At 73.6% G+C, this 55,683-nt stretch carries 50 protein-coding genes (1 of these 50 running past the window's edge); 23 read left to right on the top strand and 27 right to left on the bottom strand.

Translation table 11 applies throughout. The features are described from left to right. Positions 1–60, bottom strand: partial view of a MurR/RpiR family transcriptional regulator gene (locus ACFWBY_RS01990; RefSeq protein WP_385330616.1) — the beginning only. The gene continues 900 nt to the left of window position 1, outside the view; only the first 60 of its 960 coding nucleotides appear in the window; it begins with the start codon at positions 58–60; the stop codon falls past the left edge of the window. A gap of 127 nt (positions 61–187) precedes the next feature. On the opposite strand from ACFWBY_RS01990, the gene ACFWBY_RS01985 reads away from it, so the two are divergent. Further along, on the top strand, positions 188–577 hold the full coding sequence (locus ACFWBY_RS01985) for a hypothetical protein (protein ID WP_385330619.1): 390 nt from the start codon (positions 188–190) through the stop codon (positions 575–577). Between the two features lie 7 nt (positions 578–584). Then, complete coding sequence (locus ACFWBY_RS01980) at positions 585–851, top strand: DUF4031 domain-containing protein (RefSeq protein ID WP_385330621.1); 267 nt, start codon at positions 585–587, stop codon at positions 849–851. Here the strand turns inward: ACFWBY_RS01980 and ACFWBY_RS01975 are convergent. Further along, positions 848–2,056, bottom strand: coding sequence for a Cmx/CmrA family chloramphenicol efflux MFS transporter (locus ACFWBY_RS01975; RefSeq protein ID WP_385330866.1), 1,209 nt, complete (start codon positions 2,054–2,056; stop codon positions 848–850). The genes ACFWBY_RS01980 and ACFWBY_RS01975 overlap by 4 nt on opposite strands. Positions 2,057–2,132: 76 nt before the next feature. Continuing rightward, complete coding sequence (locus tag ACFWBY_RS01970) at positions 2,133–2,888, bottom strand: hypothetical protein (protein WP_385330624.1); 756 nt, start codon at positions 2,886–2,888, stop codon at positions 2,133–2,135. 135 nt (positions 2,889–3,023) lie between these two features. Here ACFWBY_RS01970 and ACFWBY_RS01965 point away from each other — a divergent pair, with 135 nt between their 5' ends. Next, a complete protein-coding gene (locus ACFWBY_RS01965) occupies positions 3,024–3,719 on the top strand; it encodes a copper homeostasis protein CutC (RefSeq protein WP_385330627.1) in 696 nt (231 codons plus the stop codon). A gap of 72 nt (positions 3,720–3,791) precedes the next feature. On the opposite strand, the gene ACFWBY_RS01960 is transcribed toward ACFWBY_RS01965, so the two are convergent. Both ACFWBY_RS01960 and ACFWBY_RS01955 read right to left on the bottom strand, forming a co-directional pair. Continuing rightward, complete coding sequence (locus tag ACFWBY_RS01960) at positions 3,792–5,906, bottom strand: HelD family protein (RefSeq protein WP_385330630.1); 2,115 nt, start codon at positions 5,904–5,906, stop codon at positions 3,792–3,794. A 115-nt stretch (positions 5,907–6,021) separates the two neighbouring features. Then, the gene (locus ACFWBY_RS01955; RefSeq protein WP_385330632.1) at positions 6,022–6,390 is read right to left on the bottom strand and encodes a hypothetical protein; all 369 of its coding nucleotides are present in this window, start codon (positions 6,388–6,390) and stop codon (positions 6,022–6,024) included. A 6-nt stretch (positions 6,391–6,396) separates the two neighbouring features. Here ACFWBY_RS01955 and ACFWBY_RS01950 point away from each other — a divergent pair, with 6 nt between their 5' ends. Beyond that, positions 6,397–6,582, top strand: a complete 186-nt coding sequence (locus tag ACFWBY_RS01950; RefSeq protein ID WP_385330634.1) for a hypothetical protein — start codon at positions 6,397–6,399, stop codon at positions 6,580–6,582. Between the two features lie 158 nt (positions 6,583–6,740). After that, positions 6,741–7,715: a glycosyltransferase family 87 protein gene (locus tag ACFWBY_RS01945; protein WP_385330637.1), complete on the top strand. Its 975-nt coding sequence runs from the start codon at positions 6,741–6,743 to the stop codon at positions 7,713–7,715. Here ACFWBY_RS01945 and ACFWBY_RS01940 read toward each other — a convergent pair. Further along, positions 7,681–9,324, bottom strand: coding sequence for a DNA repair helicase XPB (locus ACFWBY_RS01940; RefSeq protein ID WP_385330640.1), 1,644 nt, complete (start codon positions 9,322–9,324; stop codon positions 7,681–7,683). The two genes, ACFWBY_RS01945 and ACFWBY_RS01940, sit on opposite strands and share 35 nt — an antisense overlap. A gap of 158 nt (positions 9,325–9,482) precedes the next feature. Beyond that, positions 9,483–10,091 (bottom strand): TetR/AcrR family transcriptional regulator, encoded by a 609-nt coding sequence (locus tag ACFWBY_RS01935; RefSeq protein WP_385330642.1) that lies wholly within the window; start codon positions 10,089–10,091, stop codon positions 9,483–9,485. A gap of 83 nt (positions 10,092–10,174) precedes the next feature. Between ACFWBY_RS01935 and ACFWBY_RS01930 the strand changes: the two genes are divergently transcribed. Further along, positions 10,175–10,771: a peroxiredoxin-like family protein gene (locus tag ACFWBY_RS01930; RefSeq protein ID WP_385330645.1), complete on the top strand. Its 597-nt coding sequence runs from the start codon at positions 10,175–10,177 to the stop codon at positions 10,769–10,771. A gap of 163 nt (positions 10,772–10,934) precedes the next feature. Here the strand turns inward: ACFWBY_RS01930 and ACFWBY_RS01925 are convergent, their stop codons facing one another. The 3 genes from ACFWBY_RS01925 to ACFWBY_RS01915 all read right to left on the bottom strand — a co-directional run bounded on the left by ACFWBY_RS01925 (position 10,935) and on the right by ACFWBY_RS01915 (position 15,718). Beyond that, positions 10,935–12,176 (bottom strand): hypothetical protein, encoded by a 1,242-nt coding sequence (locus ACFWBY_RS01925; protein ID WP_385330648.1) that lies wholly within the window; start codon positions 12,174–12,176, stop codon positions 10,935–10,937. A gap of 332 nt (positions 12,177–12,508) precedes the next feature. Further along, entirely contained in the window at positions 12,509–13,135 is a 627-nt protein-coding gene (locus tag ACFWBY_RS01920; protein WP_385330651.1) for a DUF4291 domain-containing protein, read from the bottom strand. Between the two features lie 93 nt (positions 13,136–13,228). Next, entirely contained in the window at positions 13,229–15,718 is a 2,490-nt protein-coding gene (locus tag ACFWBY_RS01915; RefSeq protein ID WP_385330654.1) for a helicase-associated domain-containing protein, read from the bottom strand. An 86-nt stretch (positions 15,719–15,804) separates the two neighbouring features. Here ACFWBY_RS01915 and ACFWBY_RS01910 point away from each other — a divergent pair, with 86 nt between their 5' ends. Beyond that, positions 15,805–16,698 (top strand): hypothetical protein, encoded by an 894-nt coding sequence (locus ACFWBY_RS01910; RefSeq protein WP_385330656.1) that lies wholly within the window; start codon positions 15,805–15,807, stop codon positions 16,696–16,698. A 110-nt stretch (positions 16,699–16,808) separates the two neighbouring features. Further along, positions 16,809–17,438 (top strand): HAD family hydrolase, encoded by a 630-nt coding sequence (locus ACFWBY_RS01905; RefSeq protein ID WP_385330659.1) that lies wholly within the window; start codon positions 16,809–16,811, stop codon positions 17,436–17,438. A 31-nt stretch (positions 17,439–17,469) separates the two neighbouring features. On the opposite strand, the gene ACFWBY_RS01900 is transcribed toward ACFWBY_RS01905, so the two are convergent. After that, complete coding sequence (locus tag ACFWBY_RS01900; RefSeq protein ID WP_385330661.1) at positions 17,470–17,766, bottom strand: hypothetical protein; 297 nt, start codon at positions 17,764–17,766, stop codon at positions 17,470–17,472. Positions 17,767–17,909: 143 nt separating this feature from the next. Here ACFWBY_RS01900 and ACFWBY_RS01895 point away from each other — a divergent pair, with 143 nt between their 5' ends. Next, the gene (locus ACFWBY_RS01895) at positions 17,910–18,293 is read left to right on the top strand and encodes a cold-shock protein (protein WP_112451574.1); all 384 of its coding nucleotides are present in this window, start codon (positions 17,910–17,912) and stop codon (positions 18,291–18,293) included. 56 nt (positions 18,294–18,349) lie between these two features. Here the strand turns inward: ACFWBY_RS01895 and ACFWBY_RS01890 are convergent, their stop codons facing one another. The 4 genes from ACFWBY_RS01890 to ACFWBY_RS01875 form a co-directional block, all read right to left on the bottom strand. Continuing rightward, positions 18,350–19,204, bottom strand: a complete 855-nt coding sequence (locus ACFWBY_RS01890) for a 1,4-dihydroxy-6-naphthoate synthase (protein ID WP_385330664.1) — start codon at positions 19,202–19,204, stop codon at positions 18,350–18,352. Then, entirely contained in the window at positions 19,201–19,926 is a 726-nt protein-coding gene (locus ACFWBY_RS01885) for a futalosine hydrolase (protein ID WP_385330667.1), read from the bottom strand. Before ACFWBY_RS01885 ends, ACFWBY_RS01890 begins: the two co-directional genes overlap by 4 nt. 13 nt (positions 19,927–19,939) lie before the next feature. Then, positions 19,940–20,425: a DUF2771 domain-containing protein gene (locus ACFWBY_RS01880; RefSeq protein WP_385330670.1), complete on the bottom strand. Its 486-nt coding sequence runs from the start codon at positions 20,423–20,425 to the stop codon at positions 19,940–19,942. 68 nt (positions 20,426–20,493) lie between these two features. After that, entirely contained in the window at positions 20,494–21,873 is a 1,380-nt protein-coding gene (locus ACFWBY_RS01875) for an MFS transporter (RefSeq protein ID WP_385330673.1), read from the bottom strand. 327 nt (positions 21,874–22,200) lie between these two features. Between ACFWBY_RS01875 and ACFWBY_RS01870 the strand changes: the two genes are divergently transcribed. Further along, the gene (locus ACFWBY_RS01870; RefSeq protein ID WP_385330676.1) at positions 22,201–23,109 is read left to right on the top strand and encodes a DUF3027 domain-containing protein; all 909 of its coding nucleotides are present in this window, start codon (positions 22,201–22,203) and stop codon (positions 23,107–23,109) included. Between the two features lie 355 nt (positions 23,110–23,464). Here ACFWBY_RS01870 and ACFWBY_RS01865 read toward each other — a convergent pair whose 3' ends face one another. Further along, complete coding sequence (locus ACFWBY_RS01865) at positions 23,465–24,508, bottom strand: WD40 repeat domain-containing protein (RefSeq protein WP_385330679.1); 1,044 nt, start codon at positions 24,506–24,508, stop codon at positions 23,465–23,467. A gap of 76 nt (positions 24,509–24,584) precedes the next feature. On the opposite strand from ACFWBY_RS01865, the gene ACFWBY_RS01860 reads away from it, so the two are divergent. Both ACFWBY_RS01860 and ACFWBY_RS01855 read left to right on the top strand, forming a co-directional pair. After that, positions 24,585–25,289 carry a GDSL-type esterase/lipase family protein gene (locus ACFWBY_RS01860; protein ID WP_385330681.1) on the top strand — a complete coding sequence of 235 codons (705 nt, stop codon included), beginning with the start codon at positions 24,585–24,587 and terminating at the stop codon, positions 25,287–25,289. A gap of 59 nt (positions 25,290–25,348) precedes the next feature. Further along, entirely contained in the window at positions 25,349–26,338 is a 990-nt protein-coding gene (locus ACFWBY_RS01855) for an aldo/keto reductase (protein ID WP_385330684.1), read from the top strand. Positions 26,339–26,457: 119 nt separating this feature from the next. Here ACFWBY_RS01855 and thpR read toward each other — a convergent pair whose 3' ends face one another. From thpR to ACFWBY_RS01840, 3 genes are all read right to left on the bottom strand, one after another. Continuing rightward, positions 26,458–27,048 carry an RNA 2',3'-cyclic phosphodiesterase gene (thpR, locus tag ACFWBY_RS01850; protein ID WP_385330687.1) on the bottom strand — a complete coding sequence of 197 codons (591 nt, stop codon included), beginning with the start codon at positions 27,046–27,048 and terminating at the stop codon, positions 26,458–26,460. 71 nt (positions 27,049–27,119) lie between these two features. Further along, positions 27,120–28,466, bottom strand: coding sequence for an MFS transporter (locus ACFWBY_RS01845; RefSeq protein WP_385330690.1), 1,347 nt, complete (start codon positions 28,464–28,466; stop codon positions 27,120–27,122). A 22-nt stretch (positions 28,467–28,488) separates the two neighbouring features. Next, positions 28,489–28,926, bottom strand: a complete 438-nt coding sequence (locus ACFWBY_RS01840; protein ID WP_385330693.1) for a MarR family winged helix-turn-helix transcriptional regulator — start codon at positions 28,924–28,926, stop codon at positions 28,489–28,491. Positions 28,927–29,046: 120 nt separating this feature from the next. On the opposite strand from ACFWBY_RS01840, the gene ACFWBY_RS01835 reads away from it, so the two are divergent. Further along, a complete protein-coding gene (locus ACFWBY_RS01835) occupies positions 29,047–29,229 on the top strand; it encodes a hypothetical protein (RefSeq protein WP_031146958.1) in 183 nt (60 codons plus the stop codon). A gap of 30 nt (positions 29,230–29,259) precedes the next feature. Here ACFWBY_RS01835 and ACFWBY_RS01830 read toward each other — a convergent pair whose 3' ends face one another. Continuing rightward, positions 29,260–30,717, bottom strand: a complete 1,458-nt coding sequence (locus ACFWBY_RS01830) for an NCS2 family permease (protein ID WP_385330697.1) — start codon at positions 30,715–30,717, stop codon at positions 29,260–29,262. A 129-nt stretch (positions 30,718–30,846) separates the two neighbouring features. Between ACFWBY_RS01830 and ACFWBY_RS01825 the strand changes: the two genes are divergently transcribed. Then, positions 30,847–31,146, top strand: a complete 300-nt coding sequence (locus ACFWBY_RS01825; protein WP_385330700.1) for a DUF2530 domain-containing protein — start codon at positions 30,847–30,849, stop codon at positions 31,144–31,146. A gap of 162 nt (positions 31,147–31,308) precedes the next feature. Continuing rightward, complete coding sequence (locus tag ACFWBY_RS01820) at positions 31,309–33,807, top strand: HAD-IC family P-type ATPase (protein WP_385330703.1); 2,499 nt, start codon at positions 31,309–31,311, stop codon at positions 33,805–33,807. 36 nt (positions 33,808–33,843) lie between these two features. Here ACFWBY_RS01820 and ACFWBY_RS01815 read toward each other — a convergent pair whose 3' ends face one another. Next, positions 33,844–35,034 (bottom strand): MFS transporter, encoded by a 1,191-nt coding sequence (locus ACFWBY_RS01815; protein WP_385330705.1) that lies wholly within the window; start codon positions 35,032–35,034, stop codon positions 33,844–33,846. Positions 35,035–35,115: 81 nt separating this feature from the next. On the opposite strand from ACFWBY_RS01815, the gene ACFWBY_RS01810 reads away from it, so the two are divergent. After that, the gene (locus ACFWBY_RS01810; RefSeq protein ID WP_385330707.1) at positions 35,116–36,099 is read left to right on the top strand and encodes a DUF5937 family protein; all 984 of its coding nucleotides are present in this window, start codon (positions 35,116–35,118) and stop codon (positions 36,097–36,099) included. A gap of 26 nt (positions 36,100–36,125) precedes the next feature. On the opposite strand, the gene ACFWBY_RS01805 is transcribed toward ACFWBY_RS01810, so the two are convergent. Both ACFWBY_RS01805 and serC read right to left on the bottom strand, forming a co-directional pair. Continuing rightward, a complete protein-coding gene (locus ACFWBY_RS01805; protein WP_385409614.1) occupies positions 36,126–39,350 on the bottom strand; it encodes a sacsin N-terminal ATP-binding-like domain-containing protein in 3,225 nt (1,074 codons plus the stop codon). Positions 39,351–39,587: 237 nt separating this feature from the next. Next, positions 39,588–40,709, bottom strand: a complete 1,122-nt coding sequence (gene serC / locus ACFWBY_RS01800) for a phosphoserine transaminase (protein ID WP_385330713.1) — start codon at positions 40,707–40,709, stop codon at positions 39,588–39,590. 84 nt (positions 40,710–40,793) lie between these two features. Between serC and ACFWBY_RS01795 the strand changes: the two genes are divergently transcribed. Together ACFWBY_RS01795 and ACFWBY_RS01790 are read left to right on the top strand one after the other, a co-directional pair. Next, positions 40,794–43,523: an FAD-binding and (Fe-S)-binding domain-containing protein gene (locus tag ACFWBY_RS01795; protein ID WP_385330716.1), complete on the top strand. Its 2,730-nt coding sequence runs from the start codon at positions 40,794–40,796 to the stop codon at positions 43,521–43,523. 61 nt (positions 43,524–43,584) lie between these two features. Continuing rightward, positions 43,585–44,574, top strand: a complete 990-nt coding sequence (locus ACFWBY_RS01790; protein WP_385330719.1) for a DMT family transporter — start codon at positions 43,585–43,587, stop codon at positions 44,572–44,574. Between the two features lie 39 nt (positions 44,575–44,613). Here ACFWBY_RS01790 and ACFWBY_RS01785 read toward each other — a convergent pair whose 3' ends face one another. From ACFWBY_RS01785 to ACFWBY_RS01770, 4 genes are all read right to left on the bottom strand, one after another. Beyond that, positions 44,614–45,357: a hypothetical protein gene (locus ACFWBY_RS01785; protein ID WP_385330723.1), complete on the bottom strand. Its 744-nt coding sequence runs from the start codon at positions 45,355–45,357 to the stop codon at positions 44,614–44,616. Positions 45,358–45,376: 19 nt separating this feature from the next. Then, the gene (locus tag ACFWBY_RS01780) at positions 45,377–46,354 is read right to left on the bottom strand and encodes a hypothetical protein (protein ID WP_385330726.1); all 978 of its coding nucleotides are present in this window, start codon (positions 46,352–46,354) and stop codon (positions 45,377–45,379) included. A 159-nt stretch (positions 46,355–46,513) separates the two neighbouring features. Continuing rightward, entirely contained in the window at positions 46,514–46,759 is a 246-nt protein-coding gene (locus tag ACFWBY_RS01775; protein ID WP_385330728.1) for a hypothetical protein, read from the bottom strand. 278 nt (positions 46,760–47,037) lie between these two features. Next, complete coding sequence (locus ACFWBY_RS01770) at positions 47,038–47,712, bottom strand: HAD family hydrolase (RefSeq protein WP_385330868.1); 675 nt, start codon at positions 47,710–47,712, stop codon at positions 47,038–47,040. 330 nt (positions 47,713–48,042) lie between these two features. Here ACFWBY_RS01770 and ACFWBY_RS01765 point away from each other — a divergent pair, with 330 nt between their 5' ends. The 5 genes from ACFWBY_RS01765 (at position 48,043) to ACFWBY_RS01745 (ending at position 55,373) form a co-directional block, all read left to right on the top strand. Continuing rightward, positions 48,043–48,843 carry a TIGR03084 family metal-binding protein gene (locus tag ACFWBY_RS01765; protein ID WP_385330731.1) on the top strand — a complete coding sequence of 267 codons (801 nt, stop codon included), beginning with the start codon at positions 48,043–48,045 and terminating at the stop codon, positions 48,841–48,843. Positions 48,844–48,911: 68 nt separating this feature from the next. Further along, positions 48,912–50,660 carry an acyclic terpene utilization AtuA family protein gene (locus ACFWBY_RS01760; protein WP_385330870.1) on the top strand — a complete coding sequence of 583 codons (1,749 nt, stop codon included), beginning with the start codon at positions 48,912–48,914 and terminating at the stop codon, positions 50,658–50,660. Beyond that, positions 50,657–52,255 carry an acyl-CoA carboxylase subunit beta gene (locus ACFWBY_RS01755; RefSeq protein ID WP_385330734.1) on the top strand — a complete coding sequence of 533 codons (1,599 nt, stop codon included), beginning with the start codon at positions 50,657–50,659 and terminating at the stop codon, positions 52,253–52,255. Before ACFWBY_RS01760 ends, ACFWBY_RS01755 begins: the two co-directional genes overlap by 4 nt. A gap of 8 nt (positions 52,256–52,263) precedes the next feature. After that, entirely contained in the window at positions 52,264–54,219 is a 1,956-nt protein-coding gene (locus ACFWBY_RS01750; RefSeq protein WP_385330737.1) for a biotin carboxylase N-terminal domain-containing protein, read from the top strand. Then, complete coding sequence (locus ACFWBY_RS01745) at positions 54,216–55,373, top strand: acyl-CoA dehydrogenase family protein (RefSeq protein WP_385330740.1); 1,158 nt, start codon at positions 54,216–54,218, stop codon at positions 55,371–55,373. Before ACFWBY_RS01750 ends, ACFWBY_RS01745 begins: the two co-directional genes overlap by 4 nt. Positions 55,374–55,683 lie beyond the last annotated feature (310 nt).

Raw genomic sequence — 55,683 nt, 5'->3', positions numbered from 1 at the left:
GGGGACCGGGGCAGTGGTGACCGACCCGTCGCTGAAGGTTTCTTTCACGTGCTTGCTCACGCCTGAAACCTATTTTCAGGAGGGGGGTGGCGTCAAACCGCCGTGCAGTGAGGCCCGTCAAGAGGATGCGCATGCGGGAATGCGGAGGGCCTTCGCCACAGGGGCCCCTCGGGTCCACAATGTCCCCATGGACCACGCGACCCCCCTGGAACAGGCGCTGCACGCCGCGCGCGCCCTCGTGCTCGCCGACCTCGTCGCGGGGAAGGTCGCCGAGGCCGATGTCGTCTCCATCGTCGAGAACTCGGTCACGCACCGCCGGTGGTGGGTCGAACAGTGGCCGGAGGGGGTCGACTACCTCGCCGGACTCGTCGCCCAGGACGTCAAAGACGCCCTGCTGCAGAAGTACGGGCGCTGGCCCCTGTGCCCGGTGTGCGGCCACGGCGAGCCGCACGCGCTGGACGTGGAGCCCGAGCTGGGACCCGATCCGCAGTGGGTGTGCTCCGAGGCCGGAGTACGGGTGGCGCCGGTGGGCGGACTCGGCTCCGTCTTCGGGCCGTCCCTGGGGCCCGGCGAATGAGCCGCCCATGACGGTGTACATCGACCCGCCGACCTGGCCCGGCCACGGCCGCATGTGGTCGCACCTGGTCAGCGACGTCTCGTTCGAGGAACTGCACGCCTTCGCGGCGTCGATCGGCTGCCCGCCGAAGGCCTTCGAGCGCGACCACTACGACGTGCCCGAGACCCGGTACGCGGACGCGGTGCGCGCGGGCGCGGTCGAGGTGGGCAGCAAGGAACTGGTCCGCCGCCTGACGCGGGCGGGCCTGCGGCGCCCCAAGGGGCGCCCGGCTTAGACCTTCTCCGTCACGGTGCTCAGCGGCGCCGAGGCCGCCACCACGCGGCTCGGGGCGGGTCCGCGGCGGTCCAGGCGCAGGGCCGCGACGCCCAGGGCGATGGCGGTGACGGTCATCGCCGCGCCGGCCCAGGCGGTGGCGGAGAAGCCGTGTCCGGCGTCGATGACGGTGCCGCCGAGCCACGGGCCGCCGGTGTTGCCGAGGTTGAACGCGGCCGTCGTCGTCGCCCCGGCCAGCGTCGGGGCGGCGCCGGCCACGTTGAACATGCGGGCGTTGAGCGCGGGTGCGGTGAAGAAGGCCGAGAAGCCGATCAGGAAGGAGAGGGCGACGGCCGCAGCGGCGACCGGGGCCAGCAGGGCCAGCGCCGCGAGGAACACGGTGGAGGCGGTGATGCCCCACAGCATCACCCCGAAGAGGTGCGCGTCGGCGATCCGCCCGCCCAGCGTGGTGCCCGCCAGCGCGCCCACCCCGAAGAGGCCCAGGATCCACGGCACCCAGCCGGAATCGAGTCCGGCCACGTCCGTGAGCAGCGGGGACAGGTAGCTGAAGGCGCAGAAGACGCCGCCGGCGGCGAGCGCCGTGACGCCGATCGACAGCCACACCTGGCGGTCCCGGTAGATGCGCAGCTCCCGGGCGAGCGTCGGCTTCTCGGCGGGCAGCGGGATCCGCGGGATCAGGGCGAGGATGCCCACGAGCGCGACGGCGGAAGCCGCGCCGACCGCCCAGAACGCGGAGCGCCAGCCCAGGTGCTCACCGAGGAACGCGCCGGCCGGGACGCCGAGGACGTTGGCGATGGAGAGCCCGCCGATCATGACGGCCATGGCGCGGGCGCGCTGGTGCTGCTCGACCATCGCGATGGCCACGGCCGCGCCGACCGCCCAGAAACCGGCGCAGGCGAGGGCGGAGACGATGCGGGAGGCGAAGAGCAGCTCGTACGAGGGCGCCAGCGCGCCCGCGACCTGCCCGAAGCCGAAGAGGGTGATCAGCGAGACGAGCGTGGTGCGGCGGGGCAGCCGCAGCGTGGCGACGGCGAGCAGGGGCGCGCCGACGACCATGCCGATCGCGAAGGCGGATATGAGCAGGCCCGCCTGGGGGATGGTGACGCCCATGTCCTCGGCGATCGGCGGGAGGAGTCCGGAGAGCATGAACTCGCTGGTTCCGAGCGCGAAGACGGACAGGCCGAGGACGTAGACGGCGACGGGCATGCGGGTGCGTTCGGCTGGGGCTGCGGGCATGAACTACATCAACCGGCGCGAAGGGGCGCGCATTCCCCGGTCCGTGTCAGGCGTGTGAAGACAGCTCCGTGAGCTCGGCGGCCAGGTTCGCGCGCGCCGGGGCCTCCCAGTGCGCGGAGCCGTACGGGGTGCGGAAGAGCCGGGGCAGGTCCAGGAGCTGGCGCAGGACGGCGGCGCGGCCGGCGCGGAAGGCTTCGTCGGGGACGAACCCGTACTCGGCGCGGACGGACGCCGCGTACGCGGCGTACGCCTGCGGGGTGCCCGCCAGGACGGCCAGGTCCGCGTCGCACAGCACCTCGCCGTTGGTGTCGCCGGGTGCGGGGTTGTGCGTGACGGTGAGGCGGACGAGCCGGGCCGTCTCGGCGGTGCGCGCGTCGCCGACGCCGAGCTCGGGCAGGGCCCGCTCGGCGAGGGCCGCGCTGCGCTCCTCGTTCTCGGAGCGGTCGGGACGGTAGACGGCGTCGTGGAACCAGGCGGCGAGCCGTACGGCGGCGGGGTCCTCGGCGTGCTCGGCGAGTACGTCGATCCGTGCCAGTACGTCGGCCAGGTGCGCGGTGGTGTGGTACTCGCGCTGCGGCTCCGCCCAGGCGGTGAGGAGGCGGTCCGCGTAGGGGGCGGGGTCGCGGTCGGGGGCGGCGCCGGCGGCGAGGACGGTGCGGTGCCAGTGGGCGCGGAGTTCGTGTTCCCGGGCGGTGGCGCCGTCCGGGGCCGGGGCTGCGACCCGGGTCGCGTCGGGGTGCGCGTCGGGGTTCGTATCGGGGTTCGTGGCGGGGTGCGCGTCGTCGTGCGGGTCGGAGGTCATGCGCACATTGTGGTGGTGGCGTGATTGTGCTGGTGGAGGGTGGGCGGAGGCCCGTACCCTGGATATTGGACTAGACCTATTTTCCAAAGGGCCCGGAAGGGTCATACGAGCAGTTTTTATGAAGGATGGGATGACATGAGCAACCGTGCGCTCCTGGAGGTGATCGCCCTCGACGTGGAGGACGCGGTCGCGGCCCAGGCCGGTGGGGCGGACCGACTCGAGCTGGTCACCGACATGGCCGCCGACGGGCTCACCCCGTCGCGCGAGACCTTCGCGGGGATCAGGGCGGCGGTCGACATCCCCCTGCGCGTGATGCTCCGCACGGCCGACGGCTTCTCGGCGGGCTCCGCCGAGGACCTCGAACGCCTGGTGGACCGGACGCGGGCGCTGCGGGCGGAGGGTGCGCGGGAGTTCGTCCTCGGCTTCCTGACCCCGGACGGCAGCGCGGACCTCGCCGCCGTCGAGACGGTCGTCGCGGAGCTCGACGGCTGCGCGTGGACCTTCCACCGGGCGATCGACCGGACCCCGGACCGGGACCAGCTCCGCAAGACACTGGCGGAGCTGCCCGGCCTGGACACGTTCCTGACGGCCGGCGCGGCGGGCGGGGTCGCCGAGGGCCTGCCCGTGCTGCTGGAGGAGGCGGCGAAGGCGGGCTCGCCCGGCTACGAGGCGCGGATCCTCGTCGGCGGCGGCCTGACGCTCGCGCACCTGCCGGAGCTGCGCGAGGCGGCTATCGACGCCTTCCACATCGGCGGCGCGGCCCGCCCCTCGGGCTGGACCCGCCCCGTCTCGGCGTCGGCGGTCGCCGAGTGGCGGACCGCCCTGTCCTGACGGACCGGGACACCGTCCGCCGGCAGCGCGGCCCCCAGGGCCCGGACCGCAGGGCGGCCGGGCCCGCGGGGGCTACGTCAGCGCCGCCGGCAGCGGGGCCCCGTGCAGGAGGGTCAGGCCGGAGACCGCTCGGGTGAGGCAGACGTACAGGCGGCGCAGGCCCGTGCGCTCGTCCGGTTCGCCGTCGACGATCGCCGCCGGCTCGTCCAGGACGACGTAGTCGTACTCCAGGCCCTTGGCGAGTGACGCCGGCACCAGCGTCAGGCGGGACAGGGCCGTCGTCTCCTCGCCGGGGGAGAGGTACGGGAGGTCCGCCGCCAGCAGGGCGTCCGCCAGGTCCGGGATCCGCGCGTCCGCCGCGATCAGCCCGATCGAGCCCTCGAACGCGAGGGAGGCGCGGCAGGCGTCCACGGCCGCGGCCGTCGGATCCGAGACCGGCGAGACCACCAGCGAGCCCGGCGTCTCACGCACCGAGGAGACCGGCGCCAGCCCCGGCGAGATCGACGGGAGCAGGCGGGACGCGTAGGCGATCACCTCGCGCGGTACGCGGAAACCGGCCGTCAGCTCCTCCAGCACCGCCTCCGGCTTGCCCAGGTGCTCCAGCGCCTCGTCCCAGCTGCGCGTCGCCCACGGGGTGGTGCCCTGCGCGAGGTCGCCGAGGATCGTGGCCGAACCGGTCGTGCAGCGCCGCCCCACCGCCCGGTACTGCATCGGGGACAGGTCCTGCGCCTCGTCGAGGACGACGTGGCCGAGCGAGTGCGTGCGCTCCACCAGGTCCGCCGCCTCGTCGATCAGGACCAGGTCCGCCGGCGACCACTTCGCCGACTTCACGCTCCGGAACGGCTTCCGCCACAGGAGCAGTTTCTGCTCCTCGTCCGTCAGGACGCCCTCCGCGTGCGCCGCGAGGAAGGCCGGGTCGCCGAGGAGGCGCAGGACCAGCTTCGCCGGCTCCACCAGCGGCCACACCGCCTTGACCACGGCCTTGACCGCCGGGTTGCGCGCCACCGCGTCCTGGACGCGGTCGTCCGGAGCCTCGCCCGCCTGCTCCATCCGTACGAGGACCGCGTGCGCGATCCGCTGCGGGAGGGCGTCGCGGGCGGCGCCGTAGCGGATGTCGCGGTTCTGGAGCTCCGCGACGATCTCGGCGAGCTCGTGCGCCGGAACCCGCCAGCGCCGCGATCCGCGCACCACCATCAGCGGCTCCGCCGGCTCGCTCACGTGCGAGTGGACCGCGCGGCGCAGCACCCGCGCCATCCGGGCGTCGCCCTTGACCACGGCGGTTTCGGCGGCGTCCGCCCCGCGTACCTCCAGGTCCGCACGGGCGACCAGGTCGTCGACCGTGGCCTGCTTGACCTCCAGCTCGCCCAGGGCGGGCAGGACCTGCTCGATGTAGTGCAGGAAGGAACGGTTCGGCCCGATGACCAGCGTGCCGGTGCGGGCGAGGCGGTCGCGGTGCGCGTAGAGGAGGTAGGCGACCCGGTGCAGGCCGACCGCCGTCTTGCCGGTGCCGGGACCACCCTGCACGCAGACGGATCCCGACAGCCCGGAACGGACGATCGTGTCCTGCTCCGGCTGGATCGTCGCGACGATGTCGCGCATGGGGCCGACGCGCGGGCGCTCGATCTCCTGCTGGAGGAGCTTGCTGACCGTCGCCGCGGCCTCGGCCGGGTCGGAGAGGTGCTCGTCCTCGTACGCGGTCAGCTCGCCGCCGGTGTAACCGAAGCGGCGGCGCAGCCCGACGTCCTGGGGGTCGGCTTTCGAGGCCCGGTAGAAGGGCTGGGAGACGGGCGCGCGCCAGTCGATCACCATCGGGTCGCCGTCGGCGTCGTGGACGTGGCGGCGGCCGATGTAGAACTGCTCGCCCTCCGCGCCTTCGGCGAGCTCGGCGCCGGGCGCGTGCAGGTAGTCGAGGCGGCCGAAGAAGAGCGGGGTGTGGGAGAGGTCGGCGAGCGCCTTGATGCGGTCGTCGATCTGGGCCTGGAGGACGATCGCGTTGACCCAGTTCGCGGTGACGTCGCGGATGTCGAGGGCCTCTACGTCCTCGCGCATCGCGCGGAGTGCGGAGCGGGAGGCGCCGAGGTGGGCGCGCTCGCGGCCCAGGGGGTCGGTGGCGGCTGCGTCGGTGGTCGTGGCGGGGTCTGCGGAGGTGTCTGCGGCGGGGTCGGTGACGTGGGCGTGGGCGGGCACGGAACTGCCTCCAGCTGCTGGGTGAACGCTGCGTGATGCGGGACGGACCCCGCCGGTTTCCGGCCGGCGGGCGGCTCTCCCGGTGACGCGGCGGGAGGCGGCAAGAGCGGAGATTCTAGTCACCGGGCGTGTGGCGCGCGAACGGATAACGCCGGGGTGCCGCGGGCGGACCGCCGGTGGGGGCGGGGCCGTTGCGGTCGAGGTCGAGGTCGAGGTCGAGGTCGAGGTCGAAGTCGAGGTCGAAGTCGAGGTCGAGGTCGAGGTCGAGAGAGGGCGAGGGCGAGGGCGAGGGCGAGGAGGGGTCCGATGGCTCTTCGTCCCTCTGCCCCGTAGGGGTGTCGTCCGGGTCGGGCCCTTCGGGTCCTGCGGTCGCATCCCCCTTCGGACAGAGCCCGTAGGGGCAGGCATGGGTCGGGAGGAGGAGACGGGTGGCCGGAGGTTCAGCCCCGGGGCCGATGTGGCGGGCCGGGCGAAAAAGGACCATGGACACATGAGCACCGCAACCTTCACTCCGGTCCAGGTCGGCCGCCCGAGCGGCGCCGCCACCCTCTCCGACTCCCGCCCGCGCCACGGCGTCGGCAACGTCCTGCGCGCCGCCAAGGTCTTCGCGGCCGCCGTCGTGAGCGTCGTCGTCCTCGGCGAATACGCCGAGGACGCGGGCGTCATACGTCGCTGACCCGCGCGTCACTCGGGGCTGACTGGGTCGTCATAAGGCGCTGACTTGGGTCGTCGTACGGCGCTGACCCAGGGCGTCATACGTCGCTGACCCGCCCTGCCCGGTCCGGTCGCCGGCCCCTGCCGGTGACCCGTCACGGGAACCGCTAAGGTCACGCCGTGACCCCGAGTCCCGACACCAGCCGCTTGCCGTCACCTCGCGCCGGTGTACTGGTCGCGGGCCTGCTGCTCGGCCTGGGCGTGCTCTGCGTCGCCCTGCGCATCCCGACCGCCGACGCCCTCGTTCACGGCTTCTCCGCCGCCGAGTGGCGACCGCCCGCCGCGTATCCGCCCTTCGCGGCGATCCTGTTCACGCCGGCCGCCTGGCTGCCGTCCGGCGTACTGAAGGCCGTCCTGGTCCTGGGCAATGCCGGCCTGCTCGCCCTGCTGATCCTTCTGTCCTGCCGCCTGGCGGGCCTGGGGACCAGGCCGGTCGCCGTCATGGCCGCCACCGTCGCCGGGCTGTGGCTGGAGCCGCTGTTCCAGACCCCGCTGACCGGCCAGATCAACTTGGCGCTCGCCTGCCCGGTCCTGTGGGACCTGCGAAGGCCGAGCGCCGCGCTCGGCAAGGGCTTCGCGCTGGGCACCGCCGCCGGGATCACGCTGACCCCGGCGCTCTTGATCCCGTACCTCCTGCTGACCGGCCGTGTCCGGGCCGGCCTGACCGGGCTGGGCGCCTTCGCCGGCGCCGGCCTGCTCGGACTGCTGGTCCTCCCGCAGGCCTCTGCCGACTTCTGGTCCCGGCACCTGGCCGCCGGCGGCCGCTCGATCCTGCTGGACTGGCCCCACCTGTGGGTCTGGGCGGTCCCCGTACTCACGGCCCTGCTCGCCGCCGCCCTGCGGCACCGGGGCGGCCGCCTCGTCCTGCGGGTCCTGCGCTTCCCGCGCTTCCTGCGGGGCAACGGCAACGGCAACGGCAACGGCAACGGCGACCGAGGCGACCCCGGCGCCCCCGGAACCCGGGGGGTCCCGCTGCCGAGGTCACCCCTCAAGGAGGATGACGTCCGCGTCGTCGATGACCCGTGGGAACACGGGCGGCAGCCACCCCCGCGACGGGCCGTCAGTCGCTCGCGAGCAGCTCGTCCGCGTCCATGATCCGGTAGGCGTAGCCCTGTTCGGCCAGGAAGCGCTGGCGGTGCGCGGCGAAGTCCTGGTCGATGGTGTCGCGCGCGACGACCGAGTAGAAGCGCGCCTCGTGGCCGTCCGCCTTCGGGCGCAGGACGCGGCCCAGCCGCTGGGCCTCCTCCTGGCGGGAGCCGAAGGTTCCGGACACCTGGATGGCGACCGTGGCCTCGGGCAGGTCGATGGAGAAGTTCGCGACCTTCGAGACGACCAGCACGCTGATCTCGCCTTCGCGGAAGGCGTTGAAGAGCTTCTCGCGCTGCGCGTTGGAGGTCTCGCCCTTGATGACAGGGGCGTTCAGGTGCTCGCCGAGTTCGTCGAGCTGGTCGATGTACTGCCCGATGACCAGGGTCTGCTCGCCCGCGTGCTTGCGCACCAGTGCCTCGGTGACCTTCCGCTTGGTGGCGGTGGTCGCGCAGAAGCGGTACTTCTCCTCCGTCTCGGCGGTCGCGTACGCGAGGCGCTCCGACTCCGTGAGGTTCACGCGTACCTCGACGCAGTCCGCCGGAGCGATGTAGCCCTGCGCCTCGATCTCCTTCCACGGGGCGTCGAACCGCTTCGGGCCGATCAGCGAGAAGACGTCCGACTCGCGCCCGTCCTCGCGCACCAGCGTCGCCGTGAGCCCGAGCCGCCGCCGGGCCTGGAGGTCGGCGGTGAACTTGAACACGGGCGCCGGCAGCAGGTGCACCTCGTCGTAGAGGATCAGGCCCCAGTCCCGGGAGTCGAAGAGCTCCAGGTGCGGGTAGATGCCCTTCCGCTTCGTCGTCAGGACCTGGTACGTGGCGATCGTGACGGGCCGGATCTCCTTGCGCGTGCCGGAGTACTCGCCGATCTCCTCCTCCGTCAGGGAGGTGCGCTTGATCAGCTCGTGCTTCCACTGGCGGGCGGAGACGGTGTTCGTGACGAGGATCAGGGTCGTCGCCTTGGCCTTCGCCATCGCGCCCGCGCCGACCAGCGTCTTGCCGGCGCCGCAGGGCAGCACGACCACACCGGAGCCGCCGTGCCAGAAGCCCTCGACGGCCTGCTGCTGGTAGGGGCGCAGCGACCAGCCGTTCTCGTCGAGCTCGATCGGGTGTGCCTCGCCGTCCACGTACCCGGCGAGGTCCTCGGCCGGCCAGCCCAGCTTGAGCAGCGTCTGCTTGATCTGCCCGCGCTCGGAGGGGTGCACGGCGACGGTGTCGGCGTCGAGCCGCGCGCCGACGAGCGGGGCGATCCGCTTGGACCGCAGGATCTCCTCCAGCACCGGCCGGTCGGTGCTGGTCAGGACCAGTCCGTGGACGGGGTGCTTGGAAAGGGTGAGGCGGCCGTAGCGGGCCATGGTCTCGGCGACGTCGACGAGCAGCGCGTGCGGGACGGGGTAGCGGGAGAACTCCACGAGTGCGTCCACGACCTGCTCGGCGTCGTGACCGGCGGCCCGCGCGTTCCACAGGCCGAGCGGAGTGATCCGGTAGGTGTGGATGTGCTCGGGAGCGCGCTCCAGCTCGGCGAACGGCGCGATGGCGCGGCGCGCGGCTCCGGAGAGCTCGTGGTCGATCTCGAGGAGGAGGGTCTTGTCGCTCTGAACGATGAGGGGCCCGTTCACGCACGTCCCTTTCGGCGTGGGAGGACCGCCCGGACGCGGGCGGCCAAACCTCCAGTCTGCCGTATCGCCGCGCGGGCGGGGTGGTTCTGGGCCCCGCGGGGTTCCGCGGTGCCGCTCAGTGCCGGGGCGGATGCCTGCCGCGGTGGTCGCCCGCGGGATCAGGCCAGGCCCCGTAGGAGCAGGGTGAGGCCGCCCAGGAACTCCCGGTCCGGGGTGACCGAGCGGGCGTCGCGCGCGGTGGCCGTCATGTACGGGAACTCGTCCGCGGGCAGACCGGCGATGGCGGTGGTGCCGGGGCCGGCGAGGGGGCCGAGGTGTTCCAGCTGGGTCGCGCCGATGACGTACGCGATGACCGCGCGCAGGGCGACGACCCGGTCCTCGGCCTCGACGCCGGCCTCCGTGAGCACCTCGAGCACCGTTTCCGACCAGCGCAGCCCGCTGTGCGAGCGGTGCCGGTGGGTGAGGGTGAGCGGCAGTACGGCCGGGTGGTCGCACATGGCGTCCCGCAGGCGGGTGGCCAGTTCGGTGATCCGCTCGCGCCAGGGCGCGGGAGGCGGCGGGTTGGTGTCGACGCCGCTGAGGACCAGTTCGACGACGAGGGCTTCGAGTTCGTCGCGGTCCCGGACGTAGCGGTACAGGGCCATGGGGCTGATGCCGAGTTCGGTGGCGACGGCGCGCATGGACAGGCCGGGGAGTCCGTCGCGGTCGATGACGGCGAGGGCGGCGGCGGCCAGTTGGTCCGGGGTGTGTGAGCGGGGGCGCGGCATGACGGTTGACAGCGTACGCCATACGCCTACGCTGTAGGGGTAGGAGTACGGCATACGCCTACGCCCGTCGAGGGAGGTTCCCCATGCTCGAACCCGGTTCCGTCGTGCCCGCCCGCCGCCTCGAGGCCGTCACGGCACACGCCGTGCCCGCACTCGACGCCGCCGCGCGCCCCACCGTGCCCGTGCCCGACCCCGGGCACCTCGTGCACCTGCAGTTCCGGCGTTTCGCCGGCTGCCCCGTCTGCCACCTCCACCTGCGCTCCGTCGTCCGGCGCCACGCGGAGATCGAGGCCGCGGGGATCCGCGAGGTCGTGCTCTTCCACTCCTCCGCCGAGGAACTGCGCCCCCACACCGCCGACTTCCCCTTCGCCGTGGTCGCCGATCCGGAGCAGCGGCTCTACCGGGAGTTCGGCGTCGAGGCCTCCCCGCGCTCCCTGCTGCACCCGCGCGCCTGGGGCCCGGTGCTGCGGGCGGTCGCCCGGTCGGCCGTGGCCGTGGCGCGCGGCCGGGAGCGGCTCGCGGCCCCGCGGCCGCGCGGAGGACGGTTCGGGCTGCCCGCGGACCTGCTGATCGGTCCGGACGGACGGGTGCTGGCCGCCAAGTACGGGGAGCACGTCTACGACCAGTGGTCGGTCGACGAGCTGCTCCGCACGGCGGCCCGGTACCCCGTGGGTGCCTAGTCCGTGCCGGGCCGGGCGCCGCGACCGGGTGAACCCTTCCGGTCACAGCACTAGCCGGGAAGGGGCTGCGTGGCGTCCCCGCACGGTGACGGCGCCCAGGTGAAAAGACCGGAGGGCCCGGTACGCGCGTCGCGCGTACCGGGCCCTCCGCACGGTGTGGTGGTCAGCCGCGGGCGGCGCGGCGGCGGGCGCCGAACCAGGCGGCGGCGCCGCCGAGGGCGATGAGGACACCGGCCAGTCCGGTGTACAGGCCCGTGTTGGAGTCCGAGCCGGTGTGCGCGAGGGAACCGGTCGCGGCGGGGGTGTTCGCCGCGGTCGGGGTCGCCGTGGCCGCCGGGGCGGTGGTCGCGGAGCCGGACGGGGCCGGGGTGGTGGGCGCGGGCTTGGTGGGCGCGGGGGTGGTCGGAGCCGGCGCGGTGGCCTTCGGGCCGAGCTGGAACTCCTGCTCGGCGGACAGGAAGGGGTAGGTGTTGCCCTCGGCCAGGCCGACCGTGGCGGTCACCTTGACCGGGTTGAGCTTCTTGAGCTGCGCCTTCGGGCCGAGCTTGACCTGTACGTGCGTGATGCGGTCGCCGGAGGCGGCGCCGAAGCCCTTCGGGATGACCGGCAGGTTGTAGTTGCCGGTCTCGCCCGCCAGGTCCTTCCACTGGCCGTCGACCTTGACGCGCGCCTGGAGGTCGGCCTTGCCCAGGTCGGGCATGTCCACCTGGAACCAGGTGGCGAGGCCGGAGTTGAACTCGCCGTCACCGGTGGCTCGGTAGCGAACGTCCATCTCCTGGCAGTCGGGAGCCTCGCTGCCCTGGCAGGGGCTCACGTGGTCGAACCAGGTCTCCAGGGTCCCGGGCTTGGCCTCCGGGCCGGCCTTGAAGGTCAGGGAGGCCGTGCCGCCGTCCGCGATCTCGTTCGCGAAGCTCGACGCGCGCAGCTGGAAGTCGCCGTTGTTGGTCGGGTAGCTCGCGCCGAGGCCGATGGTGACCTTCCAGGTCAGCTTCCCGCCGGCCGGGATCTCGAAGCCGTCGGAAGCCTTCTTGCCCTCCGGGTAGAACAGGCCCTGCCACTCGCCGTCCTGCTGTCCGATCTCGGACCTGGTCGCCGGGGCGCTCAGCGCCTCGACCTTGTAGACCACGTCGCTCTGCTGGAGCGGGCTGGCGCCGGTGGGGTCGAGGAGCATCCACGGGTGGTAGTCGGAGACCTTGTCCGTCGTGTTGGTCACCGTCAGCTCGAAGGTCTCCGTCGCGCCGCCCCGCGTCAGCGGGCCGCTCGGCACCGGCGCGCTCATCGTGGTCTTCAGCGCCTGGTGGTTGCCGTCGGCGTGGGCCGACAGCGGCATCAGGACGGTCCCGGCGACGGCGGCGACGACGGCGGTGGCGGTGGCGGCGCGGAGGGTGGCGGTGCGAGCGGACATGGTGGAATCCCCCAGGAATCAACAAGATCAGACGGCAGTGGCGGCCGAGAGGCCGAGAGGCAGAGCAGAGGTCGAGCGGCCGAGCGAGGCGGCCGGCGGTTCAACGCCGGTTCCGTGGTGCAGGGTTCTCGCTGGCGGTCCGGTTTCTTTCCCCCGGTCGCTGCTGCGATGAACTGATCTTCACACAGGGCGCATCTCCAATCCGTCGTCGGAATGTCACCGCTGTGCAACAGGCCCCCGGCCTCCTCGCATGCTCTCTGACCTGCGATAACGGAACCATCCCCACCTGTTTCGCCCCATGCTCCGGCGCCGGGGAACGTCACAGGAACCGGCTACGCGCCCAGGTGCTCCAGCGGCCCCGCCGCATAGGGGGTCTCCACTGGGAGGAGGGCGCGCGCCGCTGCCGCTTTCCCCGCCCGCAGCAGGTCGTGGATCTCCCGCGCCAACGGGGTCACGTCGCGAATGGAGACCGTCCACTCGTCGGCGTACGCCCGCGACGCCGGTCCGGCCAGGCCGAGTTGGAGCGAACGGTAGGGCAGCGGGTTCAGGCGCAGGTCGCGCTCCGGGTCCCACTGGACGCGGGCGGGGGCGGTCCGCAGCGCCTGCCTCCAGGCCGCCCGGTCGGCGTGCACGGCGGGGGAGTAGTGCGACAGGCAGGCGTCGCGCAGCGCCCGGTCGAAGCCGGCGCGGGTGATCTCGACGGCCAGCACGGTCTCCTGGCCGGCTTTGGCGGCCCAGCCGCAGCGGTACATCATCCACAGGAACGACGGCTTCACCCACGTCATCCGCTCCCGCTTCCAGGCGGGCGGGAAGCGGCCGTCCCGGGCCGCGGGGAGCCCCAGCAGGGGGCTGTACGCCTGGTAGACCGTGAGGGTGTCGGCGGTGTGGGACGCGCGGATCTGGTGGCGGGGGACGCCGGCCGGGCTCCGGGCCGGGCCTGCGGTAGGGATGTCGGACATGGCCCCAGGGTGCGGGCCCGCACACCACCCGGGCCATCGGTTTTTCCCCGGGCCCGGCCGCACCTCGGCCCCCGGACCCCGGCTGGGCCCCGACTAGACCTGGTCCTCCGCCAGTTCCGCGACCCCGGTGATGCGGTGCAGCGCGTACGTCCGCACCTCGTCCGCCGTGTGGTCGTACCCGGTGACGAAGCCGCCCTCCACCCGCACCGGCGCGATGACGCGCTGGCTCGCGGCCCCGTCGGCGTTCACGTAGCCGATCCACACCGCCGAGCCGGTCAACGCGGCCGCCTGCACCGTCGCCAGGGTCTCCGCCGCGCTGGTGCGCGGGAGGGCGCCCGGTGCGCCGGAGGCCGTCCCGGAGGACGCCGCGGAAGGCTCCTTGCGGACCGCCGTCGCCGCCATGTCGCCCGCGCGGATCGCCCGTACGGCTGCCCCGAGCAGCGTCGCGTCCGGCACCGGCGGCCCCTCCGGGACCGGGGCGGGTGCCGAGCGGGCGGGCGTGCGGTGCGCGTCGGCACGGCCGACGAGGACGTCGCCGGTACGGGACTCGGCGGCCGGCGCGTACCCCATGGCCCGCAACCCGTCGAGCAGCGCGGCCGGGTCGGCCTGCGCGGCCAGCACCGTGGGCGCCAGACGGCGCAGGCCCATGCCCGCCGAACGCTTGTCGGCCAGGATCTCGTTCAGCATGCCGTCGTCGTCGCAGCGCACGTAGGAGGAGGCCGCGCCGACCCGCAGGTGCCCGTGGCGCCGGGCCTGGTCGTCGATCAGGTACGACAGCGGCTGCGGCACCGGCGTGCGGCTGTGCTCCGTGAGGAAGGCCTGCAGGTCGACGGCGGTGTGGCCGGCGTCCAGGGCGCGGCGCACCGACCCGGGCGTGAAGCGGTACACCGTCGCACCGCCCTTGGACTCCACGTCGGCCAGGACCGCCAGGACGTCGGCCAGCGGTCGGCGCAGCGGCCCCGGGGCCACCGCCGTCAGGTCGGCCTGGAGCAGTACGTGGTCCACGGGCTCGGGCAGCAGCGGCGCGAGCAGCGGCGCCGGGTCCCGGCCCTCCAGCAGGGCGCGGCCGTGCGCGGCGAGGGCGCCCCGGCCGGTGACGCCGAGGACCTCCGCCTCGGTCAGCGTCCAGTGCGCGAGGCGGGCGCGCAGCTCGCTCGTCCCGCGGACCGGGCGCTCCCACGACAGCCGGGCCAGGAGCGCGGCCGGGTCCGGGGAGCCGCCCTCGGGCAGGGCGGCGATCAGGTGCAGGACGCGGCGGCGCACCTCGGGAGCGGCCGAGCGGTCCAGTTCCGGGCCGAGGGTCGACAAGGTGCGGCCCTTCGCGTCCTGTTCGCCGACCAGGCCGGCGGTCCGGGTGGCGGCCAGCCAGGCGGCCGCCAGCACCGACCAGCGCTCGGCGGGCGCCCGGTCGCACCAGTCGTCGAAGGCCGGGGTCGGTGCGTACCGCTCGTCCGCCTCGCCGTCGCTGGCCAACAGGCCTGCGGCGTAGGCGAGTTCGATCCAGAACGCCGCCGACGGCTCGGTGGTGTCCAGCACGGCGGCAGCCCGCTTCAGGTCCCGTACGGAGAGCCCGCCCGCCCGGAGCACGGCGGGGCCGGCGTACTCCCAGGACTTCACCAGCTCCTCCACGGTCGACAGCGCGGCCAGCGCCTGGCCGGCCGCGTTCGCGTCCACAAGCTGTGGACGGTGCTCGCGGTGCACGGGAACGGCCGGGGGCAGCGGCTCCGTCACCCGGTGCGCGAGCCCGCCGCGCAGGTGCAGGGCCACCTCGCGCGGCAGCACCACCGTCCGAGCCGACGCCGGCAGCAGCAGACCGCGGTCGCGCAGCCAGCGCACCGGGGGCGTCGGATTCGGTGTCACCTCCCCGTACGGCGGCCCCCACACGAGCCGCCCGAGCACCTGGTGGGCCTCCGCCGGCGCCTCGTCGAGCAGCGCCGACATCCGCACCGGGTCCGTGAACAGGCCCGTCAGCGCGGTCACCGCCGACACCGGGTCGTGCGTCGCGGACAGCCCGACGGCGGAGACGATCTCCTGGATCCGCGTCGGCGACATGCCGGCGGTGGCTTCGGCGACGGTCGGGCCGAGCCCGGTGGGCGAGGGCCGGGACGCGGAGGGCGCGAGCAGCTCGCGGGCGGTTCGCACCAGGCGCAGCCGCTGCTCGTCGCCCCATACGAGGGCCTGCTCGCGCAGGGTGCCCAGGGCCCGGGGGAGCTCGGAGCGGGCCCCGTTGTCCGCGCCGGACGTCGTACCCGTGTCGCCGGAGAGCAGCGATTCCAGCACCGGGTACGGGCAGGGTTCCGGGGCCACCGCGAGGGCTTCGGCGCACTGCAGGGCGAACCGGTCGAGGCGGTCCAGCGCGCGCACCACCGATGCCCGGGTCCCGGCCCGCGTGGCCAGCTGGGTCACGTCCCCGGGCACCGGGCTCAGCAGGTCCGGACGGGCGTGCAGCAGGGCGGCGAGCCCGGCGTCGTCACGGGCGCGCAGCGCTTCGGCGAGGGAGCGCGGAGCGCTTCCCGCGGTGCTCGGGTCAGGCACGGTCGTCGCCTCCTGGTCGCGTCGGCCGGTCAGTCGGCCGGTCCCCATCCGGTCAACGGTATCCGCTGCGCCCTCGGCAGCTCCACGGGCGCACGCGCTACCTTCGCATCAGGCGGTACGGGAGGAGCCGGGGCGTGGGCATCGAGAGCGACCATCTGGTCTACGAATATCTGAGCCGGGTAGGGGACTTGGCGCAGCGCCGGCAGCTGTCGTCCGGGGACCGGATGCGGCTGGTTTCCGGGCTGCGGGACGAGATCGACCGGCGGCGGGCGAAGTACGAGCCCGAGACGCCGGCGGCGGTCCGGCGCATCCTGGAGCGGATCGGCACGCCGGAGGAGGTCGTCGGCACGCTGTCGGCGGCGGGCGCGCCGCCGCCCCCCGAGCGGACTCCCGCCGTGCCGGCGCAGCGGGGGGCCGCGCCGCCGCACCTGGCCGGGATCGACGAACTCGGCAAGGGCGAGGTGATGGAGCCCGACTGGTGGCGGGTCGCACCGGAGTCCTCGGTGGAGGGTTTCGCGGGCGGGATCGAGATCCCGGAGCTGTTCGAGAAGCCGGAGGCCGCGGCGGCCGACCCGGCCGCGGCCGGGGAGGAACCGGCGGAGCGGCGCACGCTCCTGGGCCACCTGCGGGAGCGGCGGCGCGCGAAGGCCGAGGCCCGCGCCGTGGCGGACGTCCCGGCGGCCCCGAAGGCGAAGCCGCACGCCTTCCTGCTGCTCGCTGCGGCCGCGTTGGCCGTCGGCGCGGCCTCCGGGTACTGGCTGCTGCTCGCCGCGGGCTGGCTGCTCGCGTACGCCTCCCGCGTGCTGGGCCCTTCGGAGCGAAAGTGGGTCGTCTTCGGGCTGCCGGGGGCGGTGTTCGCCTCGGCGGTCGTGTGGCTGTGGGGGCGGCTGAACGGGCGCTGGGGTTCCCCGCTGACGGACGAGGGCTTGGGCTCCGTCTTCCACGACATGCTCCCGTGGCTCGCGCGGGGGGCCGCGCTGGCCTCCGCGCTGTACCTCCTCTGGCGCTCGCGCCGCCGGCCCTCCTGACGGCCCCCGGGCCGGACGGGAGGTGTCCGGGCGCCGACGGGGGCACGGGACGACCCTGAGGGCGGCGCCGCAGCTACCGGCTCGCCGGGAACGCCGCACACAATGGGCGTATGAGCTCCGAAACGCTGCTGACCGTCGGATTCGACCTCGACATGACCCTCATCGACTCGCGGCCGGGCATCAGGGCCGCCTTCCAGGCGCTTTCCGCCGAGACGGGCACGTTCATCGACGCCGACGCGGCCGTCTCGCGCCTCGGTCCCCCGCTGGAACAGGAGCTTGCGCACTGGTTCGCGGAGGCGGAGATACCCGCCGTGGCCGACCGCTACCGGGAGATCTATCCCACACACGCCATCGGGCCGACCACGGCGATGCCCGGAGCCCGCGAGGCGGTCGAGGCGGTCCGGGCGCTCGGCGGCCGCACGATCGTCGTCACCGCCAAGCACGAGCCCAACGCCCGCCTGCACCTGGACCACCTGGGCATCAAGCCCGACGCCGTCGTCGGCTGGCTGTGGGCGGAAGCCAAGGCGGGCGCCCTGCGCGAGTACGGCGCCCAGGTCTACGTCGGCGACCACGTGGGAGACGTACGGGGCGCACGCGCGGCCGGAGCCCTGTCGGTGACGGTCCCGACCGGCCCGTGCCCGGAACCCGAGCTGCGGGAGGCGGGCGCCGACGTGGTCCTCGCGGACCTCACCGAGCTGCCGGCCTGGCTCGCGCGGTACGCCCGCACGCGGACCGCGTAACCGACCGGCCGGCTAAACGGGGAAGCCCGGCCTAGGCCTGCGACGCGCGGGCGGCCGTGCGCTGCGCGGCCGCCGAGCGCACCACGCCCGCCGCCGAGATGGCGAAGCCGACGCCCATGAGCATGCACACGGCCCACGCGTACGACGGGAACGGGTCGGTGTCCATGAACAGCGGGGCCATCGTGGCGAGCGTGGCGACGGCGCCGACGATGAAGACGATGCCGCCGGCCTTGACGAGCGCGTCGCCGGGGCGGGCCGCGTCGGGGTCGCCCGCAGGGGCGGTGGCGCGGACGGCGTCCGCGTGCTCGGGCTGAGGAGTAACAGTCACCCGGCCAGGGTAGTTCCCTGGCCGGAGCGGTCATCCGCGAAGGACCGGGGAACGTCTTGTTCCCCGGATCCTGACGATTAGCCTGAGAGGTGCGGGTCGGTGACCCGCTCCACACCCGACGAGCACAAGGACAGAGGACGGACGTGCCTACCGGCAAGGTCAAATGGTTCAACAGCGAGAAGGGCTTCGGCTTCCTCTCCCGCGACGACGGCGGCGACGTCTTCGTCCACTCCTCGGTGCTCCCCGCCGGGGTGGACGCGCTCAAGCCCGGTCAGCGCGTCGAGTTCGGCGTCGTCGCCGGGCAACGCGGTGACCAGGCACTTTCGGTGATCGTCCTGGATCCGGCACCCTCCGTCGCGGCGGCTCAGCGGCGCAAGCCGGACGAGCTCGCCTCGATCGTGCAGGACCTGACGACCCTGCTGGAGAACGTCACGCAGCAGCTGGAGCGGGGCCGCTACCCCGACAAGGCGCACGGCTCGAAGATCGCCGACATGCTGCGCGCGGTGGCCGACCAGATGGACGTCTGACCAGGCGGTACGACCGTGCCCCGGCCCCCGGGAGGGAGCCGGGGCACGCTCATGTCCTACGGGAAGTCGAGCGCGCCGGGGGCGATGGCCGGAACCAGACCCTCCGCCGCCGCCCGCGTCAGAAGCCCGCGCACGGCCGCGTAACCGGCGTCGCCGAGGCCGGCCGTGAACTCGTTGACGTACAGCCCGATGTGCTGGGCGGCGACGGCCGGGTCCAGCTCCTGCGCGTGCGCGCGTACGTAGGGGCGCGATGCCTCGGGGTCGTCCCAGGCCATCCGGACCGAGGTACGGGCGGACTCGGCGAGCGCGCGCAGCGTGTCCGCGCCCAGTGAGCGCTTGGCGATGATCGCGCCGAGCGGGATCGGCAGGCCGGTCGTGGACTCCCAGTGCTCGCCCATGTCGGCCAGGCAGTGCAGCCCGTAGTCCTGATAGGTGAACCGGGCCTCGTGGATGACCAGTCCGGCGTCCACACGGCCGTCGCGCACGGCCGGCATGATCTCGTGGAACGGCAGCACGACCACCTTGCCGACGCCCCCGGCCGGCAGCACGTCGGCGGCCCACAGGCGGAACAGCAGGTAGGCGGTGGAGCGTTCGCTCGGGACCGCGACCGTCTTGCCGGCCAGCTCGAGCCCGGGCTCGCGCGTCAGGACCAGCGGTCCGCAGCCGCGGCCGAGCGCGCCGCCGCAGGGCAGCAGGGCGTACTCCTCCAGCACCCACGGCAGCACGGCGTACGAGACCTTCAGGACGTCCAGCTCACCGCGCTCGGCCATGCCGTTGGTGATGTCGATGTCCGCGAAGGTGACGTCGAGTGCGGGTGCGCCCGGTACGCGGCCGTGCGCCCAGGCGTCGAAGACGAAGGTGTCGTTCGGGCAGGGAGAGTAGGCGATCTGCAACGGCTTCACGGCGTTCACGAGGGGCCTTCCCAAGCGTCGAGTACGGGTCCCAGCGCGCGGAAGCCGTCGGCCAGTGCCCCCAGCGCGTCGCCGATCCGCCAGGCGGCGCGGTCGCGGGGCCCCACGGCGTTGGAGACGGCACGGACCTCCAGGACGGGCAGCCCGTGCGCGGCGGCGGCCTCCGCGACTCCGAAGCCCTCCATGGCCTCGGCCCCGGCGAGCGGATGCCGGGCGGCGAGAGCCGCGGCGCGCTCGGCGGTGCCGGTGACGGTGGACACGGTCAGGACGGGCGCCAGCAGCGCCCCGGTCGCCTCGGCGGCCCGGGCGGCGAGCTCCGCCGGAGGCAGGTGCACGCTGCGGCCGAAGCCGAGTTCCGCGACGGGCAGGAAGCCCTGCGGGGTCTCGGCCCCCAGGTCGGCGGCGACGATGGCGTCGGCGACCACGAGGGAGCCGAGCGGGGCGGCGGGCGCGAACCCGCCGCCGATGCCGGCGGAGACCACCAGTCCGTAGCCGCCGCCGGGCGCGAGCGCCAGGGCGGTCGCGGTCCCGGCGGCCGCGGCGGCCGGGCCGACTCCGGCGACGAGGACGTCGAAGGCTCCCCGGTGGTGGATGAGGTAGCCACCGGGGAGGGCGCGCGGCTCGGAGCCGGGGGTGTGGTCCGGATGGGGGACCGCACCGGGCAGGCCGCCGGCGACGGAGTCCGCCTCCGCCGCCACCGCCGTCACGATGAGCGCGCGCACCGTGGGTACGTGCTTACTTGAGCTTGATGTTGAAGGCCCAGACGGCGAGGGGCTTGCCGTCCTCGGAGACCTGGACGATGTTGAGCTTCTTCGAGGCCGGGGCCTCGCCCTGGCCGCCGGTGAGGAAGAGGTCGGCGCCGGGGAAGCTGTCGTAGGTGTTGCTGGACGGCTCGGTGATCTGCTGGCCGTCCAGGACCGCCTGCCACTTCTTGCCGTCCTCGACGACCTCGGGCTCGACACCCAGGCGAAGGGTGTCGCCGCGGCCGTACTCGATGGTCTTGGCGTTCTTCAGATCGGCGAAGCACTCCTGGACCTTGTCGGCCGTGAGCTCCTTGCCGTCGCGGCAGGCGGCTTCGGCGGACACCGACGAGGTGCCGACCGTCACGGTCGCCAGCGGCGTCGGCTTGTCACAGGCGGAGAGGAGGAGGAGGCCGGCGGATACGGCTCCGAGGGCCGCGACGCTGCGGCGGCCCCTACCCGAGAAAAGCTGTGCGGTCATGAGCCGAAGGCTATCGGGCCGGTGCGCCGCACCGCTGCACGGGGTCCTACGGTGTGGCTTCCGTCGTTTCAGGCCACGCGCGGACGGGACGGGGTCTGGTGGTGGCGGGGAGCGGCCATGAGGCCGCGCAGGGCCATGGTCGTGCCCAGGGCGACCATGGCGGCGGCGACGGACATGCCCAGAACGCCGTTCAGCGGGAGGGCGATGCCGATCGCGCCGCCGAGGACCCACGCCACTTGGAGCAGGGTCTCCGAACGGGCGAAAGCCGAAGTGCGCACGGCCTCGGGCACGTCGCGCTGGATCATCGCGTCCAGCGAGAGCTTGGCCAGGGCCTGGCAGAAGCCGGCGGTCGCGCCCAGGACGGCCATGAACAGCCCGCTGAAGAAGACCGCCGCGAGGACGGCGACCGCGAGGGTCAGGCACAGGACGGCAGCGATGATCACCTCGGGCGCGCGGGCCCGGAGCCAGGCCCCGGCGGCGGTTCCGCACGCGTTGCCGACGCCCGCCGAGACGCCGACGATGCCCAGCGACACGGCCGCGCTCTGCCCGGCGAGCGGGTGCTCGCGCAGCAGGAACGCCAGGAAGAAGATCAGGAACCCGGACAGCCCGCGCATCGAGGCGTTCGCCAGCAGCCCGCACAGCACCGGCCGGCTGACCGTCCGCAGCCCCGGCCGCTTCGAGTGGGCCTCGTGCGTCGACAGCCGGGCCCGCCGCTCGCCCTTCGCCTCGTCGACCTTGTGGGGGAGCGTGAACGCCGCGAAGGTGCCCCAGATGAAGATCACGCACGCCCCGTACAGCGGCCACGGCGCGCCGATCGCGTGCAGGGCGGCGCCCACGGGCGCGGCGGCGCCCGTGGCCAGCAGGCCGGCCAGGGTGACCCGGGAGTTCGCCTTGACGAGTGAGAAGTCCGGCGGGAGGAGCCTCGGCACCACGGCGCTGCGCACCACCCCGTAGGCCTTGGAGGCGACCAGCACCCCGAGCGCCGCCGGGTAGAGCTCCAGCCCGCCGGTGGCCACCGCGCCCGACATCATCAACGCGAGCAGCGCCCGCGAGAACATCGCCGCGGCCATCGCGGCCCGCCGTCCGTGCGGCAGCCGGTCCAGCAGCGGCCCGATCACCGGAGCCAGGAGGGTGAAGGGAGCCATCGTGATGGCGAGGTACAGGGCCACTCGGCCGCGTGCCTCGTCGGTGGGGACGGAGAAGAAGACGGTGGAGGCGAGCGCGACTGTGATCATCACGTCACCCGCGCCGTTGATCGCGTGCAGCTCGATCAGTTTGCCGAGGCCCGATTCGCCCGCCCCGTGCGCGTGGGTGGCCCGCCGGATCCCGCGCGCCGTACCGGTGAACGGCAGGTGCAGGGCACGCCCGACGGCCCGGCCGGCCCGCCTGGCCGGTCCCGAGCCGTCGTCGGACGACCGTACGGGTGCCACGTGGCCATAGTGCCCCACTCGGCCCCCCGGAACCCGTCCCGGCGCGTTGCGGGGAGGTGGCCGGTAGTGGGGTTGTCCGCGAATCGGACCTTGCATGTGGGCCGAAGGCGCCGGAGGAGGTAGCGTGCGTAGCGCGCCACCGGCGGCTGCTCCTGGCCGCGCGCCTCTTCGCGATCCCGCAGAATGGATCGCAGGTAGGTGCGCCTTGGAACCCGATCGGGCGCGGACGTCGACGCGGCCCTCTGGTCCGCTCCGCCCGCGCTACGTAGGGACAGCCGACGGGTCGTTGTGGACGACAAGTACGGACGGCGCACTCGTGAGACGGCGTAGGAGAGAACGAGACCTGTGAGTGCTGCGACGACGCGAAGCCGTACCCCCGACCGCCTGTGCGTCGAGGCGGTAGACCTCGCCCGCGGGGCGGCCGAGGAAGCCGCCGCGCCCGGAGTGGTGGGAGAGCACCTGTCCGCGGTCGCGGAGGGCGACAGGGTCGTCACCCACTTCTTCGAGTGCAAGGACCCCGGCTACCGGGGCTGGCGCTGGGCCGTGACCGTGACGCGAGCGTCCCGGGCGAAGAACGTCACCCTCGACGAAACGGTGCTGCTGCCCGGCGACGACGCCCTGCTGGCCCCCGAGTGGGTGCCGTGGAGCGAGCGGCTGCGGCCCGGGGACATGGGTCCCGGCGACCTGCTCCCGACGGACGCCGAGGACCTGCGGCTGGAGCCGGGCTGGTCGGGCGAGGACGCGCCGCCGCCGAACTCGGTGGTCTCCACCGAGATGGCCGAACTGGTCGAGGCGGAGGACGCCGACGTCACGGACCGCGCGGTCGTCCCCGTGCGCGGCTCCATCACCTCGGTCGCCGAGGAACTGGGCATGCGCCGGGCGCGCGTGCTCTCCCGCTACGGGCTGCACAGCGCGGCCGACCGCTGGGACGAGTCCTTCGGCGCGAAGACCCCGATGGCGCAGGCCGCGCCGGCCTCGTGCGTCTCGTGCGGCTTCCTCGTCGCGATCGGCGGCTCCCTGGGCCAGGCCTTCGGCATCTGCGCGAACGAGTTCGGGCCGGCGGACGGCCATCTGGTCTCGTTGTCCTACGGATGCGGCGGCCACTCGGAGGCCGCGGTGATGCCGAAGCCGCCGCGGCCCGCGCCGCCGGTGCTGGACTCGATGGCCTCGGACGAGTTCCTCCTGCGCCCCGCCACCGACTCGGGTTCGGTCCCGACGACGGACGTCCTGGCTCCCGACCTCGGCCACTCCTAGGCTCTTTGCCGGCCCTCGCCCCGGGGTTCGTTCGCCCGGCCGGGTGACCCGCGGGTGCGGGTCCGCCCGGGGAGCGTGCCGCCGGCCGTGATCCGGCACCGGCGCGGGCTCCCCCTCCCGGCGCGAACGCCGCTGTGGGCCGGGGGGAGTTGCCGGTGCCCATCGGCGCACCGGGGGCCTCGCCGCGGCCGCGTACGGGCGTCCGGGGCCGCCGCGTGCGGGCGTCCGGGGCCGCCACGTGCGGGAGTACGGGGCCGCCGCGTGCGCGCGTCCGGGCCCCGCCGGTACGGGCGTCCGTCCCTGCCACGTGCGGGAGTACGGGCCCGCCGCGTACGGGCGTCCGGGCCCGCCGAAGTCAGCGCCTCGGGGGCCGCCGCCGCAGGATCCGCTTCGCGGTCAGGGTCAGGCCCGTCGCCACCACCAGGACCAGCGCGGCCTTGCCGAAGCTCCCGCCCTCGGGCGCGGCGGGCGGGGCGGCGCCCGGGCCGCCGGGCGCGGCCGGGGCCGACGGGGCCGGGGACGAGGCGGCCGCCGGGGCCACCGGGACCGCCACCACCCGGCTGCCCACCCCCTCCGCCCCGAACATCAGCGTCGACCCGTCCGACGTGTACGTCACCGACTCCGCCTGCCCCTGCCACGGCGCGGCCACCTGCTCCCCGTCCCCGGCCGGCCGGCCGTCCTTCCACGGGTACGTCTTGGCCCACAGGTATCCGCGCAGCGCGAGCCGTCCCCCGTCCGGGGAGAACGCCCCGTCGGTGACCCACGGCACGTCGCCGATCCGCCGGAAGGTGTTCGTCCCGGACACCGACAGCGTCGCCGGGCCCTCGTAGAGCCCGCCCGCCCGCTCGTCCTTGCTCGCGATGTACACCCGCCCGGTCACGGGATGGACCATCAGGGCCTCCGCGTTGCGCGGCCCGTCCGCGTACTTCACCGTGAACTGCTCGGCCTTGAGGGTCAGGTCCCCGAGGGTCTTCGGTTCGGGGAAGCGGTAGATCCACACGTGGTTCCAGGAGCCTCCGAGGTTGTCCCCGATGTCGCCGACGTACAGCTGTCCGTCCGGCCCCAGGGAGACCGCCTCGACGTCCCGGGGCTTGCCGATGCCCGTCAGCGTGATCCGCGAGACCGTCTTCCCGGTCGCCGAGTCCACGGCGTACACGTACGGGCCGTCGTCGCTGTCGTTGTGCGTCCAGTACACGCCCGGGTGGATCCGGCTGGCCGCGAGCCCGCTCGACTCCTTGATCCGGGGGTCGGTGATGGTGAACCCGGACGCGCCCGGGCCCGCGGCGACCGGGCTCACCGGGGTCCGCGGGGCGGCCGCGAGGGCCGTGGGGGCGAGGGCGAAGCCGGAGGCGGCGACAACGGCAACGGCGGCGGTCGACGGAAGCAGGCGCAGGCGCATGCCCCAAGCCTGCCAGCCCGCACGGCGTGTCCGGCATCACAGGGGTTCCGGTCGCGTGATCCGCGATGATGACCGGATGCGTTTCATGTTCGTCGGCGACTCCATGACCATCGGACGCGCCGGCGACTACACCTGGCGCTACCGGATGTGGCAGCACCTCAACGCGACCTTCGGCGGCCCGTACCGGATCGTCGGTCCCCGCAGCGAGCTCTACGACACCTTCGCGGACGCGCCGGTCAGCCACGAGTACGCCGATGCCGGCTTCCCCGAACACGCCCGCCGTCACCTGGCCGGCTGGGGCGAGGGCTGGCAGCACATGGCGCCGCTCATCGGGCCGGCCGTCAGCGCGGGCAGGGCCGACGTGCTGCTCGTCTCCCTCGGGCTCATAGACCTGGGCTTCTACACCGCCGCCGAGGGCACCGCCGTCAACGCCCGGCGCTTCATCGCCGAGGCGCGAGCCGCCCGGCCCGGGATCCGGATGGTCCTGATGCCGGTCATCCCCAACGTCCGGGCCCAGGACGACGCGCCCTTCGCGGCGCAGGTCGCGCTCTTCAACGAGCTGCTCGCGAAGGCCGTCGCCGACCTGTCGACCCCCGCGTCGCCGATCCTGCTGGCCGCGCGCCCGGACGCGTACGAGTTGCACCTCGACACCTACGACGGCACGCACCCCAACGCCTCGGGCGAGCACCGGCTTGCGGGGGAGTTCGCGGCGGTCCTGCACCAGGCGTGGGGCATCGGCGGCCCGTACCGCGCGCAGCGCGACGACCGGCAGGACCCGTAACACGCCCTTCACCGGCGGGTCTTGCTTCGAGCGCACTCCAAGCAGTTGGCTAGTGCCCCATGAAGTACACGCAGCTCGGACGCACCGGCCTCAAGGTCAGCCGACTTGTCCTCGGCACCATGAACTTCGGCCCCCAGACCGGGGAGCCCGAGAGCCACGCCCTCATGGACACGGCCCTCGACGCCGGCATCAACTTCTTCGACACGGCCAATGTGTATGGGTGGGGTGAGAACAAGGGCCGCACCGAGGAGATCATCGGAACCTGGTTCGGCCAGGGCGGCGGGCGCCGCGAGAAGACGGTCCTCGCCACCAAGGTCTACGGCAGCATGGCCGCCGAGGGCGACCCGTGGCCCAACTTCGACCGCCTGTCGGCGCTGAACATCCGGCGGGCCGTCGACGCCAGCCTCAAGCGGCTCCAGACCGACTACATCGACCTCTACCAGTTCCACCACGTCGACCGGAACACCCCCTTCGAGGAGATCTGGCAGGCCGTCGAGGTCCTGATCCAGCAGGGCAAGATCCTTTACGCGGGGTCCTCGAACTTCCCCGGCTGGAAGATCGCCCAGGCCAACGAGGCCGCGGCGCGTTCCGGGCGGCTCGGCCTCGTCAGTGAGCAGTGCCTCTACAACCTCGCCGAGCGGCGTGCCGAGATGGAGGTCGTCCCGGCGGCCGAGGCGTACGGGCTCGGCGTCATCCCGTGGTCCCCGCTGCACGGCGGCCTGCTCGGCGGTGCCATCCGCAAGTCGGCGGAGTCGGGGCGCACGGCCACCGGCCGCTCGGCGGACGCGCTGGCGAACAGCACCGTACGGGCACAGGTGCAGGCGTACGAGGACCTGCTGGACAAGCACGGCCTGGAGCCCGGCGAGGTCGCCTTGGCCTGGCTGCTGACCCGGCCCGGGGTCACCGGCCCCATCGTCGGACCGCGTACGCCGGAGCAGCTCGCGTCCGCGCTGCGCGCGGTGGAGCTGGAGCTGTCGCAGGAGGTGCTGGACGGCCTGGAGGAGGTCTTCCCGGGGCCGGGACCGGCTCCGGAGGCGTTCGCCTGGTGACTCCGGGCTGGCCCCGTTCCCTACTGTCCGACGGCGGCGGCCACGGCTACGACGACGAACATCAGCACGAGAACGCCCGCCATGACGCGGTTTCTGGTCTTGGGATCCACCCGTCGAGCCTAACGCGACCGGGCCCGCTCCTCGTACGGAGGGGCGGGCTCTGCCAGTTCCCAGGCGCCGACGACCTCGTAGCGGGGCTGCTCGCCCGGGACGCCGCTGGTGGGCAGGTTGCTGCGGACCAGGCTGAGTTCGCCGACCCGCCAGGCGGTGCCCTCGAAGGAGGCCAGCTGCTCGCAGTAGGGCCGCACGTCGTCGGCCTCGTCGCGGAGCCGGCCGAGGGTGAGGTGGGGCGTGTACCGGTGGTGCTGGTCCATCGGCACCCCGGAGCGGCGCGCGGCGGCGTCCGCCCGCTCGGCCAGCATCCGCAGGGCGTCGAGGTCTCCGGCGGCGCCCGCCCACAGCGAGCGGTGGCCGAAGTGGCCGGAGCCGTGGATCCGCAGCGTGAAGGGCGCGGAGCGGGCCGCCGCGCGGGCGAGGCGGGCGTGCAGTTCGGGCAGGAGCTCGTCGCCGACCTCGCCCATGAAGGCGAGGGTGAAGTGCCAGCCCGCCTCCGCGGTCCAGCGCATCCGGTCGTCGCGCAGTCCGTGCACGGCCTCGGCCAGTTCCGCGACGGCCGCCTCGGGCGGGATGACGGCTGCGAACAGTCTCATGGACCGAGACTAGCCGGGCTGCCCGGGCGGGGCCGCCCTTGCTCGGAGGGCATGGGCGGCCCCGCCCGGGGTCAGGCGGCCGTGACGAGGTGGCCGCGGTCCGACGGGACGAAGGTCACGCCCCGGCGGTTCACGCTGAGGCGGAGGTTGCCGACGCGGGACAGGACGATGCCGATCGTCACGGCCGCGACCAGGGACACGGCGCCGCCGGCCGCCATGCCGGTCCGCGCGCCGTAGGTGTCCGTGATCCAGCCGACGAGCGGGGCGCCGATCGGGGTGCCGCCGGTGAAGACCATCATGAAAAGGGCCATCACCCGACCGCGCATCTCCGGGTCCGTCGCCATCTGCACGCTGGAGTTGGCCGTGACGTTGACCGTCAGCCCGAACACGCCGATCGGGACGAGCAGCGCCGCGAACAGCCAGAAGCCGGGTGCGAAGGCCGTCACCAGCAGGAGTACGGAGAAGAGCGCGGCGGCCGCGACCAGCAGCCGCAGCCGGGAGTGGCCCCGGCGGGCCGCCAGCAGCGCGCCCGCGAGGGAACCCGCCGCGATGAGCGTGTTGAACAGGCCGTAGGTGCCCGCGTCCCCGTGGAAGACGTCGCTGACGAAGGCGGACAGCCAGATCGGGAAGTTGAAGCCGAAGGTGCCGATGAATCCGACCAGCACGATGGGCCAGATCAGCTCGGGCCGGCCGGCGACGTAGCGCAGGCCTTCGCGCAGCTGTCCCTTGGCGCGCGGCTGGACCTCGACCGGGTGCAGCTCGTGCGCCCGCATCAGCAGCAGGCCGGCGATGGGGGCCGCGAACGAGAGGCCGTTCAGCAGGAATGCCCAGCCGGAGCCGACGGCGGTGATGAGGACGCCGGCGATCGCCGGGCCGACCAGCCGCGCGGACTGGAAGTTGGCCGAGTTCAGGCTGACGGCGTTGGCGAGCTGCTCCTTGCCGACCATCTCGGAGACGAAGGTCTGGCGGGCCGGGTTGTCCACGACGGTGACCAGGCCGAGCAGGAAGGCCGCGAGGTAGACGTGCCAGACCTGGACGTGGCCGGCGAGGGTGAGGGCGGCGAGCGCGATACCGGTGAGGCCCATCGCGGTCTGGGTGCACAGCAGCAGGGTCCGCTTGGGGAGCCGGTCGGCGAGTACGCCTCCGTAGAGGCCGAACAGCAGCATCGGCAGGAACTGCAGCGCGATGGTGATGCCGACGGCGGACGCGGATCCGGTCAGGGAGAGGACGAGCCAGTCCTGGGCGATGCGCTGCATCCAGGTACCGGTGTTCGAGACGACCTGTCCCGTGGCGAAGAGCCGGTAGTTCCGGATCCTCAGCGAGCTGAACATCGAGTTCTTGCCCGGGGCGCGCCCGGCGGCGCGCGTCGTGGTGGGTATGTGGCCGGGGGCGGAGTCTGCTCCGGGTCCCGTACTCAAAGGTTCGCCTCCTGGTGTCGTCCTATAGGTGCGCGAGCTTGTCCAGGACGGGCGCCGCTTCGCGCAGCTTGGCCCATTCGTCCTCGGTCAGCTCGGCCGCGAGCCCGGCCAGGAAGGCGTTGCGCTTGCGGCGGCTCTCTTCGAGCATCGCCTCGGCCTCCTCCGTCTGGCGGACCACCTTCTGGCGGCGGTCGTCGGGGTGCGGTTCCAGCGTGACCAGTCCCTTTGCCTCCAGCAGCGCGACGATGCGGGTCATCGAGGGCGGCTGTACGTGCTCGCGCCGGGCCAGCTCACCGGGGGTGGCCTGGCCGCAGCGGGCGAGTGTGCCGAGCACCGACATCTCGGTCGGGCTCAGCGATTCGTCGACGCGCTGGTGCTTGAGGCGCCGGCCCAGCCGCATGACGGCTGAGCGGAGGTCGTTCACGGCTGCGGCGTCGCCGCCATGGGAAAGGTCACGCATGTTCTTTAGAGTAACTCATTACTCTTCCTAAGGAAAACCGAGGAGGCGGCGTCACTCGTAAGGGTGAGACGGCTCCTAAAAGTGACACGCGTCCCCGCCCCGTGCCCCGACTCTTTCGCCATGGGGACACATGTGCTGAGCATGCGCATAGACGGGGAGCTCCTCGAAAGGCTCCGGACTCATGCAGCCAAACGCGGAATGAGCGTCCAGGACTATGTGGTCCGGACGCTCATTCGCGACGATTTCGACGAACGCTTCAAGGCGGCCGTCGACGAGACGGAGAAGTTCTACGGGCTCACGTGAGCCCGGCTCCTCGCGGTGTGGCGGCCGGGGCTACGTGAGGCCCAGAGCCGGCATCGCGTAGTAGAAGACGAAGACCGCCGAGACCACGTACATGGCCACCGGGACGTCGCGGCCCCGGCCGGTCGCCAGCCGCAGGACGGCGAAGGACACGAAGCCGATGCCGATGCCGTTGGTGATCGAGTAGGTGAACGGCATCATCACCATGGCCAGGAAGGCCGGGACGGCGATCGTGAAGTCGTCCCAGTCGATGTCCCTGACCGATCCGGCCATGATCAGGAAGCCGACCGCCACCAGTGCGGGGGTGGCCGCCTGCGACGGGACCATGGTGGCCAGCGGGGTGAGGAACAGCGCCACGGTGAAGAGGCCGCCGGTCACGACGTTGGCCAAGCCCGTACGGGCTCCCTCGCCGACGCCCGCCGTGGACTCCACGAAGCAGGTCGTGGCCGAGGAGGAGGTCGCGCCGCCCGAGGCGACGGCCAGGCCGTCGACGAACAGGACCCGGTTGATGCCGGGGAAGGAGCCGTCCGGCTTCGTGAGCTTCGCCTCGTCGCCGACGCCCAGGATGGTCCCCATCGCGTCGAAGAAGCAGGACAGCAGCACGGTGAAGACGAAGAGGACGCCGGTCAGCACGCCGACCTTGCCGAAGCCGCCGAAGAGGCTGACCTGGCCGACGAGCCCGAAGTCGGGCGCGGCCACCGGGTTGCCCGGCCACTCCGGGACGGTCAGGCCCCAGGCGGAGTCGGGGAGCTGGGCGATCAGCTGGACGCCGAGGGCGGCGAGGGTCATGACCACGATGGAGATCAGGATCGCGCCGGGCGTCTTGCGGATGATCAGGGTCAGCGTGAGCAGTACGCCGATCACGAAGATCAGGACGGGCCAGCCGTGCAGGTGGCCGTTGATGCCGAGCTGGAGCGGGACCGTGGTGTGCGCGAGGTCGGGGATGCGCGTGACGAAGCCCGCGTCGACCAGGCCGATCAGCAGGATGAACAGGCCGATGCCGATCGCGATGCCCTTGCGCAGGCCGAGCGGGACGGCGTTCATGACGCGCTCGCGCAGGCCGGTGGCGACCAGCAGCATCACCACGAAGCCGGCCAGGACCACCATGCCCATGGCGTCGGGCCAGCTCATGCGCGGTGCGAGCTGCAGCGCGACGACGGTGTTGACGCCGAGGCCGGCCGCCAGCGCGATCGGGACGTTGCCGATGACACCCATGAGGAGGGTGGAGAAGGCGGCCGTCAGCACGGTCGCGGTCACGAGCTGGCCGCCGTCGAGCTGGTTGCCGTACATGTCCTTCGCGCTGCCGAGGATGATCGGGTTCAGCACGATGATGTAGGCCATCGCGAAGAAGGTGGCGAAGCCGCCACGGATCTCGCGGCCGAAGGTCGAGCCGCGCTCGGAGATCTTGAAGTAGCGGTCCACTCCGGAGGCCGATCCTGGCGGGGAAGGCTCCGGGGAGGTGGACGAGGGGGCGGGGGCCGACGTGCTCATGCGGTCCTCAATGGGTGGTTCCTACGATGAAAACGGGCCAAGCCCAAGCCGTTTCAGTATGAACACATGAACGAAGGGGCGTCTATCTCCGCGCGTAGACCTTCCGTCGACCGGCCTAGACTTGGCCCCATGGCGAAATGGACTGCGCAGCACGAGGCCCCCGAGCCCCTTGAGGGTCCCGTCGTCGGCACCGTCATGGGCGGCACGATCCTGTGGTTCGCCCTCTTCGTCTGCCAGCTCCCCTTCTACGGGTGGTTCGCGGACCGGGACCTGCTGTGGTGGGTCTGGACCTGCGCGGCCGGCGGGGTCCTCGGCCTGATCGGCCTCTGGTACGTCCGAGGCCGCGACGCCGCCCTCAAGCGCCACGCGGCCGAACCGGCGGAGCCGCCCGCGCCCGCCGCCGGCAGCGCCCCGGGCGAGACGACCTAAGCGTTTCTTTCGGATCTTGCCGGGCGAAAGAGACGGCCTAGCCCTTCCGGGCCGCACCGGCGGCCGCGGAGGGATACCAGCGGAGGATTCGGCTCATCCCCAAGTCGGATCTTCGGCTTGCTCGGCGGGTGAAGCACCGGATCGCCCTTTACCGTCGAAAGCATGACGCAGCGGGCACGGATCGAAGCGGACGGCCCGGAGCCGGGCGGTAGCGGTGGCGGGAGCAGCGGTGTCGGCAGTGGCACGGCCGCCGGGACCACCATCGACGCGGGCGCGGAGCTCGACCCCGTACACCCGGTCAAGCCGCCCGCGCCCAGGTTCAAGCCCGCCGGGCTCAGCACCGCCGAAGTCGCCGAACGCGTCGCGCGCGGAGAGGTCAACGACGTACCCGTCCGCAGCAGCCGTTCCCTCCCGGACATCGTCCGCGGAAACGTCTTCACCCGGTTCAACGCCATCATCGGCGTCCTGTGGGTGGTCATGCTCCTCGTCGCGCCGATCCAGGACAGCCTCTTCGGCTTCGTGATCATCGCGAACACCGGCATCGGCATCATCCAGGAGCTGCGCGCCAAGAAGACCCTCGACGGCCTCGCCGTCATCGGAGAGGCCAAACCCAGCGTCCGCCGCGACGCCCGGACCGCCGAGATCTCCACCTCCGAGATCGTCCTGGGCGACGTCATCGAGCTCGGCCCCGGCGACAAGGTCGTCGTCGACGGGCTCGTGGGCGAGGCCGACGGGCTGGAGATCGACGAATCCCTCCTGACCGGCGAGGCCGACCCCGTCCTGAAGAAGCCCGGCGACCAGGTCATGTCCGGCTCGTTCGTCGTCGCCGGCGGCGGCGCCTTCACCGCCACGAAGGTCGGCCGCGAGGCCTACGCCGCCCAGCTGGCCGAAGAGGCCTCCCGCTTCACGCTCGTCGCGTCCGAGCTGCGCTCCGGCATCTCCACCATCCTCAAGTACGTCACCTGGATGATGATCCCGACCTCCATCGGCCTGATCGTCAGCCAGCTGATCGTCAAGGACAACAACTTCAAGGACGCCGTCGCCCGGACCGTCGGCGGCATCGTCCCGATGATCCCCGAAGGCCTGGTCCTCCTCACCTCGGTCGCCTTCGCCATCGGCGTCATCCGGCTCGGCCGCAAGCAGTGCCTGGTCCAGGAGCTGCCCGCCATCGAGGGGCTCGCCCGCGTCGACGTGGTCTGCCTCGACAAGACCGGCACCCTCACCGAGGGGGGCATGGACGTCACCGAGTGCCGCCCGCTCGGCGGCGCGGAAACCGGGTACGTCAAGAAGGTGCTCGGCGCGCTCGGCGAGAGCGACCCCCGCCCCAACGCCAGCCTCCAGGCGATCATCGACGCCTACCCGGACAGCGCCGAGTGGCGCTGCACCGAGTCGCTGCCCTTCTCCTCCGCCCGCAAGTACAGCGGCGCCAGCTTCAGCGAGGGCGACGGCGAGAACAACACCTGGCTGCTCGGCGCCCCCGACGTGCTGCTCCCGGCCGGCGACCCGGCCCTGGAGGAGATCGACGCCCTCAACGAGCAGGGCCTACGGGTCCTCCTGCTGGCCCGCGCCCCCCTCGAACTCGACGACCCGGCCGTCGCCACCGGGGTCAGGCCGACCGCCCTGATCGTCCTGGAGCAGCGGCTGCGCCCCGACGCCGCCGACACCCTGCGCTACTTCGAGGACCAGGACGTCAAGGCCAAGGTCATCTCCGGCGACAACGCGGTCTCGGTCGGCGCGGTCGCGGGCAAGCTGGGCCTTCCGGGCGCGGAGAACACCGTCGACGCCCGGGGACTGCCCACGGGTCAAGCCGAGATGGCCCAGGTCCTCGACGAGAACGCCGTCTTCGGCCGCGTCACCCCGCAGCAGAAGCGCGACATGGTCGCCGCACTCCAGTCCAGGGGCCACACGGTCGCGATGACCGGCGACGGGGTCAACGACGTCCTCGCGCTCAAGGACGCCGACATCGGCGTCTCGATGGGCTCCGGCTCGGAGGCCACCCGGGCCGTCGCGCAGATCGTCCTGCTCAACAACAGCTTCTCCACCCTGCCCTCGGTGGTCGCCGAGGGCCGCCGCGTCATCGGCAACATCACCCGCGTCGCCACCCTCTTCCTCACCAAGACGGTCTACTCGGTGCTGCTGGCCGTCCTGGTGGTCTGCTCCCAGGTCGAGTACCCGTTCCTCCCGCGCCACCTGACGCTCCTGTCCACGCTGACCATCGGCATCCCGGCCTTCTTCCTGGCCCTCGCGCCGAACAAGGAGCGGGCCAAGCCCCACTTCGTGAAACGCGTGATGCGCTACGCCATCCCCGGCGGAGTCATCGCGGCCGTCGCCACCTTCGTCACGTACGTCGTCGCCCGCCACTACTACACCGGCCCCGACGCCCTCAAGGCGGAGACCAGCGCCGCCACGCTCGCGCTGTTCCTGACCTCGATGTGGGTCCTGGTGATCATCGCCCGCCCCTACACGTGGTGGAGGGTCGCCCTGGTCGGCGCGATGGGCGGGGCGTTCCTGATCGTCCTCGTCGTGCCGTGGCTCCAGGACTTCTTCCAGCTGAAGCTGCAGGGAGCCGTGATGCCGTGGACCGCCGTGGCCATCGCCGCCGCGGCGGCCACCCTGATCGAGTTCACGTTCCGCTGGGTGGACCGCAGGTTCCCGGTGTAGCCCACGGCGCCGCCGGGCTCCGGGCCGCCGCGGCCGTCAGGCCGCCAGCGCGTGCTCCGTACGGGCCGCGATCCGGGCACGAAGGCCCAGCATGGCGACCGCGGCGAGGAGGCCGGCGGCGAGGGCGCCCCACCACAGGGCGGCGGCGCCGACGCCGGTGTAGAGGGCCACGCCCAGGGTGAGGGCGCTGAAGCGGGCGAGGCCCCAGGTCCAGCTGAAGGCGCCCTGGTAGCGGCCGCGGGCCGCGGCCGGCGCCAGGTCGGCCACCACGGCGGCCGCGATGCCGGCCACGACGACCTCGCCGAGCGACCAGAGCGCCACCGAGACGACGTACCCGAAGAGGGAGTCCGCGAGCCCGGTCGCCGCGACACCGGCGGCGATCAGCGCGCTGCCCGCGGCCTGCACCGGCAGCTGCGGCAGGTGCGCCAGCCGGGAGGTGACGAACGGCTGGAGACCCACGACCAGTACGGCGTTGACCGCCGCCAGCCCTCCGTACACGGCGGGCGAGAGCCCGCTGTCGCGCACGGCCAGCGGCAGTGCCACCTCGGTCAGCGAGTACACGAACAGCTGGATCCCGAGGAGCGGGAGCAGGGCGAGCAGCAGCCGGTCGCGCAGGACGACCCCGTAGCCCAGGCCGGCCTTGTCCGAGGCGGCGGCCGGGGTGCGGGCCGGTTCGCGCAGCCGGGCCGCGACGACGGCCGCGTAGACGAGCGCCGTGCCGGCGTCGACCGCGAAGAGCAGCCAGTAGCCGTGAGCGGCCAGGAAGCCGCCGAGCACTCCGGCGACGGCCGTACCGATGTTGACGCCCCAGCCGAACAGCGCGTACGCCTGCCGGCGCCACCCGGTGTCCACCGCGTCGGCCATCAGCGCGTAGGCGGCGGGCGGGACGATCGCTCCGGCGGCGCTGAGCATCAGCGCCGCGGCGGCCATCGTCCAGATGCCCGGGGCCAGGAACAGCGCGCCCTGCGCGACGGCGGAGCCGACGAGCCCGATCAGCATGGTCGGGCGGCGGCCGATCCGGTCGGCGAGCAGCCCGCCGACCGCCGGGCCGAGCAGGTTGCCGGCCCCCAGTGCGCCCAGGACGTAGGAGATGCCGGAACCGGTGATGCCGCGGTCGGCGAGGAGGAAGACCAGGAACGGGGTGACGAGGTGGCCGAGCCGGTTGACGATCGTGCCGGCGAAGAGGGTCCACACGGTGGGCGGGAGTCCACGGAAGGAGGAGAGCATGTGAGGAGCTTGCGCCCGACCCCTTCGGCATCCTATTGATTAAGCTGGAGCCGAATCCAACGGGCCGACGGGGGCGGGAACATGGAATCACGATTGGCTTTCTCCACGGCGGACCTGGCACAGACCCGCTTCGCGGTGTCCCCGATGTGGGAGGTCGTCACCAGCTTCCGGCTCCTGCGCGAGGAGACCGAACCGCCCCTGCACCGCCGCTGGGCCGCGCAGGTAAGGCCCCGGCTGCGGCGCGCGGGCCTCGACCGGGGCTGGCTCGCCGCCCTGATCCCCGGCGCCGGCTACCTCGCGGACTTCCTCAACCCGACTCCCGCAGGCCCCTTCCCGCAGCTGACCGCCGAACTGGCGGCCATCCGCCGCAGCACCCCGGAGCAGGTGCGCTCGGACCTCGCCGCCCTCGCGGCCAAGTCCCGCCCCGCGCCCCGCCTCAGACTGCTCCACGAGGAGCCGGAGGCCGCGCTGGAGAAGGTCGCCGCCGAGATCGAGACCTACTGGGAACTCGCCCTCGCGCCCTACTGGCCCCGCATCCGCCAACTCCTCGAAGCGGACGTCTTCCACCGCGCCCGGCAAGTCGCCGAGCACGGCTCCGCCCACGTCCTGAACGAGCTCCACGACTCCGTCAGCTGGGACGCCGGAACCCTGCGCCTGGTCCGCCGGCACTGCGCGCTGACCCGCGACAGCACGGGCTCCGGCCTCCTGCTGGTGCCCTCGGCCTTCGCGTGGCCCCGCGTGCTGACCCGCTCGGTGGCGCCCGAGCCGCCCCAACTCGCCTACCCCGCACGGGGCATCGGCACCCTGTGGGAGCCGCGGACCACCGAGGCCTCCGCCGCGGTCGCCGCCGTACTGGGCCGCTCCCGGGCACTGCTCCTCGCCGAGCTCGACACGCCGGCATCCACCACGCAACTGGCACGCCACAGCGGCCTTTCCGCCGCCGCGGTCTCCCAGCACCTCACGGCACTGCGCAACGCGGGCCTGGTCACCGGCCACCGCACAGGCCGCTCGGTCCTCTACGCCCGCACGGCCGTGGCGGACGCACTCCTGACCCCGGTGGGCTGACCCCGGGCCGGCCTGCCGGGCGGCGCTCAGTCGAACCAGCGGTCGCGGGCCAGTTCCGCCGTGCGGGAGGGGTCCTCCAGGAGGGCCGCGACCTCGAAGCGTCGGGGCCACTGGGCCGCCGCCCAGGCGAGGGCCGCCGCCACGCCCTCCAGGGTGGACGCGTGCAGGGTTCCGTCCGGGGTCTGGCGCCAGTCGAGTTCGACGCCGCCCGCGAGCAGTTCGCCGTGCTCCAGGTAGCGGTCGGGGATGTTCGGTCCCAGCAGCTGGCGGACGGACTCGGGGACCTCGTGCTCCTCGCCCTCGGTGGTGACCTCCGCCGGGACCGTCTGCGAGAGCCGGCGGACCTGCAGCAGATCGGCCAGGTCGGCGGCGCGCGCCGGGGCCACCGGCAGCAGCGGGAGCCCGGCCGTCAGCGGCAGCAGGTCGGGGGCGTCCGCGATCACCGCGTCGGCCGCGTCCACCACCACCACCTCGCCGTCGACGACCGCGCGCAACTCGTCGGGCAGGGTGACCCGTTCGGGATCCAGCTCGGCCAGGGCCCCGTAGAGGGCGTGCAGCTGGCGGCCGCCGACCTCCCGCTCGGGGTCGGCGAGCCGGCCCAGGAGCTCGGCCGCGCCGCCGGGCTCGTCCAGCAGGGCGGCCACGCTGGTGCGCACGCCGAGAGCCCGCAGGACCTGCTCGTCCTCGAAGCCGGTGGCGTCCGCCGGGGTGTAGAGGCCCGCCAGCAGCGGGTCGCCGCCCGCGGCGCGCAGGCCCGCCGGGCGGCGGCCGTCCAGGACCGGGTGGTCGCGCAGCCACCAGGCGGTGTAGGAGCGCACGGACCGGGTGGTGCCGTCCGGGAGCAGGACCCGGACGGGCTGGGTCAGGGCGTCGCGCAGCGGGGGCTGGGCCAGCATGGCCAGCGCCTGCGGCCAGCAGTCGTCGTCGACCAGGTCGAGGTCCCGTACGGCGACCAGCTCGGTGGCGATCGGCGGGACGGGGGTGTCGGGGAGCTGGTCGAGGAGGTCCTCGCACCACACGTCGACCGCGTCGAGCAGTCCGGCGTCGTCGGGCTCGGCGAAGTCCCCGTCGCGGGGGTCCAGTTCGTCCGGGTCGAGGACCACGTCCGTCGCGCGGACCAGTTGGAAGGTGGCCAGGACCCCGACCGCGGCCAGGGTCTGCTCGTCCCAGCGGTCCAGCAGGTCCGCGTCCACGTACGGGACCTCGTCCTCGCGGATGACGGAGGCGAGCGGGGAGCCGGGCAGCAGCAGCTCGCCGGCCGGCGTCGGCTCGCCGTCCTCGTCGGGCAGCGCGAGCGCGCCCAGCCAGGGCTCGTCGCCGGGCGACAGCTCGGCGGCCCGCACCAGCCCGAGGACGATGTCGGCGAGCTCCTCGGCGTCGAGGGCGTCCTCGTCCCACACGTCCCCGGCGTCCAGGGACGCCGCGACGGCCGCCCGCACCTGCGGGGTCGTCAAGATGGCGCGCGGGGACGCCGGGAGCGCCCCCAGCTTCTCCAGCAGCGGGTGCGCGGCGTCCGGGTGGGCCACCTTCAGGCCGAGCCGGGCCAGCTTCTCCGGGGTGTCCGTCGCCGTACCGTCCCCCGCCGGGCCGGCGGCGCCGGGCAGCAGGATGTGCCGGGGCCCGATCGCGGTGCGGCCGTCGGCCAGCGGCACCGGGAGCCCGGAGAGCCGGTCCGGGTCGACGCCCGCGAGGCTGTCGTAGAGCCGGTGCCACCAGTCGGGGGTCCGCTCGATGCCCGCGATCCGCTCGATGGCCTCGCCCAGCGGAAGCCTGCCCACGCCGAGGGCGCGCAGTTCGGCGCGGCGCTCCAGCCCGGCCGGGAGCAGGGTCGGCAGCACCTCGGCGAGGACCCGTACGGTGTCGGCGCCCGCGCCCTCGACCACCTCGGCCTCGAAGGGGCGCAGCGCGAAACGCTCCGGCTGCCCGCCCTCGTCGGGCGCCTCCTCCCGCGGTTCGCCGGGCTCGGCGGCCGGCGCGAGGAAGGCCGTGCGCGGCAGCCGCTTCAGGACGGCCGCGCGCAGTGCCCCGTCGAGCGCGCCCTTGCCCAGCGGACCCGGGACGAGGTCCACGAGCGCGGTGCTCACCGGGTCCCAGGAGGCGAGCAGTTCGGCGTAGGCGTCGGCAGCGCGCTCCACGAGGAAGTCCGTCAGCGGCCCCGGCGCCGGATGGCGGCGCGCGGTGTCCAGCGGCAGGGTCGCGATGAGCAGCGCCGGGATCCCCAGCGGCTCGTCGGTCGGGGTCGGCGCGTGCACCACGGGAGCGGTGGTCGGGCGGACCGGCGCGCCCTCGGCGTCGACGGGCACGGCCCACGACACCGCCCAGGCGGGCCGCAGGCGTTCCTCGACGGGGCGGTCGGCGAGCAGCGCCTTCTCGATGGGGCCGCCGCTGCGCACGGTGCGCCAGCGGTTGGTGCCGGACGCGGAGTCCTCGATGACGGTGTACGGGCCTTCGGCGCGGCGGCGCAGCGTCCGTACGCCCCCGGCCGTGCCCGTCGACGGGGTCTCGATGACGATCTCCGCGAGCCCGGGCAGGGTCAGCAGCAGGGCGTCGTCGACGGCGCCGAGGAGCCGCTCGACCAGGTCCTCGGCGGCGGCGTCGCGCAGCGGGAGGACCACGATGGTGTCGTAGCCCTCGGGCGCGGTCCCCTCGGCGGGCAGCGGGAGGCGCAGCAGCGGGACGTGCCCGTCGCGGCGGCGCAGCTCGTCGCCGAGCCCGGGGCTGCCGACGGCGGCGCCGCGGGCCAGTTCGCGGGCCTCGGCCAGGGACCAGCGGACTCCGCCGTGGCGGCCGAGGAGGGCGGGCTCGTCCGAGACCGCGAGGACGGCGGCGAAGCCGACGCCGAAACGGCCGACGCTGCCGGAGGAGTCGTCGCGCTTGGCGGAGGCGCGCAGCGTGGAGAGCGACTCCACGCCGGTGGCGTCCAGCGGGGCGCCGGTGTTGGCGACGGCGAGCACCGCGTGCCCGCCCTCGCCGGGGTGCAGGGTGAGCCGCAGCCGCCCCGGGACCTTGGCGCGGGCCGCCGCGTCGGCGGCGTTCTGCGCGAGCTCGACGACGAGCCGGTCGCGGTAGCCGCCGAGCGCCAGGTCCTCCTCGGCGTTGGCGTCCTCACGGAAGCGGGCCGGGCCCGCGCCCCAGGCGTCGAGCACCCCGCGCCGCAGCCGGGCCGTGCCGAAGGGGTCCACGCCACCCTGGGCCGCCGTCACTCGCACGCTCACGCCGCTGCCTCCAAGCTGTACCGCCCTGTACGGCATTCACCGAACGCCGAATGCCGAGGCCCTGAAGGTATCGCGTGCGGGCCCACAGGCCGCCACGGGCCGGGCCCGCGTCCCACCGGGTGGTCGCCGTGGACGAGGTGGCCGAGGGCATGGCGCGCGGCGGCGCGGGGGCGCGGGACGCGGCGGGCAATGCCGAGCCCCCGGTGACGGGAGGTCACCGGGGGCTCGGGAGCCCGGCGGACGGCCGTCACGCGGCCGTCCGGTGCCTGCGGGTCAGAGGCGCTCGATGACGTGGTCGACGCAGGCGGTCAGCGCCTGGACATCGGCCGGGTCGATCGCCGGGAACATCGCGATGCGCAGCTGGTTGCGGCCGAGCTTGCGGTAGGGCTCGGTGTCCACGATGCCGTTGGCGCGCAGCACCTTGGCGACCGCGGCCGCGTCGATGTCGTCCGAGAAGTCGATCGTGCCGATGACGGCGGAGCGCTTGGCGGCGTCCGCGACGAACGGGTTGGCGTACTTCGACGCCTCGGCCCAGCCGTACAGGTGGGCCGCGCTGGCCGACGTGCGGCCGGTCGTGAACTCCAGGCCGCCCTGGCTGTTCATCCACTCCAGCTGATCGTTCAGCAGGAAGAGGGTGGAGAGCGCGGGGGTGTTGTACGTCTGGTTCTTCAGCGAGTTGTCGATGGCCGTCGGCAGCGAGAAGAACTCCGGGATGTGCCGGCTGCCGGAGGCGTGCACGCGGGCCGCGCGCTCCAGGGCCGCGGGGGAGAACGCCGCCAGCCACAGGCCGCCGTCGGAGGCGAAGGACTTCTGCGGGGCGAAGTAGTAGACGTCGGTCTCGGTGATGTCCACCGGCAGACCGCCGGCGCCCGAGGTCGCGTCCACCAGAACGAGCGAACCGGCGTCCGCGCCGGCGACGCGCTTGATCGGCGCCGCGACACCCGTCGAGGTCTCGTTGTGCGTGTACGCGTACACGTCCACGCCCGCCTCCGCCACCGGCTCCGGGTGCGTACCCGGCTCGGAGGAGATCACGGACGGCGCGTCCAGCCACGGCGCGAGCTTCGCGGCCGAGGCGAACTTCGAGGAGAACTCGCCGAAGGTGAGGTGCTGCGACTTCCGCTCGATGAGACCGGCGGTCGCGATGTCCCAGAAGGCGGTGGAGCCGCCGTTGCCCAGGATCACCTCGTAGCCCTCGGGAAGGGAGAAGAGGTCCCGGAGGCCCTGGCGCACCGAACCGACCAGGTTCTTGACCGGGGCCTGGCGGTGTGAGGTTCCGAGCAGGGAGGTACCGGTGGCGGCGAGGGCGTCCAGCGCCTCGGTCCGCACCTTGGAGGGGCCCGCGCCGAAGCGTCCGTCGGCGGGCTTGATGTCAGCGGGAATCTGGATCTCAGCCACAAGCGGAGCGTATCGGGTCCAGGTCCACGCCTTGGAGGCGCGTCCACCCGATGAGATGAACCGGGCCGGTGGGAGGGTGTCCGGGTGACGTCACCCGGTGAACTCGAACGGACATTGAGGAAGAACCTGCGCGGAGAGGTCGACTTCGGTGCCGCCGCACGGGCCCTGACCACCATGGACGCCTCGAACTACCGCCGCGTCCCGGTCGGCGTGGTCGCCCCGCGCGACGCCGCCGACGTGGCCGCGGCGCTCGCGGTGTGCGCCGAGGCCGGCGTCCCCGTCGTCCCGCGCGGCGGCGGCACCTCCGTCGCCGGCCAGGCCACGGGCACCGGGGTGGTCCTCGACCTGACCCGGCACATGAACGCCCTCGTCTCCCTGGACCCCGCCGCCCGTACCGCGGTCGTCCAGCCCGGCCTGGTCCTGGACCGGCTGCGGGACGCGGGGCGCCCGCACGGACTGACCTTCGGACCGGATCCGTCCACGCACTCCCGCTGCACGCTCGGCGGGATGATCGGCAACAACGCGTGCGGGGCACACTCGGTCGCCTGGGGGACCACCGCCGACAACGTCGCCGAGCTCGCGGTGACGGCGTACGGGGGCACGGCGTACCGGCTCGGTACGGGCTGGGCGGGCGCCCCGACGGGCCTGCGGGAGCTGGTGGCGGCGAACCTGGCGGTCCTGCGCACCGGCATGGCCGGGGGCTTCTCCCGGCGGATCTCCGGCTACGGCGGCCTCGACGCAATGCTGCCCGAACGGGGTACCGGGCTCGCCCGCGCCTTCTGCGGCAGCGAAGGCACCCTCGGGGTGGTCACCGAGGCGGTGGTGCGCCTGGTGGAGACCCCGCCCGCACCGGTCCTCGCGGTGCTCGGGTACGCCGACGAGAGCGCGGCCGCCGACGCGGCACCGGGTTTGCTGGGGTACGGCCCGCTGACCGTGGAGGGCATGGCGGTCGACCTGGTGGGGTCGGCGTCCGGCCGGCTGCCCCGGGGCGGCGCCTGGCTGTTCGTCGAGATGCGGGACGAGGGCGCGGGCCGGGCCCTGCTCCGGAACGCGGACGCGGTGGACAGCCTGCTGATCACCGACCCGGCCGCGCAGCGGGCGCTGTGGCGGGTCCGCGAGGACGCGGCGGGCACGGCGACGCGCATGCCCGACGGAGGGATGGCCTGGCCGGGCTGGGAGGACTGCGCGGTCCCGCCGGCCCGGCTCGGCGCCTACCTGCGGGACTTCCGGGCCCTGCTGAGCGAGCACGGGCTGCGCGGATCCCCGTACGGCCATTTCGGCGAGGGCTGCGTGCACGTGCGCATCGACTTCGACCTCGTGACGGCGCGGGGCGTGGCGGGCTTCCGCGCCTTCTCGCACGCACTGGCCGACCTGGTGGTCGCGCACGGCGGCTCCCTCTCGGGGGAGCACGGGGACGGGCAGGCGCGGGCGGAGCTGCTGCCGCGCATGTACGGGCCCTCGGTGATCACCCTCTTCGAGGACTACAAGCGGGTCTGGGACCCGGCGGGAGGAATGAACCCGGGCATGCTCGTCCGTCCGGCACGCCTCGACGAGAACCTCCGCTTCGCGGTGCTGCCGCCCTCGGCCCTCGCGGGGGAGGTCGCCCGCTGCGTCGGCGTCGCGAAGTGCCGGAGCACGGACGTCGGCGGGCCGGGGGTGATGTGCCCCTCGTACCGGGCCACGGGGGAGGAGCGGCACTCCACGCGCGGCCGGGCCCGGCTGCTGCACGAGATGCTCGCCGGGGAGATCGTGACGGACGGCTGGCGCTCGAAGGAGGTCGCCGAGGCGCTGGACCTGTGCCTGGGCTGCAAGGGCTGCCTCAGCGACTGCCCGGTGGGCGTGGACATGGCCTCGTACAAGGCGGAGTTCCTCCACCGCCACTGGTCCGGCCGGCTGCGCCCGCTGTCCCACTACACCCTGGGCGGCCTGCCGGCCTGGCTCCGCACGATCACCACCCTCAGGCTGACCCGTCTGGTCAACGCGGCATCGCGCCTCCTCCCCGTCCCGGGCCTGGACCCGGCCCGAACCCTCCCCCCGCTGGCGGCCACCCCGTTCACCCGCTGGTGGCACGGCCGCGTACCCCCGGCCGGGGCGCGGGCCGGGGTCACCGTGACGCTGTGGCCGGACACGTTCACGGAGTACCTGGCTCCCGAGGCGGGCCGGGCCGCGGTCCGGGTGCTGCGGGCCGCAGGGCTGGACCCCGTCCTGCCGGGCGGCGGCGCCCCCGTCTGCTGCGGGCTGACCTACGTCTCCACGGGCCGCCTCGACCGCGCCCGCGCGGTCATGCTCCGGACCCTGGACGCGGTGGGCGAGCCCGACGGCCCGGTGACCGTCCTGGAGCCGAGCTGCGCGGCGGCGCTCCGCACGGACCTGCCCGCCCTCCTCCCGGAGGACCCGCGCGCGCACCGCCTCGCCGCGGCCGTGCGGACCTTCGCCGAGACGCTGGAGGAGTACGCCCCGCAGTGGCGGCCGCCCCGCCTCGACCGGCCGGTCGCCGGCCAGACCCACTGCCACCAGCACGCCGTTCTCGGGGACGGCGCCGACCGCCGGCTGCGCGACCGGGCGGGCCTCATCGGGGAGCTGAGCGGCGGCTGCTGCGGCCTCGCGGGGAACTTCGGCTTCGAGCCGGGCCACCACGGGGTGTCGGTGGCCTGCGCCGAGGAACAGCTCCTGCCGTCGCTGCGCGCGGCGGCCCCGGGTGCCGAGGTCCTGGCGGACGGGTTCTCCTGCCGGACCCAGATCGCGCAGCTGTCCGGCGGCCGGGCCCGTCACCTGGCGGAGGTCCTGGCGGAAGCCCTGGCGGAGACCCCGTAGACGGGGTGTAAGGCAGAACATGCGGGCACGGTCCTTACGAACCACCCCTTAATCTGGATATATGGCCGCACTTCCCTCCCCCACGACCTCACCCGTCACCACCCCGGCGACACCCGCACCCGCACCCGGTTCCGCATCCGCACTCGCGTCCGCCCCCGCCCTCGGGCCGAGAGCCGCGGACGACTCCTTCCGGGCGCGCTTCGGGCCCGTGGCGCTGATCGTCACGGCGGGCGTCTCGGTGCAGTTCGGCGCCGCGCTCGCCGTCTTGATCATGCCCAGGACGGGCGCGGCGGGCGTGGTCACGCTGCGGCTCGCGGCGGCCGCGCTGGTGCTGCTGCTCATCTGCCGGCCCAAGGTGCGCGGCTACTCCCGCGCCGACTGGACCACCGTGGTGTGGTTCGGCGTGACCATGGCCGGCATGAACGGCCTCTTCTACCAGTCCATCGACCGCATCCCCCTCGGCCCCGCCGTCACCCTGGAGGTGCTGGGCCCGCTGGTGCTGTCCGTGGTGGTCTCCCGCCGCCTGATGAACCTGCTGTGGGCCGGCCTGGCGCTGGTCGGCCTCGTGCTCCTGTCCACCCACGGCGGAGGCGGCTTCGGCGGACTCGACCCGCTGGGCGCGGCGTACGCAGTCGGCGCCGGCGGCATGTGGGCCGCGTACATCGTCTTCAGCGCCCGGACCGGGCGGCGGTTCCCGCAGGCGGACGGACTGGCGCTGGCGATGGCGGTGGCGGCCGTGCTCTCGCTCCCCCTCGGCGTGATCGAGGCGGGCTCGGCGCTGCTCCTCCCCAGCACCCTGGCGCTCGGCCTCGGCGTGGCGGTCCTGTCCTCGGTCCTGCCCTACACGCTGGAACTGCTGGCCCTGCGCAGGCTGCCCGCGCCGACCTTCGCGATCCTGATGAGCCTGGAACCCGCGATCGCCGCCACGGCCGGCTTCTTCGTCCTGAACCAGGCGCTGTCGGCGCTGGACGCGGCGGCGATCGCGCTGGTCATCGCGGCGAGCATGGGCGCGGTCCGCTCGCAGACCCGCCCGCGGCCGCTGGACGGCTGACCCGGCCTCCGGGCGGCCGGCGTCCGGCCGCCCGGTGCCTCACGTCGCGACGCGGTCCAGCGCGGGCAGGAACTGGTCGTAGAAGTCGACCTTGAGCTGGAGCGTGCGCTCCTCCATCTCCTTGAAGCGGTCCGTCGTCTCCTCCTGGGAGAGGAGCTCGGTCACCCGTGTGGCCAGGCGGTCGGAGTGGGTGCCGGACAGCAGGGACACCGTCGCGAGGGAGTGCGTCTTCGCGTCGTGCAGGTGGTGCGGGTGGTAGAAGCGCGACTGGATCCGGCCCCCGGGCGCGAGCAGCGGCTCCATCCGCTCCCACAGCCGTCCGTACTCGACCGACACCAGGACCTCGCCCCAGAACCGCAGGACGGTCAGCAGCCGCAGGTCCGCGTCCTCGTGGCCGCCCGCGTCGGCGATGAGTCCGAGGGTGTCGCCGATCGCGCGCTTCGTCGCGGCCGTCGGCCTCGACGCCACCAGGGCCTGCCGGGACACCCCGAGCCGGTGCAGGTCCCAGGTCATGTCCTCGCGGTGCGAGGGCGAGTGCCCGTAGTCGTCCGGGTACTCCTCCCGGAGGATGATCCGGGCGATGCGCAGACCTTCCTCGTCGCGCAGCAGGTCGATCGCCAGGTCGTAGGAGGGCGTGAACGCGAGCGATACGAAGCGCCGCTGGAGCAGGAGTCCGGCGAAGTCCTCCTCCGGCAGGCGGCTGATGTTCGCCAGGACCGGATGCTGCTCGAACCGCCCGATCAGCGTGTCCTCGAACTCGTCCAGATCGTGCAGATCGTGCATGGCCGTACCCTTCCGTGGATCACAGGCTTCTGGCTCTGATCGACTCGCGCCAGTCGGGGAAGACCACGTCGTGGCCGATCCCCCAGAGCGTGTCCAGCTCCCTCAGGACCTGCCGGCCCATCGTGCTGTCACTGCCGTCGATCTCGATCTGGGCGGAGTCGATGGCGAGTTGGCGGTGCAGGAACGAGCTGACCAGAAAATGCTCGTCGACCTTGTGCACGGCGATGGACGGCAGGGAGTTGTACACCCGCACCTGGAGCAGGCCCCGGTCCTCCTCCCGGACCGCCCGGTGGATCTCCGCGAGGCCGGCCAGGCACCGTCGCACGCTCGCCTGCACGTCCACGGCGAAGGCCGGGTCCCGTACCGTCCGCAGGGCCTCGTCCCGCAGGCCCGCCACGGGTGAGGAGGGGTGCAGCAGCATGATGCGCACCGGGATCCGCTGGTTGACGAGCGCCTTCTCCAGCGAGGTCTGGAGCTGGTCGAGGTTGGGCATCCAGGTTTGCAGGATGACCACTTCCTGCGCGGCTTCCTCCACGAATCCGTTGAACACCGTGACGGGGAACTCCCCGTGCACCCGGATCACGCCGAGGTAGTTCTCCTGCTTGAGCTGCTGGGCGACGGTGTCGATGTCCAGCTTGGCGAGCTGCGCCTGGAAGCTGCTGTCCAGCCGGGCGACCTGTGCCTGGACGGTGCCGTCCAGGCGGGCCACCTGCTCCTGCACGGTGTCGTCCAGGCGGGAGATCCGCGTCTGGACGGTGTCGTCGAGCGCGGTGACCTGCGCCTGGACCACGTCGAGTTTGCGCAGGCGGTCGATCTCCAGCAGGAGGAAGACGGTGACCGTGCTCAGGATGAGCAGCGTGACCTTGGGCAGCGCGCCCCCGGGAGCCAGCGCGTCGAGCCACCCGAGGAGGTCCGCGAGCAGCACGACGACGCCCGACGTGGCCATCAAGGCCAGCGCTATCCGTTCCACGCGATAGCGGATGTCGCCACCACTCATGCCACTCCAGCCCCCGGCCCGCCCTCGTCCGCGATGACGGTATACCGATAGCCCTGCCACCAGGGGCAGTTCAAGCCACGACGGGTCGAGCGGGCAGAGGCGGGCCGGGCCGGGGCGGCGGGCCGGCCCGAGAAGGCGGGCCGGGCCGGGCGGCCGGGGTCAGTTCCAGGCGATGTCGCCGCCGGTCCGCGGTGCCGCCGCGTCCGCGTGCCGGACGTTCGCCTCGACGTGGACCGATCCCGACGGCCGGTCCGCGGACCAGGCGGAGAGCGGGGCCCCGGTGCCGACCCCGGTGCCGGGGGTCTTCCCCTCCGGGTGGTCCTGGCCCCAGCCGCTCGCCACGGTCACGCCCAGGGCGAGGGTGCTCAGCGCGGCAGCCGCGAAGTACATCCGAGGAGGCGTCATGCGCGGAGCATCCCAGCCCCGCGGGGGCGGAGGGAAGGCCTCGGCCGGTCTTGTCCGGGCGGGCTTGCCGGCCCCGGCGGGGGCCTCGGTTCCAGGCCTCGCGGCTCCTGCCCCGCCAGCCACTGGAGCCCCTGCAGCACCTGCTCCGGGCGCTCCGGCGCCGGGCTCGCACGCCTCGCCGGTCTCCCGAGCCGGGTCCTCGACCGGACGATGGACCTCACCCGCGCCGCGCATCGCGATCCGGGCCCACCCCGGCCCAGGGGTGTGGGCCGGCCGCCTCAGAGCAGCCCGAGCACCGCGCCCAGCCCGTCCGGCCGCTGTTCGACCGGGAGGTGGCGGACGAGTTCGACCCGGCACCCCAGGGCGGCGGCCCCCGCGTCCGCGACGGGATCGTCACCGACCATGAGCACATCGGCGGGCGCCTGCCCGAGTGCTTCGCAGGCGGTCCGGAAGAGTCGCGGATCGGGCTTCTGCACCCCGTGCTCGAAGGAGAGCACGTAGGCGTCGACGAGGTGGTCGAGGCCGTGGGCCCGGAAGACGGGCCGCAGGTCCCAGCCGATGTTGCTGACGACGGCGACCGGGACGCCCCGCTCGCGCAGGGTGGCGAGCGTGGAGGCGGTGTCGGGGTAGGGCCGCCAGGCCGGGGGAGTGCGGTGCCGGTCGTACAGGGCGTCGGCCAGCTCCGCCGACGGCAGCGACGCCTCCCGGGCGAGCGCGGTGTAGGCGGCCCGGTGCTTCGCGGAGCTCAGGTCGCGCTCCCGCCACAGCGTCTCCAGCCGGCGCGGCAGCCGGCGCGGGTTCGCCCCTCCGGGGAGGGCGCCGGCCTCCTCCAGGCGGCGCGCGCAGTCGACGAGTTCGGCTTCGGGCAGGTCGAGGCCCGCTTCCTCCACCACCGCGCGCAGCCAGTCCTCGGTCGGCTCGACGCGGAAGAGGGTGCCGGAGAAGTCGAACATCACGCCTTTGAGCGTGTCCGTGTTCGCGCCCGTGTCCGAGTGCGTGTCCGTGTTCGCGTCCGTGCCCGAGTGCGTGTCCGAGTCGGCATCCGTGACCGTGTCGCTGTTCGTCTCCTTGACCATGGTGCCGATCCTCGCCGGGCCGCGACGGGACCCGCAAGCCCCACCCGGGTCGATGGCGGCCGCAGGTCATCCAAATCGCCTCAGACACATCCCAGTTGGGGCGAAGACTGCCGACGCGGCGGCTCGTCGAAAAATAATGCAAGCACGCTTGATTGTTTTCCTGACGGCTGCCAGGCTTCCCCACACGCCGAGAAGGGGAGCGCACCCGTGCCCGATCCGTCCGCTGTTGCCGTCTTCGTCGATCTCCGCGAGGAGGGCAGGGAACTCGACTCGCTGGTAGGGGAGTTGTCCGCCCACGACTGGGCGGTGCCCACGCCCGCGCCCGGCTGGAGCATCGCCCACCAGATCGCCCACCTGCACTGGACCGACCGGGCCTCGCTGCTCGCCCTCACCGACGCCACCGCCTTCGCGGTACTGGTCGAGGAGGCCCTCAAGGCCCCCGACACCTTCGTCGACGCGGGCGCCGACGAGGGGGCCGCGCTGGCCCCCGCCGAGTTGCTGGCCCGCTGGCGGGCCGGCCGCGACGCCCTCGACGAGGCGCTCGCCGCGGCCTCGCCCGAAGCCAAGTTCCCCTGGTACGGGCCGCCGATGAAGGCCGCGTCGATGGCGAGCGCCCGCCTGATGGAGACCTGGGCGCACGGCCAGGACATCGCCGACGCGCTCGGCGTGCGCCGCGTCCCGACGGCCCGGCTGCGGCACGTCGCGCGGATCGGCGTACGGGCGCGCGACTACGCCTTCGCCGTACGGGGCCTCGCGGCGCCGGCGGGGGAGTTCCGGATCGAGCTGACCGCCCCCGGCTCCGCCGAGTCCTGGGTCTACGGTCCCGAGGACGCGCCCCAGCGCGTCACCGGCCCGGCCCTCGACTTCTGCCTGCTGGTGACCCAGCGCGCCCACCGCGCCGACCTGGCCCTGACGGCCGACGGCCCCGACGCCGACCGCTGGCTCGACATCGCCCAGGCCTTCGCCGGCCCGGCCGGCCCCGGCCGCGCACCGGGAGCCTCACGGTGACCCGGCGCCCGCTGCTGATCGGCAACGCGTCGGGCTTCTACGGAGACCGTTCCAGCGCCCTGCGCGAGATGCTGACGGACGGCCCCCTCGACGTGCTGACCGGGGACTACCTCGCCGAGCTGACCATGCTGATCCTCGGCCGCGACCGCTTGAAGAACCCGGAACTCGGTTACGCCAAAACCTTCCTGCGCCAGCTGGAGGACTGCCTGGGCCTCGCCCACGAGCGGGGCGTGCGGATCGTCGCGAACGCGGGCGGTCTGAACCCGGCCGCTCTCGCCGGGGCGGTACGGGCGCTGGCCGCGAAACTGTCCGTCCCCGTCTCGGTCGCGCACGTGGAGGGCGACGACCTCATGCCCTACGGGGAGGGCGCGCTCACCGCGAACGCCTACCTCGGCGGCGCCGGCATCACCGCCTGCCTGCGGGCGGGCGCGGACGTGGTGGTGACCGGCCGGGTCACGGACGCGGCGCTGGTGAGCGGGCCCGCGGCGTGGTGGTTCGACTGGACGGCGGACGACCACGACCGGCTGGCGGGCGCGGTGGTGGCGGGCCACGTGCTGGAGTGCGGAACGCAGGCGACCGGCGGCAACTACGCCTTCTTCACCCGCCACGACGTCTCCCGCCCCGGCTTCCCCCTGGCGGAGGTCTCCGAGGACGGCTCCTCGGTCATCACGAAGCACCCGGGCACGGGCGGGGTGGTGTCCGTCGGCACGGTCACCGCGCAACTCCTCTACGAGACCCAGGGCATCCGCTACCTGGGCCCCGACGTGACGGCCCGACTGGACACCGTCCGGCTCTCGGACGCCGGTCCGGACCGGGTCCGGATCTCGGGCGTCCTCGGTGAGGCCCCGCCGGACACCCTGAAGGCGGGTGTGACCCGGATCGGGGGCTGGCGCAACGAGGTGGTCTTCGTCCTGACGGGCCTGGACATCGAGGAGAAGTCGGCGCTGGTCCGGGAGCAGCTGGCGCCGCTCCTGACTCCGGTCGAGTCCGCCGTCTGGACGCTGTCCCGTACGGACCACGAGGACGCGGGCACGGAGGAGACGGCGAGCGCGCTGCTGCGCCTGGTGGTCCGCGACCCGTCCCCCGACCGGGTCGGCAGGGCCCTGACCTCGGCCGCGATCGAGCTGGCGCTCGCCAGCTACCCCGGCTTCCACGTGACGGCCCCTCCGGCCCCGGCACAGCCGTACGGGGTGTTCGCCGCGACCGCGGTCCCGCGCGGCCGGGCCGCCGCCACGGCGTTCCTCCCGGACGGCACCCGTCTGGCGGTGGATCCGGCCCCGCCGGCGTTCGAGGCGCGCGGGTCCGGGGGCGGAGCCCCCGAAGGCGTCCTGGGTGCGACCCCGGTTCCGGGACGTGCCGGGCCCACCCGCCGGGTGCCGCTCGGGCGGCTGGTGGGCGCCCGCAGCGGGGACAAGGGCGGTGACGCCAACGTCGGGGTGTGGGCCGAGACCGCCCCCGCCTGGGAGTGGCTCCGCGACACCCTCACCGTCGACGCCTTCAAGACCCTGCTCCCCGAAACAGCCCCACTGGAGGTGACCCGGCACGTGCTGGCGAACCTCCGCTCCCTCAACTTCACCGTCACCCGCATCCTCGGCGACGGCGTGGCCTCGGGCCACCGCTTCGACCCCCAGGCCAAGGCCCTCGGGGAGTGGCTCCGTTCCCGGCACGTCGACATTCCCGTCGCCCTGCTCGACGGGCACCCCGGAGGGGACCCGCCCGCCGCGCCGGTGACCGCCGCGCCGGAGACGCTGCCGTCACCGGAAGCCGGACCGCCGTCGCAACTCCCCGTGCCCACCACCCTGGAGGGGACCCCGTGACCCGCCTCAAGACCGCCGTCGACCCGCTCGCCCCCGAGCACGCGCAGGCCCGTACCGCCGCCCTGGAGCGCCTCGCCGAACTCGACTCCGCCCACGAGGGGGCCCTGCTCGGCGGCGGCGAGAAGTACACCGCCCGCCACAAGAGCCGCGGCAAACTCCTGGCCCGCGAACGCGTCGAGCTGCTGCTCGACCCGGACACCCCGTTCCTGGAGCTGTCCCCGCTCGCCGCCTGGGGCAGCGATTACCCGGTCGGCGCGTCCATGGTCACCGGCATCGGCACGGTCGAGGGCGTCGAATGCCTTGTGACCGCCAACGACCCGACGGTCCGGGGCGGCGCCAGCAACCCCTGGACCCTGAAGAAGGCCCTGCGGGCCAACGAGATCGCCCGCCAGAACCGCCTCCCCTGCATCAGCCTCGTGGAGTCCGGCGGCGCCGACCTCCCCTCCCAGAAAGAGATCTTCATCCCGGGCGGCGCGATCTTCCGCGACCTCACCCGGCTCTCGGCGGACGGCATCCCGACCATCGCCGTCGTCTTCGGCAACTCCACCGCCGGCGGCGCGTACATCCCCGGCATGTCCGACCACACCATCATGATCAAGGACCGCTCGAAGGTCTTCCTCGGCGGTCCGCCGCTGGTCAAGATGGCCACCGGCGAGGAGAGCGACGACGAGTCCCTCGGCGGAGCGGACATGCACGCCCGGACCTCCGGGCTCGCCGACTACTTCGCCCTCGACGAGCACGACGCCATCCGCCAGGCCCGTCGCGTCGTCGCGCGCCTGAACCACCGCAAGCCGCGCGCGGACCCGCCGAAGGCCGAAGAGCCCCTCCACGATCCCGAAGAACTCCTCGGCATCGTGCCCGCCGACCTCAAAACCCCCTTCGACCCCCGCGAGGTCATCGCCCGGATCGTCGACGCCTCCGACTTCGACGAGTTCAAGCCCCTCTACGGAAACAGCCTGGTCACCGGCTGGGCCACCCTCCACGGCTATCCGGTCGGCATCCTCGCCAACGCCCAAGGGGTGCTGTTCAGCGCCGAGTCGCAGAAGGCCGCCCAGTTCATCCAGCTCGCCAACCAGCGCGACATCCCGCTCCTCTTCCTCCACAACACCACCGGCTACATGGTCGGCAAGGAGTTCGAGCAGGGCGGCATCATCAAACACGGCTCGATGATGATCAACGCGGTCTCCAACTCCCGCGTGCCCCACCTCTCCGTCCTCATCGGAGCCAGCTTCGGAGCCGGCCACTACGGCATGTGCGGCCGCGCCTACGAGCCCCGCTTCCTCTTCGCGTGGCCCAGCGCGAAGTCCGCCGTGATGGGCCCCGCCCAGCTCGCCGGCGTGCTCTCCATCGTGTCCCGCCAGTCGGCGGCCGCGAAGGGGCAGCCGTACGACGAGGAGGCGGACGCCGGCATGCGCGCCTTCGTCGAGGCGCAGATCGAGTCCGAGTCCCTGCCGATGTTCCTCTCCGGTCGGCTGTACGACGACGGCGTCATCGACCCGCGCGACACCCGAACCGTCCTCGGCCTGTGCCTGTCGGCCGTCCACAACGCCCCCGTCGAGGGCGCCCGTGGCGGCTTCGGCGTCTTCCGGATGTGAGCCCGCACATGACTCTGCCCAGCACACCCCTGTCGGCGGTACTGGTCGCCAACCGCGGCGAGATCGCCGTCCGCGTCTTCCGCACGGCCCGCGCCATGGGCCTGACCACGGTCGCCGTCCACTCCGACCCCGACGCCGACGCCCTGCACGTGCGCACGGCCGACGCCGCCGTACGACTGCCCGGCGCCGCCCCGGCCGACACCTACCTGCGCGGCGACCTCGTCATCGAAGCCGCCCTCGCCGCCGGCGCCGACGCCGTCCATCCCGGCTACGGCTTCCTCTCCGAGAACGCCGCCTTCGCCCGCGCGGTCCAGGCCGCCGGACTCACCTGGATCGGCCCGCCGCCCGCGGCCATCGAGGCCATGGCGTCCAAGACCCGGGCCAAGGAACTGATGCGTGCCGCAGGGGTCCCGCTCCTGGAGCCCGTCGACCCGCACACGGCTACGGCCGGCGACCTCCCGCTGCTCCTCAAGGCGGCGGCTGGCGGCGGAGGCCGCGGGATGCGGGTCGTACGGGACCTCCACGCGCTCAAGGAGGAGCTGGAGGCGGCCCGCGCCGAGGCCAGGTCCGCCTTCGGAGACGACGAGGTCTTCGCGGAGCCCTACGTCGAGCGGGGCCGCCACGTCGAGGTGCAGGTCCTCGCCGATGCCCACGGCACCGTCTGGGCGCTGGGCACCCGCGACTGCTCCCTCCAGCGGCGCCACCAGAAGGTCGTCGAGGAGGCCCCGGCGCCCGGTCTGCCCGAGACCCTGCGCACGAGCCTGCACGAGGCGGCCGTCGCGGCCGCCCGGGCGGTCTCGTACCAGGGAGCGGGCACCGTCGAGTTCCTCGTCACCGCCGACGGCCGCCCCTACTTCCTGGAGATGAACACCCGCCTCCAGGTGGAACACCCCGTCACCGAGGCCGTCTTCGGGCTCGACCTCGTCGCGCTCCAGCTGCGGATCGCCGAGGGCGCGCCCCTCCCGCTCACCCCTCCGCAGCCCTCCGGGCACGCCGTCGAGGCCCGCCTCTACGCCGAGGACCCGGCGCACGACTGGCGCCCGCAGACCGGGACCCTGCAGACCCTCGCCTTCCCCGGCACGGTCCGCGTGGACACCGGTTTCACCGACGGGGACACCGTCTCCGTCCACTACGACCCCATGCTCGCCAAGGTCGTCGCGCACGCGCCGACCCGCGCCGAGGCCGTCCGCGCCCTCGCCCACGCCCTCGCCGGAGCCCGCATCCACGGACTGCTCACCAACCGCGAGTTCCTCGTACGGTCCCTGCGGCACCCGGAGTTCGCCGCCGGACACCTCGACACCGGCTTCTACGAGCGGCACCTGTCCGCCCTCACCGAAGACGCCCCGGACGCCGCACCGGCCGCCCTCGCCGCGGCCGTGGCCGCGGCCCTCGCCGAGGCGGCCCCCGCCCCCGGCGCCCCCCTCGCCGCCCGCCTCGGCGGCTGGCGCAACCTCCGCTCCCAGCCGCAGACCCGTCGCTACGTGACGGCCGGAAGCGAGTACGAGGTCCGCTACCGCCCGGCCCGCGGCGGCCCCCCGGAGCTGGTGGACCACCCCGGTCTTCGCGTCCTGTCGGCCACCCCGGAGCTGGTCACCCTGGAGATCGGGGGTGTCCGACGCGTGTTCCACGTGAAACCAAATGCGAACACGCCCGAGATCCACGTCGATTCGTCGCAGGGGGCCGCCCACACCCTGACCCCGGTACCCCGGTTCGCGGACCCCCAGGACCGCACCGAACCGGGTTCCCTGCTCGCCCCCATGCCCGGCACCGTCGTCCGCGTCGCCGAGGGCCTCGCACCCGGCGGCCCCGTCACGGCCGGGCAGCCCCTGCTCTGGCTGGAGGCGATGAAGATGGAACACCGCATCCTCGCGCCCGCCTCCGGCACGCTCACCGCGCTCCACGCCGTCACCGGCCAACAGGTCGAATTCGGCGCCCTGCTCGCCGTAGTCCAGGAGGAAGCATGAGCTCCATCGAAAGCGAAGAACACACGGCACTGCGCGCGGCCGTCGCCGCCCTCGGCCAGAAGTACGGCCGCGAGTACCTCGCCCGGGTCGCCCGCGAGGGCGGCCACCCCGACGAGCTGTGGGCGGACGCGGCCAAGCTCGGCTACCTCGGGGTCAACCTCCCCGAGGAGTACGGTGGCGGAGGCGGCGGCATCGCCGAACTCTCCATCGTCCTCGAGGAACTGGGAGCCGCGGGCTGCCCCCTCCTCATGATGGTCGTCTCACCCGCCATCTGCGGCACGGTCATCGCCCGCTTCGGCACCGACGCCCAGAAGCAGGCTTGGCTCCCCGGCCTCGCCGACGGCACCCGCACCATGGCCTTCGGCATCACCGAACCCGACGCCGGCTCCAATTCCCACCGCATCACCACCACCGCCCGCCGCGACGGCGACGACTGGATCCTGACCGGCCGCAAGGTCTTCATCTCGGGCGTCGACATCGCCGACGCCACCCTCATCGTCGGCCGCACGGAGGACGCCAGGACCGGCAGCCTCAAACCGTGCCTGTTCATCGTCCCCCGCGAGACCCCGGGCTTCGCCCACACGCCGATCGACATGGAACTCCAGGCGGCGGAAAAGCAGTTCGAGCTCACCCTGGACGACGTACGCCTGCCCCGCTCCGCCCTGGTCGGAGACGAGGACGCGGGCCTCCTCCAGCTCTTCGCGGGCCTCAACCCCGAGCGCGTCATGACCGCAGCCTTCGCCATCGGCATGGGCCGCTACGCCCTCGCCAAGGCCGTCGACTACGCCAAGACCCGCCAGGTCTGGAAGAACCCCATCGGCGCCCACCAGGCCATCGCACACCCCCTCGCGGCCGCCCACATCGAGCTGGAACTGGCCCGCCTGATGATGCAGAAGGCCGCCCACCTCTACGACGCCGGCGACGACATGGGCGCGGGCGAGGCCGCCAACATGGCCAAGTACGCCGCCGCCGAGGCCTGCGTCCGCGCGGTGGACCAGTCCGTCCACACCCTGGGCGGCAACGGCCTCACCCGCGAATACGGCCTGGCCGCCCTCATCACGGCCTCCCGCGTGGCCCGCATCGCCCCGGTCAGCCGCGAGATGATCCTCAACTTCATCTCCCACCAAACCCTGGGCCTCCCCAAGTCATACTGACCCGCGCCGACCACGGAGACCGGAGGGCGGGGGCGAAGCCCGTGCCGGGGCCGGGGACGGGGACGGAAGGCGGGGCGAAACCGTGCCGACCACGGAAGCCGGAAGGCGGGGCGAAACCCGTGCCGGGGCCGGGGCCGGGGACGGGGGCGGGGTGGGGTGTCGGCCGGGACGTAAAACGTGATTTGTGGCGCGAGTAAGCCCGCACCCCTCGAAAGCACCGCCTGAGGCGCCAAAAATCATGCAGTCCCGGCCGACACCCCACCCCGCCCCCCGCCCCGGCGGGCGGGCCGCGGCGCGGGCGGGGGGGGCG

Source organism: Streptomyces sp. NPDC060049 (genome assembly GCF_042736715.1).
Taxonomy (GTDB): Bacteria; Actinomycetota; Actinomycetes; order Streptomycetales; family Streptomycetaceae; genus Streptomyces.
This window is presented reverse-complemented; position numbering and strand designations above follow the sequence as displayed.

What these genes read in the sequence shown, in the direction of transcription:
- ACFWBY_RS01790 (WP_385330719.1), top strand. Translation starts at nt 43,585, where the DNA reads ATGGCCGCACTTCCCTCCCCCACGACCTCACCCGTCACCACCCCGGCG.
- ACFWBY_RS01860 (WP_385330681.1), top strand. Translation starts at nt 24,585, where the DNA reads ATGCGTTTCATGTTCGTCGGCGACTCCATGACCATCGGACGCGCCGGC.
- ACFWBY_RS01950 (WP_385330634.1), top strand. Translation starts at nt 6,397, where the DNA reads ATGAGCACCGCAACCTTCACTCCGGTCCAGGTCGGCCGCCCGAGCGGC.
- ACFWBY_RS01930 (WP_385330645.1), top strand. Translation starts at nt 10,175, where the DNA reads ATGCTCGAACCCGGTTCCGTCGTGCCCGCCCGCCGCCTCGAGGCCGTC.
- ACFWBY_RS01785 (WP_385330723.1), bottom strand. Translation starts at nt 45,357, where the DNA reads ATGCACGATCTGCACGATCTGGACGAGTTCGAGGACACGCTGATCGGG.
- ACFWBY_RS01745 (WP_385330740.1), top strand. Translation starts at nt 54,216, where the DNA reads ATGAGCTCCATCGAAAGCGAAGAACACACGGCACTGCGCGCGGCCGTC.
- ACFWBY_RS01805 (WP_385409614.1), bottom strand. Translation starts at nt 39,350, where the DNA reads ATGCCGTACAGGGCGGTACAGCTTGGAGGCAGCGGCGTGAGCGTGCGA.
- ACFWBY_RS01855 (WP_385330684.1), top strand. Translation starts at nt 25,349, where the DNA reads ATGAAGTACACGCAGCTCGGACGCACCGGCCTCAAGGTCAGCCGACTT.
- ACFWBY_RS01840 (WP_385330693.1), bottom strand. Translation starts at nt 28,926, where the DNA reads ATGCGTGACCTTTCCCATGGCGGCGACGCCGCAGCCGTGAACGACCTC.
- ACFWBY_RS01970 (WP_385330624.1), bottom strand. Translation starts at nt 2,888, where the DNA reads ATGACCTCCGACCCGCACGACGACGCGCACCCCGCCACGAACCCCGAT.
- ACFWBY_RS01820 (WP_385330703.1), top strand. Translation starts at nt 31,309, where the DNA reads ATGACGCAGCGGGCACGGATCGAAGCGGACGGCCCGGAGCCGGGCGGT.
- ACFWBY_RS01965 (WP_385330627.1), top strand. Translation starts at nt 3,024, where the DNA reads ATGAGCAACCGTGCGCTCCTGGAGGTGATCGCCCTCGACGTGGAGGAC.
- ACFWBY_RS01770 (WP_385330868.1), bottom strand. Translation starts at nt 47,712, where the DNA reads ATGTTCGACTTCTCCGGCACCCTCTTCCGCGTCGAGCCGACCGAGGAC.
- ACFWBY_RS01760 (WP_385330870.1), top strand. Translation starts at nt 48,912, where the DNA reads ATGCTGACGGACGGCCCCCTCGACGTGCTGACCGGGGACTACCTCGCC.
- ACFWBY_RS01935 (WP_385330642.1), bottom strand. Translation starts at nt 10,091, where the DNA reads ATGCCGCGCCCCCGCTCACACACCCCGGACCAACTGGCCGCCGCCGCC.
- ACFWBY_RS01985 (WP_385330619.1), top strand. Translation starts at nt 188, where the DNA reads ATGGACCACGCGACCCCCCTGGAACAGGCGCTGCACGCCGCGCGCGCC.
- ACFWBY_RS01815 (WP_385330705.1), bottom strand. Translation starts at nt 35,034, where the DNA reads ATGCTCTCCTCCTTCCGTGGACTCCCGCCCACCGTGTGGACCCTCTTC.
- ACFWBY_RS01830 (WP_385330697.1), bottom strand. Translation starts at nt 30,717, where the DNA reads ATGAGCACGTCGGCCCCCGCCCCCTCGTCCACCTCCCCGGAGCCTTCC.
- ACFWBY_RS01810 (WP_385330707.1), top strand. Translation starts at nt 35,116, where the DNA reads ATGGAATCACGATTGGCTTTCTCCACGGCGGACCTGGCACAGACCCGC.
- ACFWBY_RS01905 (WP_385330659.1), top strand. Translation starts at nt 16,809, where the DNA reads ATGAGCTCCGAAACGCTGCTGACCGTCGGATTCGACCTCGACATGACC.
- thpR (WP_385330687.1), bottom strand. Translation starts at nt 27,048, where the DNA reads ATGAGACTGTTCGCAGCCGTCATCCCGCCCGAGGCGGCCGTCGCGGAA.
- ACFWBY_RS01750 (WP_385330737.1), top strand. Translation starts at nt 52,264, where the DNA reads ATGACTCTGCCCAGCACACCCCTGTCGGCGGTACTGGTCGCCAACCGC.
- ACFWBY_RS01915 (WP_385330654.1), bottom strand. Translation starts at nt 15,718, where the DNA reads ATGGGGACCGGCCGACTGACCGGCCGACGCGACCAGGAGGCGACGACC.
- ACFWBY_RS01980 (WP_385330621.1), top strand. Translation starts at nt 585, where the DNA reads ATGACGGTGTACATCGACCCGCCGACCTGGCCCGGCCACGGCCGCATG.
- ACFWBY_RS01925 (WP_385330648.1), bottom strand. Translation starts at nt 12,176, where the DNA reads ATGTCCGCTCGCACCGCCACCCTCCGCGCCGCCACCGCCACCGCCGTC.
- ACFWBY_RS01825 (WP_385330700.1), top strand. Translation starts at nt 30,847, where the DNA reads ATGGCGAAATGGACTGCGCAGCACGAGGCCCCCGAGCCCCTTGAGGGT.
- ACFWBY_RS01865 (WP_385330679.1), bottom strand. Translation starts at nt 24,508, where the DNA reads ATGCGCCTGCGCCTGCTTCCGTCGACCGCCGCCGTTGCCGTTGTCGCC.
- ACFWBY_RS01835 (WP_031146958.1), top strand. Translation starts at nt 29,047, where the DNA reads ATGGGGACACATGTGCTGAGCATGCGCATAGACGGGGAGCTCCTCGAA.
- ACFWBY_RS01775 (WP_385330728.1), bottom strand. Translation starts at nt 46,759, where the DNA reads ATGACGCCTCCTCGGATGTACTTCGCGGCTGCCGCGCTGAGCACCCTC.
- ACFWBY_RS01920 (WP_385330651.1), bottom strand. Translation starts at nt 13,135, where the DNA reads ATGTCCGACATCCCTACCGCAGGCCCGGCCCGGAGCCCGGCCGGCGTC.
- ACFWBY_RS01955 (WP_385330632.1), bottom strand. Translation starts at nt 6,390, where the DNA reads ATGGTCCTTTTTCGCCCGGCCCGCCACATCGGCCCCGGGGCTGAACCT.
- ACFWBY_RS01880 (WP_385330670.1), bottom strand. Translation starts at nt 20,425, where the DNA reads ATGACCGCACAGCTTTTCTCGGGTAGGGGCCGCCGCAGCGTCGCGGCC.
- ACFWBY_RS01780 (WP_385330726.1), bottom strand. Translation starts at nt 46,354, where the DNA reads ATGAGTGGTGGCGACATCCGCTATCGCGTGGAACGGATAGCGCTGGCC.
- ACFWBY_RS01975 (WP_385330866.1), bottom strand. Translation starts at nt 2,056, where the DNA reads ATGCCCGTCGCCGTCTACGTCCTCGGCCTGTCCGTCTTCGCGCTCGGA.